General features: G+C 39.4%; 42 protein-coding genes, 1 tRNA gene and 2 other RNA genes (1 of these 45 running past the window's edge). 30 read left to right on the forward strand and 15 right to left on the reverse strand.

Annotation, left to right across the window (positions count from 1 at the left end):
* Positions 1-152, reverse strand: the start of a protein-coding gene (locus tag J7R12_RS03220) for an SIMPL domain-containing protein (protein WP_126603596.1). Its footprint begins 586 nt before the window's first position; 152 of the gene's 738 nt are visible here — the first part of the coding sequence; it begins with the start codon at positions 150-152; its stop codon lies off the left edge, out of view.
* 172 nt (positions 153-324) lie between these two features.
* Here J7R12_RS03220 and J7R12_RS03225 point away from each other — a divergent pair.
* Positions 325-401 (forward strand) — tRNA-Ile (locus J7R12_RS03225).
* Between the two features lie 1,313 nt (positions 402-1,714).
* Here J7R12_RS03225 and J7R12_RS03230 read toward each other — a convergent pair.
* A complete protein-coding gene (locus J7R12_RS03230; RefSeq protein WP_126603594.1) occupies positions 1,715-2,029 on the reverse strand; it encodes a helix-turn-helix domain-containing protein in 315 nt (104 codons plus the stop codon).
* 473 nt (positions 2,030-2,502) lie between these two features.
* On the opposite strand from J7R12_RS03230, the gene J7R12_RS03235 reads away from it, so the two are divergent.
* Both J7R12_RS03235 and J7R12_RS03240 read left to right on the forward strand, forming a co-directional pair.
* Entirely contained in the window at positions 2,503-2,952 is a 450-nt protein-coding gene (locus tag J7R12_RS03235) for a hypothetical protein (RefSeq protein ID WP_126603593.1), read from the forward strand.
* Between the two features lie 428 nt (positions 2,953-3,380).
* Positions 3,381-3,695, forward strand: a complete 315-nt coding sequence (locus J7R12_RS03240; RefSeq protein ID WP_126603592.1) for a hypothetical protein — start codon at positions 3,381-3,383, stop codon at positions 3,693-3,695.
* A 546-nt stretch (positions 3,696-4,241) separates the two neighbouring features.
* Here J7R12_RS03240 and J7R12_RS03245 read toward each other — a convergent pair.
* Together J7R12_RS03245 and J7R12_RS03250 are read right to left on the reverse strand one after the other, a co-directional pair.
* Positions 4,242-4,415: a YegP family protein gene (locus tag J7R12_RS03245; RefSeq protein WP_126603591.1), complete on the reverse strand. Its 174-nt coding sequence runs from the start codon at positions 4,413-4,415 to the stop codon at positions 4,242-4,244.
* Positions 4,416-4,824: 409 nt separating this feature from the next.
* A complete protein-coding gene (locus J7R12_RS03250) occupies positions 4,825-5,364 on the reverse strand; it encodes a helix-turn-helix domain-containing protein (protein WP_126603590.1) in 540 nt (179 codons plus the stop codon).
* Positions 5,365-5,706: 342 nt separating this feature from the next.
* On the opposite strand from J7R12_RS03250, the gene J7R12_RS03255 reads away from it, so the two are divergent.
* Positions 5,707-6,765 carry a DUF475 domain-containing protein gene (locus tag J7R12_RS03255; protein ID WP_126603589.1) on the forward strand — a complete coding sequence of 353 codons (1,059 nt, stop codon included), beginning with the start codon at positions 5,707-5,709 and terminating at the stop codon, positions 6,763-6,765.
* 40 nt (positions 6,766-6,805) lie between these two features.
* Here the strand turns inward: J7R12_RS03255 and pncA are convergent, their stop codons facing one another.
* Positions 6,806-7,414, reverse strand: a complete 609-nt coding sequence (gene pncA, locus J7R12_RS03260; protein WP_126603588.1) for a bifunctional nicotinamidase/pyrazinamidase — start codon at positions 7,412-7,414, stop codon at positions 6,806-6,808.
* A gap of 47 nt (positions 7,415-7,461) precedes the next feature.
* Positions 7,462-7,995 carry a hypothetical protein gene (locus J7R12_RS03265; protein ID WP_126603587.1) on the reverse strand — a complete coding sequence of 178 codons (534 nt, stop codon included), beginning with the start codon at positions 7,993-7,995 and terminating at the stop codon, positions 7,462-7,464.
* Positions 7,996-8,157: 162 nt separating this feature from the next.
* Between J7R12_RS03265 and ettA the strand changes: the two genes are divergently transcribed.
* The 24 genes from ettA (at position 8,158) to ligA (ending at position 39,066) form a co-directional block, all read left to right on the forward strand.
* A complete protein-coding gene (gene ettA / locus J7R12_RS03270) occupies positions 8,158-9,807 on the forward strand; it encodes an energy-dependent translational throttle protein EttA (RefSeq protein ID WP_126603586.1) in 1,650 nt (549 codons plus the stop codon).
* 420 nt (positions 9,808-10,227) lie between these two features.
* The gene (locus tag J7R12_RS03275; RefSeq protein WP_126603585.1) at positions 10,228-11,166 is read left to right on the forward strand and encodes an ArsR/SmtB family transcription factor; all 939 of its coding nucleotides are present in this window, start codon (positions 10,228-10,230) and stop codon (positions 11,164-11,166) included.
* A 922-nt stretch (positions 11,167-12,088) separates the two neighbouring features.
* Entirely contained in the window at positions 12,089-12,463 is a 375-nt protein-coding gene (locus J7R12_RS03280; protein WP_126603584.1) for a hypothetical protein, read from the forward strand.
* 805 nt (positions 12,464-13,268) lie between these two features.
* On the forward strand, positions 13,269-13,778 hold the full coding sequence (locus J7R12_RS03285) for a lytic transglycosylase domain-containing protein (RefSeq protein ID WP_126603583.1): 510 nt from the start codon (positions 13,269-13,271) through the stop codon (positions 13,776-13,778).
* Positions 13,779-13,864: 86 nt separating this feature from the next.
* Positions 13,865-14,256, forward strand: an RNA gene (gene rnpB / locus J7R12_RS03290) — RNase P RNA component class A.
* A gap of 238 nt (positions 14,257-14,494) precedes the next feature.
* Complete coding sequence (rsmH, locus tag J7R12_RS03295; protein ID WP_197721503.1) at positions 14,495-15,493, forward strand: 16S rRNA (cytosine(1402)-N(4))-methyltransferase RsmH; 999 nt, start codon at positions 14,495-14,497, stop codon at positions 15,491-15,493.
* The gene (gene ftsL, locus J7R12_RS03300; RefSeq protein ID WP_126603582.1) at positions 15,490-15,894 is read left to right on the forward strand and encodes a cell division protein FtsL; all 405 of its coding nucleotides are present in this window, start codon (positions 15,490-15,492) and stop codon (positions 15,892-15,894) included. The genes rsmH and ftsL overlap by 4 nt, the downstream gene beginning before the upstream one ends.
* On the forward strand, positions 15,894-17,636 hold the full coding sequence (locus tag J7R12_RS03305) for a peptidoglycan D,D-transpeptidase FtsI family protein (RefSeq protein ID WP_126603581.1): 1,743 nt from the start codon (positions 15,894-15,896) through the stop codon (positions 17,634-17,636). Before ftsL ends, J7R12_RS03305 begins: the two co-directional genes overlap by 1 nt.
* Before the next feature lie 38 nt (positions 17,637-17,674).
* Complete coding sequence (locus J7R12_RS03310; RefSeq protein ID WP_126603580.1) at positions 17,675-19,126, forward strand: UDP-N-acetylmuramoyl-L-alanyl-D-glutamate--2,6-diaminopimelate ligase; 1,452 nt, start codon at positions 17,675-17,677, stop codon at positions 19,124-19,126.
* A complete protein-coding gene (locus J7R12_RS03315; RefSeq protein WP_126603579.1) occupies positions 19,123-20,544 on the forward strand; it encodes a UDP-N-acetylmuramoylalanyl-D-glutamyl-2,6-diaminopimelate--D-alanyl-D-alanine ligase in 1,422 nt (473 codons plus the stop codon). Before J7R12_RS03310 ends, J7R12_RS03315 begins: the two co-directional genes overlap by 4 nt.
* A 20-nt stretch (positions 20,545-20,564) precedes the next feature.
* A complete protein-coding gene (gene mraY, locus J7R12_RS03320) occupies positions 20,565-21,635 on the forward strand; it encodes a phospho-N-acetylmuramoyl-pentapeptide-transferase (protein WP_126603578.1) in 1,071 nt (356 codons plus the stop codon).
* A gap of 4 nt (positions 21,636-21,639) precedes the next feature.
* Positions 21,640-23,040 (forward strand): UDP-N-acetylmuramoyl-L-alanine--D-glutamate ligase, encoded by a 1,401-nt coding sequence (murD, locus tag J7R12_RS03325; protein WP_126603577.1) that lies wholly within the window; start codon positions 21,640-21,642, stop codon positions 23,038-23,040.
* Between the two features lie 131 nt (positions 23,041-23,171).
* Complete coding sequence (locus J7R12_RS03330; protein ID WP_126603576.1) at positions 23,172-24,329, forward strand: FtsW/RodA/SpoVE family cell cycle protein; 1,158 nt, start codon at positions 23,172-23,174, stop codon at positions 24,327-24,329.
* Complete coding sequence (gene murG / locus J7R12_RS03335; protein WP_126603575.1) at positions 24,319-25,455, forward strand: undecaprenyldiphospho-muramoylpentapeptide beta-N-acetylglucosaminyltransferase; 1,137 nt, start codon at positions 24,319-24,321, stop codon at positions 25,453-25,455. Before J7R12_RS03330 ends, murG begins: the two co-directional genes overlap by 11 nt.
* A complete protein-coding gene (murC, locus tag J7R12_RS03340; RefSeq protein WP_126603574.1) occupies positions 25,439-26,866 on the forward strand; it encodes a UDP-N-acetylmuramate--L-alanine ligase in 1,428 nt (475 codons plus the stop codon). The genes murG and murC overlap by 17 nt, the downstream gene beginning before the upstream one ends.
* Positions 26,844-27,821, forward strand: coding sequence for a UDP-N-acetylmuramate dehydrogenase (gene murB, locus J7R12_RS03345; protein WP_126603573.1), 978 nt, complete (start codon positions 26,844-26,846; stop codon positions 27,819-27,821). Before murC ends, murB begins: the two co-directional genes overlap by 23 nt.
* 240 nt (positions 27,822-28,061) lie before the next feature.
* Entirely contained in the window at positions 28,062-28,982 is a 921-nt protein-coding gene (locus J7R12_RS03350; protein ID WP_126603572.1) for a D-alanine--D-alanine ligase, read from the forward strand.
* On the forward strand, positions 28,970-29,878 hold the full coding sequence (locus J7R12_RS03355) for a cell division protein FtsQ/DivIB (RefSeq protein WP_126603571.1): 909 nt from the start codon (positions 28,970-28,972) through the stop codon (positions 29,876-29,878). The genes J7R12_RS03350 and J7R12_RS03355 overlap by 13 nt, the downstream gene beginning before the upstream one ends.
* A complete protein-coding gene (gene ftsA, locus J7R12_RS03360; protein ID WP_126603570.1) occupies positions 29,875-31,176 on the forward strand; it encodes a cell division protein FtsA in 1,302 nt (433 codons plus the stop codon). The genes J7R12_RS03355 and ftsA overlap by 4 nt, the downstream gene beginning before the upstream one ends.
* Positions 31,177-31,241: 65 nt before the next feature.
* Complete coding sequence (ftsZ, locus tag J7R12_RS03365; RefSeq protein ID WP_126603569.1) at positions 31,242-32,996, forward strand: cell division protein FtsZ; 1,755 nt, start codon at positions 31,242-31,244, stop codon at positions 32,994-32,996.
* 213 nt (positions 32,997-33,209) lie between these two features.
* Positions 33,210-34,082 (forward strand): UDP-3-O-acyl-N-acetylglucosamine deacetylase, encoded by an 873-nt coding sequence (gene lpxC / locus J7R12_RS03370; RefSeq protein WP_197721502.1) that lies wholly within the window; start codon positions 33,210-33,212, stop codon positions 34,080-34,082.
* A 170-nt stretch (positions 34,083-34,252) separates the two neighbouring features.
* Complete coding sequence (locus tag J7R12_RS03375; protein ID WP_126603567.1) at positions 34,253-35,146, forward strand: outer membrane protein assembly factor BamD; 894 nt, start codon at positions 34,253-34,255, stop codon at positions 35,144-35,146.
* Positions 35,147-35,152: 6 nt separating this feature from the next.
* Positions 35,153-36,814, forward strand: coding sequence for a DNA repair protein RecN (gene recN / locus J7R12_RS03380; protein WP_126603566.1), 1,662 nt, complete (start codon positions 35,153-35,155; stop codon positions 36,812-36,814).
* Positions 36,815-36,906: 92 nt separating this feature from the next.
* Positions 36,907-39,066, forward strand: coding sequence for an NAD-dependent DNA ligase LigA (ligA, locus tag J7R12_RS03385; RefSeq protein WP_126603565.1), 2,160 nt, complete (start codon positions 36,907-36,909; stop codon positions 39,064-39,066).
* Between the two features lie 398 nt (positions 39,067-39,464).
* Here ligA and J7R12_RS03390 read toward each other — a convergent pair whose 3' ends face one another.
* From J7R12_RS03390 to J7R12_RS03400, 3 genes are read right to left on the reverse strand one after another with little or no spacing between them, the layout of a single operon-like run.
* Positions 39,465-41,291, reverse strand: a complete 1,827-nt coding sequence (locus J7R12_RS03390; protein WP_126603564.1) for an aminopeptidase P family protein — start codon at positions 41,289-41,291, stop codon at positions 39,465-39,467.
* 17 nt (positions 41,292-41,308) lie between these two features.
* Complete coding sequence (locus J7R12_RS03395) at positions 41,309-42,178, reverse strand: 50S ribosomal protein L11 methyltransferase (protein ID WP_126603563.1); 870 nt, start codon at positions 42,176-42,178, stop codon at positions 41,309-41,311.
* Between the two features lie 28 nt (positions 42,179-42,206).
* On the reverse strand, positions 42,207-42,788 hold the full coding sequence (locus J7R12_RS03400) for an SCO family protein (RefSeq protein WP_126603562.1): 582 nt from the start codon (positions 42,786-42,788) through the stop codon (positions 42,207-42,209).
* 139 nt (positions 42,789-42,927) lie between these two features.
* Here J7R12_RS03400 and J7R12_RS03405 point away from each other — a divergent pair, with 139 nt between their 5' ends.
* A complete protein-coding gene (locus J7R12_RS03405) occupies positions 42,928-43,557 on the forward strand; it encodes a DapH/DapD/GlmU-related protein (protein WP_126604046.1) in 630 nt (209 codons plus the stop codon).
* Between the two features lie 59 nt (positions 43,558-43,616).
* Here the strand turns inward: J7R12_RS03405 and J7R12_RS03410 are convergent, their stop codons facing one another.
* The 5 genes from J7R12_RS03410 to ssrA all read right to left on the reverse strand — a co-directional run bounded on the left by J7R12_RS03410 (position 43,617) and on the right by ssrA (position 47,574).
* On the reverse strand, positions 43,617-45,953 hold the full coding sequence (locus J7R12_RS03410) for an ATP-dependent helicase (protein ID WP_126603561.1): 2,337 nt from the start codon (positions 45,951-45,953) through the stop codon (positions 43,617-43,619).
* 111 nt (positions 45,954-46,064) lie between these two features.
* Positions 46,065-46,316, reverse strand: a complete 252-nt coding sequence (locus tag J7R12_RS03415; RefSeq protein WP_126603560.1) for a ribbon-helix-helix domain-containing protein — start codon at positions 46,314-46,316, stop codon at positions 46,065-46,067.
* Positions 46,317-46,321: 5 nt separating this feature from the next.
* On the reverse strand, positions 46,322-46,510 hold the full coding sequence (locus tag J7R12_RS03420) for a DUF4169 family protein (RefSeq protein ID WP_126603559.1): 189 nt from the start codon (positions 46,508-46,510) through the stop codon (positions 46,322-46,324).
* A gap of 12 nt (positions 46,511-46,522) precedes the next feature.
* The gene (locus J7R12_RS03425) at positions 46,523-47,047 is read right to left on the reverse strand and encodes an SspB family protein (protein WP_126603558.1); all 525 of its coding nucleotides are present in this window, start codon (positions 47,045-47,047) and stop codon (positions 46,523-46,525) included.
* 172 nt (positions 47,048-47,219) lie between these two features.
* Positions 47,220-47,574, reverse strand: a transfer-messenger RNA (tmRNA) gene (gene ssrA / locus J7R12_RS03430).
* A gap of 97 nt (positions 47,575-47,671) precedes the next feature.
* Between ssrA and J7R12_RS03435 the strand changes: the two genes are divergently transcribed.
* Positions 47,672-47,977 carry a DUF2853 family protein gene (locus J7R12_RS03435; protein ID WP_126603557.1) on the forward strand — a complete coding sequence of 102 codons (306 nt, stop codon included), beginning with the start codon at positions 47,672-47,674 and terminating at the stop codon, positions 47,975-47,977.
* 74 nt (positions 47,978-48,051) lie between these two features.
* Here the strand turns inward: J7R12_RS03435 and J7R12_RS03440 are convergent, their stop codons facing one another.
* Positions 48,052-49,359, reverse strand: coding sequence for an MFS family transporter (locus tag J7R12_RS03440; protein WP_126603556.1), 1,308 nt, complete (start codon positions 49,357-49,359; stop codon positions 48,052-48,054).
* Between the last annotated feature and the right edge of the window lie 137 nt (positions 49,360-49,496).

The following is a 49,496-nucleotide window of genomic DNA, read 5'->3' on the forward strand; positions in this document are numbered from 1 at the left end:
TGGCTTTCACCAGTTGCAGTAACTGTAATCGTTGCGTTTTTCATTTTGCTTTCTTCAGCATGTATGGGAAATGAACTGGCTAGCATTGCAAGTGCTACCACCGCTATTTTAATGCTATAATGATTCAGTGGTTGAAAAATTTCTTGTTTCATATCTGCTCCTTTTATTTATCAGTTTACTACTTTCTCATTTTTGGAAGTTTTTGTAAAGAAATTAGGGCGCTAGAGAAAAAAACCGATAAATAAAAAGAAAAAGATGGGTTATAATTTTAAATAGGCCCTTGTGTCATAGTGCATTTTAGTTTAGAGAAAAGCGGTCTTTGTGGGGCCTGTAGCTCAATTGGTTAGAGCCAGCGGCTCATAACCGCTTGGTTGGGGGTTCGAGTCCCTCCGGGCCCACCATCAAATGAACAGAGTATAAAGAAGTTTAGAGATTTTTCCTTCTTTGTTCTTTGATTTATTTTCCTATTTATCGTGAAGCTTTTGCTGGTTTTTAGGGGTATTCTGTGGTGGTGGGGGGCTTATTCACTATTTTAGTATGGAAAATATACCTTACATTCTTCAGTTTAGTGAATAAAGGCTTTCATTTTCGATATTACACGTTCTTTAAGCTTTATTGTTGTTCACTTTTAAAATCCTTATTTTTTAATTTCTGCGGCATTATATTCTTTATGAAATGGAGGGCTCAAAAACTTTCTTTATTGGGCTTATTTTTGTTTTTCCGTAGGTAAATGCTTTGTCATAATAAGAGAAATTCTAAAGTTTTTTGCTAGTTTAGGTAAAGTCGGAAGAAAACATTTTTAAAAGTAGCTTTTCTCTGTTTTAAAGTGAATGGGTATTATCCGTTACGCCTTTACAGCTGATCTGAACTGTATCATCATGATTTAAAGTTTGATAAAAACATAATTTAGAGATGTTCATGTGTTCTATGTGGTCAACGATGATAACATCTATCGATGTTTTCTTTTCCAATCAAAGAACCCTTCTTTTTTCTTTTTGTAAATGCTTGTGTAATTTATGTGTGGATGTCATTGGGGCTTGACCCATTGTACTTTTTAAAGTATTTCCGTTTTTGTTCATAATAAGTCTCTATGCTTGTTTCAAAGGATGCTTTCGAGAGGAGGCTATCTTTTTGAAAGAATGTCATAGAGTTGTAGGCAGCGCTGCTGTTCATAAGAACTATACGTATCGCATTGTTGTATTTTTGCTTTGCGATATCGTTAAAAAAATATAGGTAGTGCTGTATAGAATAAAATTGTGATATATTTCTCTTTCAAAATAAGCTTTTTCCTATTCTCTCACATAGAGGTTAGCAGTGTTTTCAGAGATATCTTCACATCGATTAGCACTTGGTTCGAATCACGAGATCTGAGTAATATTATTAGCGTTATTGATAAAAATGATGATGCCAGTTTTTTCATAAAAAGGTCTGGACTGTGTGATGTTTTCTGTTTCACCATGGTACATAATCAACAGAATTCCATCTGATTTTATAAAACCAGTTTATAAGCAACTGCTTCCGTACTGTCATTGCAGATATTGGTTTCTAAGGTATGGGATGTATTTAAACGCTTTAGCGTTATATAGTTTGACTACGTGGAGTGTAACTATGAAAAATGATGAAAAATTTGAGGCAGATTTATCTAAAATTATCGTGAAATGGGGAACTTTGTCTAAGGCTCAAAAGCAAGAAATATTGGAAATAGTAGAAAATTCTACAAATGCTGCTCAGTTAACAGAACATTTAGAGCTTCGATCTTCTTTTTATCTCCAGACGAAATCAAAGCGATAAGTTTTAAATCTTCATCCGAGATGTTAAAACCAGTTATTACATATATGGCGCTAGCATTTCCAAGTATGTTGAGAATAGCCATCAGTTTATCTACGGAGGGTCTTTTCCCTCCGTTTATCATTTGCTGTACGTAGTTTTGTCCACAGCCTGCTGCTTTGCTTATTTCAATCATTGTGCGTCCATCGCTTTTTATTAGTTCAATTAAGCGTTGGAACCAATCTTTTTCAGTCTTTGTCATTTTTAGACCTTTACATATTTACGCTATAGCGTTAATACTACACTGCGAATCTAGAGTACATGATACAAGGAGCGTAAAAATACCCATGCGTAGCTTTTCGCTTATGAAGGATATAGAGTTGTTTTTAACTAATAACAAAATGTTCCCATACACTTTCAGATTTGAATCAATAAAAAATAGTTGCTCTTCACGATCGTGACGAAGTGAATGCGTATAGCCAGAGATGGAAGTACACCTAGTGTGTTCATGAAATGTCACTGATAGTATACGCAGCACCATTGTGAATCAAGATATACCCCAACATTGGCATTTGTAAGAAATTTCTGCATTAAGGTGGTGTGTGGATGTAATAAAGCTCCACAGCCTTAAGGAACAAGGTCATGGCTGTAGAAAAATATAACAAATTCATTGGCATAGGATGCTGTTTTTTCTGTTGTTTTAATAGATTAAGTTACTGTTAGATGGTATGTCGCATGTGTGCATTAAGAGGTTTTAAAAATATCAAAAAAAATGATCTTAGTGATTTTATAGAACATGAAAGTCTTTTCAAGCATGAAGGTGATTGTGAGGTAGAGTATAATGTAAGTGCTAGACGCTTTATTGAAGATGGATGCGTTTTTGCTAATGCCATGTTTTATAATGGTGCCTGTGTTTGTAATGACAACACTCTTTATGATAGTGCACAGATGAATTGTATGTTGCCTGTTGCCAGCTTTGTTTGTGTGTATGGTAATGCACAACTGTATGGAAGTTTAGAGGTTCGCAGTAGGCTGTATGTTTATAACAAGATGAAAATTTACTGTTATTCCAAGGTTAATAGTAATGCACATGTTAACGGAGGGAATCATTTTTACAGTAATGTTCAAGTTTATAACGATGAGATTCTCAAAAATGTTAGAATTCATGTCGATGCTTTAGTTTAAGGTTATACAGAGCTTCATAGGAAAGCAAAAGTTTACGGTAATGCTGATGTTTGTGACGATAAAGATTCTTGCAATGGCAAAGAATTTTGTATGGGGGCATCAGCATGCTCCGTAGCACAAAGAAAGATGGCAAGAATAATAAGGAGAAGGTGCTTATGGAGCTCATTGTGCCATTCGAATTGTTTGAGATTAGTTATACTCTTAGCGTTTTGTATAAATAAATACGGTGCCAATTGTATGAGGGGGGATTGGCAGCTTCATAGGGCTTGTTTTGCGTTGTTTGTTAGAGTGTTTAGTGGAGAAAATAAGGGTACTGAGCGTGATTTGTTCATCTAGTACGTGTAATTGTTGGCGTTCTTTTTTTGATGGAGAGCGAAACAAAAAATTGGTTGGTATGATCAATTTAATGGTACTTAAAGGAGATCAAAATGAGTGTAAATGAAATTTTATTAGGAGTGGTGATTGTCGCTTTGGTTTGCAGTGGATTCATGTTTCGCTTTGCTTTTTATTATCGTGATCAGGTTAAAGTTCTTAAGGAAGAAGCCAAAAAGATAAAGCATGAATTCTTTAGAGATTCTATGAAGATGACTGAAGAACGAGATAGGGCGATTAGAGAGCAAAGTATGGTGATTAAAAGACGCGATCAAGCAATTGAAAAACTGAAAAAACAAATTAAGCAATATGAAGAGGCCATGAAACAATATCAGGATGAGGTAAAATCTGAAGAGGATATAAAAAAGTAATTATGTCTACATTTTATATTGGATTTTGCATTAAAAGATTTTAGAGGCGTTAAAATAAGGAAAATAAAAAGATGCAGGAGAGAGGGAAAGAGGTAATCCTGAGGCGTAAAAGGCTGTAGGATGGTGGTGAGGGGTATATTCTTTGATAATGCTTCATTTTATTCTAAGCTATACTTTATGAAAGCATCCAAGTTTGTAGGAACGTGATCATTATTGGCAATCAAAAATTTATGGTGATGCACCAATTTATAGATATGTTAGGGTTACTAAGAATACACATATATGTTTCGAGTCGTTTACGAAAAAACACAAGATTTGAGAGCGTTGCTTGTTGATGGATTCAATAAGAAGTTTGGCTGTTTGTTTGAAGACAAATACAGCATCTACGAAAAACTTTTTATTTCACAGTTGTTGGTGTACGTTAGAAATCACATAAAAACTCCTCATCGAGAAAAAGGAGCTCTTCTTTATTCATCACTCAAGTGTGATGCAAGATTTCAAATATAAAAAGTGTAAACTTTTATCCTAATGGTAGGAACGTTAGGATTATAACTCTCTAATAAGGGCTTTATGCGTAATTTCTTTTATCTGCTCAATATTTACTAAGATATCTTGTTTTGTTGGATAACCCTTACTTGAAAAAGCAATCTTTTGTTCGTCTCCTGAGATTAAACGCCAGTACCATTGATTGTGAACACCCTGAAATACCTCAAAAAACATGCTTTCCACCTCATAAAACAGCCGTAATTTGTAGGACAAATACTCAACCAATACGACTATGAGCACTAACGTATGTCTCTATAGCGAGTAGTCAATATATTCCCCTTGATTTTTTTGTCTTAAAAAAAATTTCTATGAGGGCTGTATATATAGTAACAAGAAAATATTTATTGTCAATAAGCTGCAAATAGGTATTCTATACTATAAAACTGATTTTTTAAACTTTAATTACCGTGTATTTTGGATTTATATTAGAATTTTTTTACTTTGGTAAGCAAGTATATTGGGTTATTTTGCAAAATAAATTCCACATGCCACACAAAATCTCACCAGCATGGAAAAAACAAGAGTTCTTCTTTCCGTGCTGATAAAGCTTATATCTGTTTTTTATCCCTTATGATCAGGATGTTTATTGATTAGCTATCATCTCTTTTTGCGATACACTGCGAATGAGTAAATCAATGAATAAGCTAAGGGTATAAGAATTTGCCATTTTAGCCTTCATATCCATTAGAGAAGTTGCAGCTTTGGGATTAAGGCTATGAGATAGGCCTTGTTTTGACAAATATTGCTGCAACCTTTCATAAGAACTATCAACTTTTTCTTGATTTAGTTTTTCACTACGATGACTGTTGGCAAGAATTTCTTCAAGCCCCTCCATTTTTTTTATAAAATAGTTCCAATCGAAGTCACTTTTAGTATACTCGCTATCAAACATTTTTCCTTGTCCAGTTAAAAGCCAATTAATATTGACACCGTACAATGTGCGATATGTTTGTAAGACACTCAGATTGGGTTCTCTTTCTCCACGCTCATAAAAGGCGATGGAGTTTTTTGTCATGCTAAAACTTTTAGCCAGTGCTTCACGTGATGGATCCCCTAAAGCGAGGCGTACATAACGTAAACGTTTTCCAAATATAGTTTTTGATTCAGTTTCAGGACGTGCCACGAATTATCTCCCTCAGTAAATCATCATGGTATAGATTTTAACCATTAAAGGCACACTATGTATTAATAACTCATGATGTAATGTCAATATTTATAGTTTTATTTTTCTTTATTTTTTTAATTTTAATGAATAGAATGCGATTTTCAACTTATCGTATTACATATTATTGAAAATTGGTATTCATTTTAGAGAGAATATAAAATTTTCTGTGCTTTTCTTGTTTTTTTTCCAGAGATTCCATATAGAATCATCATGTGGATTCTTTCTCTTTCCACATTAATGAATGCAATCTTCCGATTTGTGCTACAAATCAATTAAAGAAGTAAATTGTGAGGAATGATCATGGCCTTATTAGGCTATTTTAGATGGGCTTTTTTTTTCACAATTGTTGGTGTCTTTATGGGAGGGGCGATTGGTTGGTTTGAAACGGAAAGTGTTATTGGTTTTCTGAAATATTTTTTTATTTGCTGTGTGTTAGGAATTTTGGAAATTTCTCTCTCTTTTGATAATTCTATTATCAATGCTCGTGTTCTTGAAAAAATGGATCTGGTATGGCGCCGCCGTTTTCTGATATGGGGTATTTTAGTTGCGGTGTTTGGGATGCGGATTGTTTTTCCGTTATTGGTGGTTGCTATTGCTGTTGGAGTTAATCCCATTGCAGCAGTGAAATTAGCGGTATGGGAACCACATCAATATGCTGCAATCTTAACAGATGCTCATGTGGGAATTGCAGCTTTTGGAGGAACTTTCCTGATAATGGTTGGTTTGAGATATTTTTTTGATTCCCAAAAAGAGGTGCATTGGCTCACTTTTATAGAAAAACCGGCTCAAAAGTTTGGAGCGCTTGCTGGCATTGATATTGCAATCGTTTTAACTTTGATATTGTTTTTTTCAGAACAGATTGCGAGAGAAGATAAAATGACTTTTTTGCTTGCTAGCCTTTATGGACTTTTGACGTTTATAGGTGTGGAAGCCATCAGTTCACTTTTAGATGCTCCAAAAACAACTTTAACAACAGTTGCCAAAGGAGGGGCAGGTGCTTTTCTTTATTTAGAGATTCTAGATGCTAGTTTTTCTTTCGATGGTGTTATTGGTGCTTTTGCTTTTTCACACAATCTTTTTATTATCGCAATTGGTCTTGGTATAGGGGCATTTTATGTTCGCTCTATGACAATTATGTTGGTCGAATCAGGGGTATTGTTGCATTATCGTTATCTGGAGCATGGAGCTTTTTATGCTATCTTGGTTCTCGCAGTGATTATGTATCTGCAAACGATTATATCAGTTCCTGAAGTCTTAACAGGATTGGTGGGAAGCTGTATTATTGGAATGGCTTTTTATTCTTCTCTTCGTTTTAAGCATCAACAGCTGAATAAACATGGTGTCTCTGAGGAAAATTAAATTTTTTATATGTTGCCATAACAAGGCAGAAGAAGATATTTTAGGAAGCCATTAGAAGTTCTATACCAGATTCGTTCATAGTTTTAAGCATAGTGTTCAGTGATCCGTTGAGATCAATACCAGCACAGGCGTTGAGTGAAACGCTTACTTTAAAGCCGCATTGTATGGCATGAAGTGCGGAGAATCCTACACAAAAATCTGTTGCTAAGCCACACATAGCCAGCTTTGTAAAACCATGTTCTTTAAGGTAAGCCTGTAAGCCTGTTGGTGTTGTTTGATCATTTTCAAAAAAGGCAGAATAGCTATCAATTTTTTTATTATAACCTTTTTTAAGGATAAGTTGTGTTTTCTCAATTCTGAGAGATGTATGAAATTCTGCTCCTTGTGTTCCTTGTATACAATGATCAGGCCAAAGTACTTGAGGGCCATAGTCAAGCTCAACGGTGTCATAGGGTGCTTTTTCAGAATAGGAAGAAGCAAAGCTGCAATGGTTTTTGGGGTGCCAGTCTTGGGTTAATATAACATGATCAAATTGGTCTATGAGATTATTAATAGTAGGTATAATCGTATCGCTTTGAGGTACCGCAAGTGCTCCACCTGGTAAGAAGTCATTTTGAACATCAATAACGATTAAGGCTTTTTTTTCCATGAACATATTCCTATAGAAGGCTTACCTTTTGTGAGACTTTTAAGAAGCTATATTTCATCTTGAAGTTTCAAGATAATCTCACGGATATTGGTATGATTACTGTAATTATCAAGCCACAAAAGGGGGAGGGATAGGTTTTGACAATTTTTTTTATAATTTTTCACGAATTGTAACCATGTACCAATGGGGAGGGCACTATAGTCACTTATTGCTACATGTTTGTGTAAAGCTTTCATGATTCTCAAGCTTGGAACGTCAGATCCCATAAGGCGGCGGTCGTTTTGTAAACACAATTTGAGCCAGAGTAGTGCAAGAGGTGAGGCCCATTGTTTTCCGTGACACAAAACTGATGAAAAAAGAGAGGGGTTTTTTACCGCATAATGAACAGCCCATAAGGCAAAAAAAGAAGGTGCATAGAGAATTGGTTTTCTTGGTGATATACTCCATTGATAAGTTGGTTTAATACGATAAAAATACAATGTTGTATCTGGTATGGAAAAGAGAGGTGATGTTTGATAGCATGTTTCAGGTACAGCTAAAAAGATTTGCTTTTTGCTCGTCGAATGGGCGCTTTTTTGCATTTAGAACCGTGGTGGGGCTTGTGAGAACGGAAAAAATATATCAATATAAAGCGAAAAGCTTTCATTACAATGCAAGCGTTTTTTACCGCACAGTGTAAGAAAAGCAAAAGGTTTCTTTCAAAGTCCTCATCCTTTAATACCGCACAATATAAAGAGAAATTTATGGCACGTCAATTTATCTATCACATGGCTGGGCTTAACAAGTCTTACGGCAATAAAAAAATTTTAGAAAATATTCATTTGTCTTTTTATCCAGATGCAAAAATCGGCATTTTAGGACCGAATGGTGCAGGTAAATCAACTATTTTACGGATTATGGCTGGGCTAGATAAGGAATATACTGGAGAAGCATGGCTTTCTGAAGGGGCGCGTTGTGGTTATCTGCCGCAAGAGCCTCTTCTTGATACAAGCAAAGATGTGCGTGGCAATGTGATGGAAGGTGTTGCAGATAAACAGGCAATCGTCGAGCGTTATAATGAATTGATGATGAATTATAGTGAGGAAACGGCTGATGAAAGTGCACGTCTTCAGGATATTATCGACAGCCAGAATCTTTGGGATTTAGAAAGTCAAGTAGAAATGGCTATGGCGGCTCTTGGTTGTCCACCAGCCAATGAGAGTGTGATAAAGCTTTCAGGAGGTGAGAAGCGGCGTGTTGCTCTTTGTAAATTGCTTTTGTCAAAACCTGATTTGTTGCTTTTGGATGAACCAACAAACCATTTAGATGCTGAAACGACGGCTTGGCTTGAAAGGCATTTGCGTGAATATCCCGGTGCGGTACTTTTGATTACACATGATCGTTATTTTCTCGACAATGTGACAGGTTGGATTTTAGAATTAGATCGCGGGAAAGGTATTCCTTATGAGGGGAACTATTCGGCTTATTTGAGGGCGAAAGCTAAGCGTTTGGCTCAGGAAGGTCGGGAAGAGGCTGCGCGTCAGCGTGCCTTGTCGCGTGAGCAAGAATGGATAGCTTCTAGTCCAAAAGGGCGACAAGCAAAGTCAAAAGCTCGGATTAAGGCCTATGATGAGCTAGTGCAGGCTGCAGGCGAACGTCGTCCTGGAGAGGCACAAATCATTATTCCTATTGGCGAAAGATTGGGGCATGTTGTTATTGAAGTTGATAACCTTTCTAAAGCATATGGTGCGCGTGTGTTGATTGATTCTCTCTCTTTCAAGCTTCCAGCGGGTGGTATTGTCGGAGTCATTGGTGCCAATGGTATGGGAAAGTCTACATTGTTTAAAATGTTGACGGGACAGGAACAGCCAGATTCAGGCCAAATACGCATCGGTGAAACAGTTCATATGAGTTACGTTGATCAGAGTCGCGATTCGCTAGCGGGCGATAAAACCGTTTGGGAAGAAATTTCTGGCGGAAATGACATTATTAAGTTGGGTAAATATGAGATGAATAGCCGCGCTTATTGTGGTGCTTTTAATTTCAAGGGAACAGATCAACAGCAGAAGGTTGCAAATTTATCAGGTGGGCAGCGTAATCGTGTCCATTTGGCTAAGCTTTTAAAGGAGGGAGGCAATGTTCTTCTCCTTGATGAACCAACAAATGACCTTGATACTGAAACATTAGGTGCCTTAGAAGATGCATTGGAAAATTTTGCTGGCTGTGCAGTTATCATATCGCACGATCGTATGTTTCTTGATCGCTTGGCAACACATATTTTGGCCTTCGAAGGGGATGGGCATGTCGAATGGTTTGAAGGTAATTTTGCCGAATATGAAGCTGATAAGGTTCGCCGGCTTGGTGCGGACGCTTTTAATCCTAAGCGTGTGAATTATAAGCCACTTACACGCTAGAATTTCTTATCTTTTTTTGAAATTCATTGAGAAAATGGTGATGCTATTTGGTATTAGCTTTATTGTCATAAAAGAGAGAGAATCTACCATATTATAAGGTTTTTATTCGTTATTTCAAGATAAGAATCATAGTGTGGAATCCTAATGATATTTTTCACGCAATACGTGGTTATGTTTTATATGTTGGTGATGTATATGAGAACTTGTTACACATCAGGTTATATGGAGGGGCGTAAGTCTTCATAGGCAGTTTGCAGGTTACAATGCAAGTAACTTCGGTCTTGTTGTAGGGAATAGTGGGAAGGAGTGTTGTTTGTTTTTTATATAACAGAAAACAATATCAACAGAAGTGATGCAACTCTATGCCTTCTTCTTCATTTTCTATTCGTAGGAAATAAATGTTTCTCTGAGAGAATAGTGATGAAAAAACCAGTAAGTTTGGATGCACTGATTATACTGTTGAAAACGATAGCGGAGATAAGTCGTTTACGTATTCTTGCGCTCTTGTGTCAGGATGATTTAACAATTTCTGATTTTATTTTTATCCTTGGCCAGTCGCAATCGCATGTATCGCGGCATTTGCATTTATTATATGAGGCAGGGGTGATTGCGTGTTATCAAAAGAGGGAACAGACTTATTTTAAGTTTTGTTCCAGCTGTTTTGGTAGAGACATTGTGATGGCTGCTCTTTCAGCTTTGCCAAAGCACGATGTGATGTTCGCGTGTGATTTAGAACGTTTGGTGGATGTTAAAAAACAGCGCCAAACAATCGGGAGACAGTATTTTTTAAAAAAGACAGCACAGTGGGAAGCATTACAGTTATCCTATATTGCAAACCCGATTGTGGAAAATGCCTTACTTGAAATTATTGGCGATAAACCATTTGAGGCCATGATGGCTATCGGTACAGATACAGGCTCTCTCTTAAAATTGTTTTCAGGTCTTTATAGGCGTGCAGTTGAAGTGGCATTGGATGACGATATTTTGCATTTATCTGTTGGAGACACAACTTTTGATTTGGTCATTCTTCATTGGGTTTTACATTATCTTGAGAATCCTAAAATGGCTCTTAATGAGGTTGCACGTGTTTTGCGTCCTCAGGGACGTTTGTTGATTGTAGATTTTGTTTGCGGTAAAGTTGAGGCTTCATATTCTTACCATGCTCATAGATATCTTAGACTTTCAGATTCACAAATAGAACAATGGCTTGAAAATGCCGGGCTTATTCTGGAACAAACAGTGTGTCTTGCTCCTATGGAAAATGAAAAGAAGGAGGGACTCGTGGTTAAGCTTTGGCTTGCACGTGATCCACGTTTACTGGTAGATGATCTTAAAGATAAAAAAGTACAGTTTGCATAATCATATTGTTTAACGTGTTGTATTTTTTGATTTTTCTCAATTAAAGGCGCGAGAGTTTTTGTTAAGTCTTTGAAAAGTCATCGCTTTTTTACGCATTGTATTTTTTGCATGGGATTACTGATGCTTCAATCTGTGTTTGTAAGGGATATCTCTAAAGGCACTTTTATAAAACTAAGGCCGTAAGGGCAGTCATTTATAATGTATTTGAATTTGTTGCTGGTTATAAAATAACCTGTTCTCATTTTAATCCTCGATGATAAATGATTCGGAATAAATGACGTTCGAAAAGGCTTAATTATATAAACTTAAAAGAGCTAAAAGGCTCATGATCTAGATTATGGATTATTTCTGTTTTTATGCTTTTTATAAGGGAAGTTTATACAAACTGGAGCTTCTGGAAAAATATGAAAATGATGATGGTCATAGATTCGTATTGATGATTCCTAGAATAAAATTGCTTCAAATTGGATCATTTTGAATATTTTTTGCCTAATTTTTTCCATTTTTAAACGATTTGTAATTTTTTTTGTCTTTTTTTGCCTAGAAGGTGATAAGAATTTCTTGTTGTTTAAAATATTTTATTCCATAGCAAAGATATTGCATCAGCTATCTTAATAGTTGATGTAAGAAGACGATCAGGGAACCTCCTCCCCCCCCCCCGCGTGGATCCCTTAGATTGTCTGGCCTGACTGAGGATTTCCTCAGTCAGGCTTTATGTGTAAGGTTTGTTAAAGTCTTATAAGGGGGAGGGTATAGGCACATAGCATTGTGTGGCGTAGAGTGAAGATAATAGTTAAGAGCTGTTTGGCAGGGGGTGCTGTTACGTTATGCACTCATAAATACATTGTTCTTAATTAAAGATTTGTTAGGTATTGCTAGGGATTTTTTTTCTTTGCAGAATTTGGTACATAGGTAAGAGATAATGGGGTTTTGCTGGCATCGTGTCGTTTTCAGCTTGTTTATATTTTTCATTTTTGTTGCCAGTCTTTTCGCTTCTCGAAATATTGCAGTTCATAAGTTTTTATTCGGTCGTTCTTTTTTTTCTCAGCAGGTTGATGTTACAGAGGAAATGCTTCTAGAGAGATTGGCGGTATTGTTTCCAGATATTATAATGCAACTCTCTAAACTGAATCCTGAGCAACAGAAGCAGTTGATTGAAGAATTCCGTCGAGATGTAGTTTCTGCTGCATCTGCAAATGGTCAAAGTAGTGAACAGGCTCGTAAGTTGGGTGAAACTGTTGTTGTGGTTCTATCAAAAGCGATTCTACATCCTTCCATTGCTGATGCTTATTTTTAGTTTTTTAAAAATGTACTTTTGTGTGATCTTAAGGGTGTTTTTGGGCTTTTCGTGAATTTTAAGATCTTTACTCATTGTATAAGTCCTAAAGATGGGGGGGAATGTGCAAGCTTGGTGGTAGGAAAATATTTGCATGAAAATGAGTGATGTGAATTTTTATTCAGGCAGTTTTGGGATTTTTATCTTGCTTCTTTATAGAATTTTCTAAAAAACAGATAGACATAATTATTAAGTTTTGTTATAGAGTCTAAAATTAATATGTTTATGTATATTGGTGTGCTTCCTATGCGCGATGTTAATTTTGGTAGATAGCTTGTTTAGCAGAGCTTTTTTGGTAGCCAGTATTTATCAGCCAATGGAAAGCGTTAATAGCGGTTTTTATTCCAAGTCAGACTTTTGTGTTATCAAGGGACCTTGGTGAAGGCGTTCTTGTTTATCTTGCTTTTTGCAATTATGGAATTGACCTTATAAAGGATTTTAATAATCATATGTAAAAAATAGTAGAGGCATTTTTAATACTGTTTTCGGTTGCTAAAATTTGAGTGTGTTGTCATTATATCAACAATTTGTAGAGTATATTATCTTTTTTAGCACGTTAAAACTTTCATTATAGTTTCTTTGTTTTTCGATGTTTTATGAGATATAGAAAGATATATTGAGTAACTTTCTTCGGTTACAAAAAAATATCTTGAAATTGTCTTAATATTTTCATTTTCAAGCCGCTCTTTAGCTTTCTTTTTCTGTAGAATGCGTCCGCAATACCATTGCGGTTAGGATTTGAGAATGTCTGAGTGAAGAGAAAAAAATGCAAATTTTGAAACTCCTTTTAAATACAGCATTTGCTGTATTTTTTGTGTTTGATATAAGTTGGACTCATACGAGCTTAAATGTTGCAGGTTCAAATAAAAGCTCAGTGACTCCTTCTTCTAAGATTCCTGCTCGTCCTTATGAATTTCTTATTCAGAAATTTGCAAATAAGTATAATGTTCCTGTTAACTTAGCGCATGCTGTTGTAAGAATTGAGAGTAATTATAAGGCACGTATAAAAGGAGCTGCTGGCGAAATAGGTTTGATGCAAATTAAACCATCTACTGCGCGAGGATTGGGTTTTAATGGTTCTGTCCAAGATCTTTATGATCCTGCAACCAATCTTGAATATGGTATGCGTTATTTGGCGCGGGCATATACACTCAGTGGTGGAAATACGTGTGGTACAATCCTTAAATATAATGCAGGTCATGGGGCAAGAAAAATGAATTCCATTTCAGCAAAATATTGTTCAAAGGTAAAAACTTATCTGGCTTCATTAAAATAAAAAGTGCCTTGAAGGTGCTATGTTTGCTTGAAAATATCTTGAAGGTGCTATTTGCACGTGACGAAAAATGTTTTATAAAGGATGTGTCAGTCGGCTGGGCAGCCGCGCTTGTTTCATGCTTAAAGGCGTGCAGGTGAGGAAAGTCCGGGCTCCACGGAAAAACGGTGCCGGGTAACACCCGGCGGGGGCGACCCTAGGGAAAGTGCCACAGAAAGCAAACCGCCTATTTTTATAGGTAAGGGTGAAAGGGTGGGGTAAGAGCCCACCGCGCATTCAGTAATGAATGTGGCAAGGTAAACCCCACCGGGAGCAAGACCAAATAGAAATGACGCGCAAGGCTTAACTTGCAGCCGGTTTCCGGGCGAGTCATTCGGGTAGGTTGCACGAGGCGGATGGTAACATCCGTCCCAGATGAATGGTTGCCATGGAAAGTGTGAGCTTTACCATACAGAACCCGGCTTATAGGCCGACTGATATTTCATGATTGAATTCTCTTTGATTGATAGTGTCATGAATTTTTCTATGAAGTGTATACTCAAATGAAGAGTATTTTTTTACAACTATAACATTTCTTTAAGTATACTGCATTAGAATGTGCATCAGGTTCACTTTCGCTTTCATTGTGATAGATATGAGAGTTAAAGTTTTAGGTATTCTGACGTCAATTGCCTTTGGTGGCTGTTGATTTGAAGAAGCATAAATCAAGACGGATTATTTTGACAAAACAAGTTCATAAAGCTGAACGCCATATTCCAGTGTTGTTACAGCCAGTTTTAGCTGGGCTTATGCCATTGGTTGGAGCAAGAGTGATTGATGGCACCTTTGGTGCTGGTGGTTATACACGTGCTCTGTTAAAAGAGGGAGCAGAGGTTATTGCTCTTGATCGTGATCCTCATGCTATTAGCGAAGGACAATCGCTTGTTGATGAATTTTTTCCAAGACTTCGTTTGGTGCAAATGGAATTTTCACAGTTGGATCGCATCGTTGAAGAAAAGGTAGATGCTGTTATTTTAGATATTGGTGTCTCTTCAAGGCAGCTTGATGAAGCTGAGAGGGGCTTTTCTTTTCAAAAAGATGGTCCATTAGATATGCGAATGGCTCAGACTGGTTTTACTGCCGCAGATGTTGTGAATCGTTTAAAAGGGAATGAGTTAGCTCGAATCTTTAAAATATTAGGAGAGGAACGCTATGCGGGTCGAATTGCACGGATGATTGAAAAGCGTCGCTGCATTCAGCCCTTTTTACGTACAGGTGATCTTGCTCACGCTATCGAAACATTGGTGGGCCGTAAAAGCGGAGACCGCATTCATCCTGCAACGCGTGTTTTTCAGGCTCTTCGCATTTATGTTAATGATGAAATTAGTGAACTTGCGCGTGGCTTATTTGCTGCTGAACGTGTTTTAAAAGCAGGAGGCCGTTTAGGTGTTGTGAGTTTTCATTCTCTTGAAGATCGTATGGTTAAAAGATTTTTTTCTGCTCGTTCAGGAGAGCGTGTGAGATCGCGCTATCTTCCTGAAGTAGAGACGGCTCCAGCAACATTTTTTCCTTTGTTTAAAGGTGGCATAACTGCAAATGAAGAGGAGTTGCAGCAAAATCCTCGTTCACGTTCTGCGCGATTGCGTATTGGTGTACGCACAAAGGCAGAGAGCCTTAGCACAGATATGAAATTATTTGGTATGGCAGAGATTGCTCGTTTTGAAGGCAGCAAGAAATGACAGTTTTTCGTACATTTGATATGATTTTAGTGATGATTATGATTTGTATGGCAGGTCTTACTTATAAGGTAAAATATGATGTTCAAAAACGGATAAGCGAAATTCGTCGTCTTGAACATGAAATTGCTGCAGAAAAAAATACGGTGAATTTGCTTCATGCTGAATGGGCCGTGATGATAGAGCCTTCACGCATGCAAAAACTTGCAAGGCGTTATCAAAAAGAGCTTGGTTTAGAGATTATACAGCCTCGCCAAATTGTGGAATTTGAGGATATTCCGGCACGTGATCATGATCAAATTGAAGAAGTCATTAAACAAAATATCTTGGAGGAAAGTAAGGATATTTTGGCGAATAATCATGCTTCTCAGGTAAATGGCGGTGTTCAAAAAGGCGTGCAGTGATGAAATCATACTTTTTATTCTCGCAGAAAAAAAAGCACTTAAAGACCCCGTTGGATGTACATAACTTTCCCGTTCGTCGTTCGTATTCTAGTCGTGCACGCTTGCTTTTTTCTTTGCTCTGTTTCCTTATTTTATATGGTGTTATGGGGGCTTGCCTTATTTCTTATGGTCTTGAAGGTGGGCAGATTGAAGAAGCAAAAGGGCCAACTGTCCTTCAGTTAACTGCACGCCCTGATATTATTGATCGTAATAACCGTTTATTGGCAACGGATATTAAGACTTATTCGCTTTTTGCGGAACCACGACGCATTCTTGATGTAGATGAAACAATCGAATTGCTTTCAACAGTTTTGCCCGATCTTAATTGGCAGGAAACTTATAAACGTCTCAAAAAAAAATCCAGTTTTTCTTGGATTCAACGTGGCTTAACACCAACGCAAAAGACGCAAATTATGGCTCTTGGTATTCCAGGAATTGGTTTTCGTACTGAAATTCGTCGTTTTTATCCAAGTGGATCAGTGTTTTCGCATATTCTCGGCATGGTTAATGTTGATAATCAGGGCATAGCGGGGATGGAAAAATATATTGATGATGCAGGTTTGAGTGCTTTGCGTGCTGCTGGTCTTGCAACTGAAGAAGCGTTAAAGCCTGTTCAGCTTTCGATTGATGTACGTATTCAGACCATTGTGCATGATGAACTTAGGGAGGCAATGAAGCGTTATAAAGCGCTTGCTGCGGGAGCTGTTCTTTTAAATATCCACACTGGTGAAGTTTTGGCTTTGGCATCACTACCAGATTTTGATCCAGGAAACCCCGTTGAAGCTCTCAAAAGTGATCGCTTCAATCGAATGACCGCTGGAACTTTTGAAATGGGCTCTATCATTAAAAGTTTTACAACCGCAATGGCGCTTGATTCAGGGCTTTTTCATTTAAAGAGCGTCATTGATGCTTCACAGCCTCTTCAAGCAGGACAGAATTATTTTATCCGTGATTTTCATGGAAAAAATCGTCCTTTAGCACTTTGGGAGGTTTTTATTTATTCCTCTAACATTGGTTCTGCTAAGGAGGCATTGGCGGTAGGGATCGATGGACATCGTGATTTTTTGAGACGACTTGGTTTACTTGATCGATTGACAACAGAATTGCCTGAAGTTGCCCATCCTGTTGTGCCACGTCATTGGAAGGATATCCATTCTATGACGATTGCTTTTGGACATGGGATGGCAACAACACCTTTGCAAACAGCAGTAGGAGCTGCTGCTTTAATGAATGATGGATGGTTGATTGACCCCACCTTTTTGAAACGCACACAAGCAGAAGCTGTAAAATATGCAAAACAAGTTTTAAAACCTAAAACGAGTGAAAATATGCGTTATCTTTATAAGTTAAATAGCGATATTGGCTCTGGGCGTAATGCAAAAGTAGAAGGTTATCGGGTTGGTGGTAAGACCGGAACAGCTGAAAAAGTTGAAAATGGGAAATATTCTAAAACAAAAAACTTCAATAGTTTTCTTGCTGCTTTTCCTATTGAGAATCCTGCTTATGTTGTTTTAACAATTATCGATGAACCTCAACCTGAAGATGGACAGCGCTCAGCAACAGCAGCAATGAATGCAGGGCCAATGCTTGCTAATATTATTCGCCGTTCAGCGAGTTTTTTGGGAATAAAACCAGATTTTGAAAAAGAATACGAACCTCTTTTGAACACAAACAACAGTTCGAGTTTCGTTAAACAACAGTAAAATTAATATAAATATTAATATAAATAAGGTGTGTTATCATGTTGTTTGGAACAGTTTTTCCAGAATGTATTGAGGATGAAAATCTTTCTTCAATAGAAATAACAGGAATAAGTGCAGATTCTCGGCAAGTTTTGCCGGGATATGTTTTTGTGGCTGTGCAAGGAAAGCAAGGTGATGGCAAAGATTATATAAATGATGCACTAAAGCGTGGTGCACGAGCAATCGTTACGGATTGCTCTGTTGTTTTTGAGAATTTATCTGTTCCAATTTTACGCGTTTGTGATGTTCGTCATAGTTTAGCGATGGCAGCTGCACGTTTTTATGGTTCTCAACCTGAAACGGTTGTGGCTGTGACAGGGACAAGCGGAAAAACATCTGTTGTCTCTTTTACTCGGCAAATTTGGACTCATGTTGGATTTTGTGCCGCCAGCATAGGGACAGTAGGCGTTGTTTCTCCTCACAGGAATGATTCTGGTTCTCTCACAACACCTGATCCTGTAGTCTTACAGCGCCTCCTTTATGAAATCTCCAATGAAGGTGTTACACATGCAGCCCTTGAAGCATCTTCGCATGGGCTTGATCAATGTCGACTTGACGGAGTCCGTTTAACTGCTGGTGCCTTTACCAATTTAGGGCGTGATCATATGGATTATCACACGAGCGTAGAGGATTATTTGCGTGCTAAAATGAGGCTCTTTGATACACTTTTGCCTCAAGATTTTCCTGCTTTGATTTTTGCGGATGATGTTTATTCGCAAAAGGTTATTGATACGATTACAAAAGCACGCCGCCGTGTCTTGACAATTGGTCGTAAGGGGCAATTTATCACGATTAATCGTATTGAACATCAACGCTCAAAACAGTGTGTTGAATGTCGTGTGGAAAATAATATTTATACATTTGATTTGCCTTTGGCTGGAGATTTTCAGGTAGCTAATGCACTTATGGCAGCGGGGTTAGCAATTGCAACAGGTGTCTCTCCTGAGAAGGTTTTTCGTGCGCTTGAAACTTTGCAGGGAGCTCCTGGGCGATTAGAATTGGTTGGAAAGACAGAAGATAATGCGCCTGTTTATATAGATTATGCGCATAAACCAGAAGCTTTAGAGCAGGTATTGCTTTCTGTTCGCCCTTTTACACAGGAGCGTTTAATTCTTGTTTTTGGTTGTGGTGGTGATCGTGATCGGGGAAAAAGACCATTGATGGGAAAAATTGCGGAACAGAAGGCTGATATTGTTATTGTAACAGACGATAATCCGCGCACAGAAATACCAGAAAAAATCCGCAGGGATATTTTACAAGCAGTCCCAAGAGCAATAGAAATTGCAGATCGTGGTGAAGCTATTCGTTATGCGGTTGGGCTACTGAAAGCAGGGGATACTTTAATTATTGCTGGAAAAGGACATGAGAATGGTCAGATTATAGGGCAAAAAACAACTCCTTTTTCAGATCGCCTAAGAGCGATTGATGCTTTGCAGGAGCGCAATAAATGACAGTTTTATGGGATAAACAAGCGCTTGTTTCTGCAATTGATGGCTTTGTAGTGGGGAGCATGCCAGAAACTTTTTCTGGGGTTTCTATTGATAGTCGTACTCTTACAGAAGGTGATATTTTTTTCTGTATTAAAGGGCATCATCTTGATGGTCATGATTTTGCTGCGCAAGCTTATGCACGAGGTGCAGGCGTTCTTGTTGTTGCGGAAAATCGTTTGTCTGATATGGAAAAAATATCCGTTCCACTGCTTGTTGTCCCTGATGTTTTACAAGCTTTAGAACAACTTGCACAAGCCGCACGCAAGCGTTCAAGAGCTAAGATTATAGCGATAACAGGTTCTGTTGGAAAAACAACGACAAAAGAGGCTCTCAAACAAGTGCTTGCAACTGTTGGAAATGTTCATGCGAATCTTGCTTCTTTGAATAATCACTGGGGAGTGCCGCTTACTTTGGCACGGATGCCTGTGGAGAGTGATTATGGTATCTTTGAAATTGGTATGAATCATAAAGATGAAATTCGCCCTCTTGTTAAGCTGGTTCATCCTCATGTGGCTCTTATTACGCATATTTCTGCTGGGCATATGGGTTTCTTCAAAAATCTTGAAGAAATTGCAGATGCAAAAGCTGAAATCTTTGAAGGGTTAGATGAGGAAGGTATTACCATTTTAAACGCGGATCATGATTTTTTTTCTTATTTAGTTCAAAAGGCAAAGCAATGTGGTGTGAAAAAGATCTTAAGCTTTGGTGAGACTGAAAATTGTGATTATCAAGCGCGGGATATACGTCTTTTAACAGATTATTCTTCTATGCGTGTCCATATTTCTGGACAAGATAGGGTGATTAAGATTGGTGCTCCCGGACGCCATATTCTCCAAAATAGTTTAGGTATTCTTGCCATTTGTGATGCCATTGGCGTTGATTTGGAACGTGTTTTGCGTTCTTTGAGCTGTTTTTCTCTTCAAAAGGGGCGTGGTATTCGTTATCAATTGTCTTTGCCAAGTGGGGGCGAATTTCATTTAATTGATGAAAGCTATAATGCTAATCCCGCTTCTATGTGTGCTGCTCTTGATTTGCTTTCTACAGGGCCAGTAGGGGAAGGGGGGAGGCGAATTGCTATTTTAGGGGATATGTTGGAGTTAGGCATTTATAGTGAAAAACTCCATCGTGATCTCGTAAAGCCGGTGTCTCTTTCTGGTGCTGATCTGGTTTTTTTATTTGGTGAGGCAATGAAATTTTTAGCCACTGATCTGTCCACATATGTGAAGGTTCAGTATGCTGAAAATATTGAACAAATTTTACCGCTTATTTTTGCAGAAATTTCCAATGGAGATCTGCTTATGGTTAAATCATCCCATAGTCTTTATTCATCAAATATTGTGACTGCACTGCTTGATCGCTATCCAAGAGTTTCTCTCTAATTTAAAAGGTTTTTTGTACTATGATGCTGTTTCTTTCTTCGTTTAGTGATTGGCTTCCAGGCGTCAATGTTTTTCGTTATATTACTTTTCGCACGATAGCCGCGATGCTTACATCAGGGCTTATTGTGTTTTTATTTGGTCCTAGCATTATTGCTTCTCTTAAATTACGGCAGGGAAAAGGGCAGCCAATTCGCGCTGATGGTCCTCAAACACATTTTAAGAAGGCAGGAACGCCTACCATGGGCGGATTGATGATTTTAACGGGCACTGTGGTATCGGCACTTTTATGGTGTAATTTATCAAATCTTTATTTTTGGGTATCTCTCTTTGTTATGCTGTCTTTTGGGGCAATTGGTTTTTATGATGATTATCTTAAGGTGACAAAACAAACACACAAAGGATTTTCCGGTAAAGCACGGTTGAGTTTAGAGTTTTTGGTTGCAGCGATTGCTGCTTTTGTTCTCTTACAGGTTGGTTCTCCTGGATTGGCTCTGCCTTTTGTGAAAGAGTATTTCATCAATTTGAGCTGGTTTTTCATTCCTTTTTCTGCTTTTGTCGTTGTCGCAACTGGTAATGCGGTAAATTTGACGGATGGTCTTGATGGGCTTGCTATCGTTCCTGTGATGGTTGCGGCCCTGTCTTTTGCTCTGATTTCTTATCTTTCTGGTAATATCAATTTTGCGGATTATCTCCAAATTCGGTATGTATCAGGAACAGGTGAATTGGCTGTTTTATTGGGAGCTGTTGTTGGTGCGGGGCTTGGCTTTTTATGGTTCAATGCGCCACCTGCGGCTATTTTTATGGGGGATACTGGTTCGTTGGCTCTTGGCGGGCTTTTGGGTATTGTCGCTGTTGCAACTAAACATGAAATTGTTTTGGCTCTTATTGGTGGACTTTTTGTCCTGGAGGGGTTTTCGGTGGTTATTCAAGTTGGTTATTTCAAATTAACAAAAAAACGTGTATTTCTTATGGCGCCGATACACCATCATTTTGAGAAAAAAGGGTGGACTGAAAGTCAAATTGTAATACGCTTTTGGATTATTTCAATTGTTCTTGCTCTCATCGGTCTCTCAACACTTAAATTGCGGTAAAACTTTGATTTCTGTTGCGTGTTATAAAGGTCAAAAAGTTGCTTTGTTTGGTTTAGGGCAATCAGGATTGGCTGCTGCGCAAGCTCTGATCAGGGGCGGTGCAGAAGTGGTTGCGTGGGATGATAATTCTTCAGGTGTACAAGCTGCTGTTCGGAAAAATATTCCAACGAGAGATCTTCGTTATGCGGATTGGTCAGAGTTTGTTGCATTGATTTTAGCTCCTGGCGTTCCTTTAACTTATCCTAAGCCTCATTGGGTTGTTGAGAAAGCACGTCAAAAAGATATAGAAATTATCGGTGATATTGAATTATTTGTTCGTGCACGCAATCATTTTTTACAGTGCTCTGGCTTTTGCGATCAGGACGTTCCGCTCATTGCTATTACGGGCACAAATGGGAAATCAACAACGACAGCTTTGCTCACTCATTTGTTAGAACAAATGGGCTATGATGTGCAAATGGGAGGAAATATTGGCACTCCAATATTAACGCTTAAACCATTTATTAAAAAACGTATTTATGTGATTGAATGTTCATCCTTTCAAATTGATCTCACACCCTCTTTGCAGCCAACTGTTGGACTTTTATTAAATGTGACGCCGGATCATATTGATCGCCATGGTAGTTTTGATCTTTATGTGCAAGCCAAACGACATTTAGTTGCTAGGGCTTCTCATGCTTTGATTTCAGTTGATGATGCCGCTTGCAAAGCTTTATATCATCAATTGCTTCATGAAGATCATCAAGTTGAAGCAATTTCCAAAGAACACTTTGTTGAAAATGGTTTTTATGCAGATGGGACGAAGCTCTTTTCTGTTCGTCATGGGCGATGTCAGTTGCTTGCAGATCTTGCACATATGACTGCATTGCGTGGTTGTCACAACGCACAAAATGCTCTTATGGCGTTAGCAGCATTGCAGGCTTTAGGAATAACGGATCCACAGATAGAAAAGTATTTAGCGAATTATAAAGGGTTGGCTCATCGTATGCAGCAAGTGCGAAAAATGGGAGCGGTTTTGTTTATTAATGATAGTAAGGCTACAAATGCAGATGCGTCAGCTCCCGCACTTTCTGCTTTTCATAATATTTTTTGGATTGTTGGTGGGCAGGCCAAGGAAGGTGGGATTCATTCTTTGAAAGGCTTTTTTCCTAAAATTCGAAAAGCTTATTTAATTGGGACAGCAGCGGAAGAATTTGCCAGCGTTATTGGATCTTCTTTTCCTTTTTCAATGAGCTTAACTTTGGAAAGTGCGGTGCGCGAAGCTGCTGCTGATGCTATGTGTTGCAAGGAGAAAGAGGTTGCGGTTCTCTTTTCACCCGCTTGTGCAAGTTATGATCAATTTAAAAATTATGAAATGCGTGGAGAAGCGTTTGTTTCTTTTGTTATGCAGTTAAAAGAAGCATAAATTTAAGAAAATATTTTTACGTTAAGACTCCGGAATCTTTTTTTGTGTAATGCAGTTTTTAAAGTGTTTGCTAAAAAAGGTGGAAACCCTATCACTTTGAGTAGAATGATGAAAAGAATAAGGTAGATATAATGGTCACGCGTGCAGATAGAGATCCAATTGCTAATTGGTGGTGGACGATTGATCGCTCTATCTTTGCTGCTTGTTTGATTTTAATGGGGATTGGCATTATGTTGTCTTTTGCAGCAAGCCCCACTATTGCAAAAAAAATTGGAATTGCTGATAGTTTTTATTTTGTTAAGTGGCATATCATTTTTAGTATTCCAGCGTTTTTTACGATGGTTACACTTTCTTTTTTTTCGCTTCGTAATATTCGTCGTTTATGTGCTCTTTTGCTCATTGTAACGCTTGTTCTCATGGTTGCAACCTTGTTTGTTGGTCCAGAATTAAAGGGAGCGCGGCGGTGGATCCCTCTCTTTGGTTTTTCTGTACAAGCTTCAGAATTTATGAAACCAGCTTTTGTGGTGATGTCTGCTTGGCTTTTTTCGGAACGTATACGGGGGAGGAGTATTCTCGGCTACACATTAGCTACTGCACTTTATGCTGTTTGTTGTGTGCTTCTTGTCCTACAACCTGATATTGGTCAAACACTTTTAATAAGTGCCACATGGGGCGGTTTGTTTTTTATTGCTGGTGTGCCACTTACCATTATTTTCTTGTTTCTTGTTTTAGGCATTGTAGGAATTGTTTTCGCATATTTTTTTCTTCACCATGTTCGCGAACGTATCAATAGTTTTTTGACGGGGGAAGGAGATACCTTTCAAGTGGATGTAGGACGCGATGCTATTTTGAATGGTGGTTGGTTTGGGAAAGGACCGGGAGAAGGAACAGTGAAACGTATTATTCCTGATAGCCATACAGATTTTGTGTTTTCCGTTGCTGCTGAAGAATATGGTATTATCCTCTGTCTTTTCATTATGATGCTTTTTGGCTTTATTGTTATACGTTCGTTGTATATAGCATTAAATACACGTGATTCATTTATACGTCTTGGTATTACTGGCATAGCGATGATGATTGGCTTTCAATCGGCTATTAATATGGCAGTTAATCTTCATTTAATCCCTCCCAAAGGTATGACATTGCCGTTTATTTCTTATGGTGGTTCGTCTATGGTGGCGATTGCATTTTCAATGGGTATTTTGCTGAGTTTAACACGCCGTTGGCCAGAAGCACGCCTTTCAGCTTTTCCTTCTTCTTCTGTTTTGGATACCACTTATGACCCATAAAAAAGTTATTGTTTTGGTGGCTGGTGGTACAGGTGGGCATCTTTTCCCTGCTGAAGCACTTGCTGTGGAATTAAGACAGCGTGGATATGATGTCCATTTGGCGACAGATGAAAGAGCTCGCTGTTTTGTTCGCTGTTTTGATGAGGAGCATACGCATATATTATCATCAGCAACATTTACACGGCGTCATCCTTTCGCGCTCATAAAAACATGTTGGGCTTTGTTAAAAGGAATGGGGCAATCATTGGCGTTGTTTTATAAATTGCGTCCTGTTCTTGTTGGGGGGTTTGGAGGATATCCTACTTTTCCTCCTCTTGTTGTGGCTGCCTTTATGAGGCGTGTAACATTTATTCATGAACAAAATGCCGTTATGGGGCGTGCCAATCGGGTATTGGCAACTTTTGTGCATGCAATAGCAGGTGGTTTGTTGTCGTCAAATCATACTTATGCGCATAAAATACTTCTTACGGGCAATCCTGTGCGTGAGGCTGTTCTTAAAGCAGCAGAAATTCCTTATCATCCATCAACTGGTGAAAAGCCATTTCATTTCTTAATTTTTGGTGGTAGCCAAGGGGCTTCTTCTTTTTCGAAAATCGTTCCTGCAGCAATTGCTTTGTTGGATGATAAAAACCGTAAGCGCTTACGGATTGTCCAACAAGTTCGGGGTGAGGCTGGAGAATTGATAAAAATCTATCAGGCGATGGGTGTGCAAGCAGAGATTGCCTCTTTTTTTGATGATATGGCTGAACGTATGGCACAGTCTCATTTTATTTTATCACGTGCTGGTGCGTCATCTGTTTGTGAAATAGCTGTGATTGGTCGTCCCGCTTTGCTTATCCCATATCCTTATGCTTTAGATCATGATCAGGCAGAAAATGCAGCACTTCTTGCACGTGTGGAAGCTGCTCAGATTGTATTGGAAAAAGATTTAACTGAGCAAAAACTCGCCTCTCTCTTAACAGAAGCTTGTTGTGCACCGCACTTATTAGAAAAACAAGCGCTTGCTGCAAAAAAAGTTGGACAACCTTATGCAACCATTCGCCTTGCTGATATGGCTGAAGCGTTGATTGCGGGACAATCATTGTCAGATATAAAAGAGGAGTTTTTTAATGAAAATGCCGCTTAATATAGGCGTTATCCATTTTATCGGAATTGGTGGTATTGGCATGAGTGGAATTGCTGAGGTTTTTCATAATTTTGGCTATAAAGTTCAAGGGTCAGATCAAGTTGAGAGTGCAAATGTTGAACGTTTACGAGGAAAAGGAATTCACGTTCATATAGGTCATCATGCTGAAAATTTAGGAGACGCAGAGGTTGTTGTTTTTTCTACTGCTGTAAAAAAAACAAACCTTGAATATATTGCTGCGAAAGAAAGACATTTGCCGCTTGTAAGGCGTGCGGAAATGCTAGCGGAGCTCATGCGGTTTCGTCGGGCGATTGCTGTTGGTGGTACGCATGGTAAAACAACAACCACATCAATGGTCGCTGCACTTCTTGTTGCTGGTCATTTGGATCCGGTGGTCATTAATGGCGGTATTATCAATGCTTATGGTACGAATACGCGTATGGGAGAAGGGGATTGGATGGTCGTTGAGGCCGATGAAAGCGATGGTACATTTTTAAAGTTACCTGCTGATATTGCTGTTGTTACGAATATCGATGCTGAACATTTGGATCATTATGGGAATTTTGATGCTGTACGTCAGGCTTTTTGGCAATTTGTAGAGAATGTTCCTTTTTACGGTTTTGCTGTTTTATGTCTTGACCATCCAGAGGTTCAGTCATTGGCTAGTCGTATTGATGATCGTTGGGTGATCACATATGGTGCAAATCCACAAGCAGATGTTCGTTTTCTTAATCTTTCGATGGATGGTCAAAAAACGCATTTTGATGTTCTTATTCGTTCGCGCAAAACAGGTAGAAAGACTGAGTTGAACAATTTAATTTTGCCAATGTCTGGGCAACACAATGTTTCTAACGCGACGGCAGCGATTGCTATTGCGCATGAACTTGGTATTTCAAATGAAACTATAAAAAAGGGCTTAGCAGAATTTGGTGGAGTAAAACGGCGTTTTACGCAAACAGGAAGTTGGCGTGGCATTGAAATATTTGATGATTATGGGCATCATCCTGTTGAAATAAAGGCTGTTTTATGTGCAGCACGTGAGAGTACAAAAGGGCGTGTGATTGCGATTGCACAACCACATCGTTATTCGCGTTTGTATCATTTATTTGATGATTTTGCTGCTTGTTTTAATGATGCAGATACAGTGTTGATTGCACCCGTTTATGCAGCCGGTGAGGAACCTATCACTGGTTTTGGTGCGAGAGAATTGGTGGAACATATTCAAATGGCTGGTCATCGCGATGTGCGTTTGATTCATGGTCTAGAGGATGTTGTTTCGATTGTCTCTACATTTGCTCGCTCGGGGGATTATGTGGTTTTTCTTGGTGCTGGCAATATCACACAGTGGGCTTGTGCATTGCCTCATCAATTGGCGGTACTTGATAATAATGATAAATTTTCAGCACATTGATGGAGAAGCGCTGTTGGCGCGATTACAACCGATGTTGGGCGAAATAAAAGGTAAGCTTACACCTAATGTTGAGATGCGTAAGGTGACGTGGTTTCGCACGGGTGGACGAGCAGAACTTTTTTATCAACCGGCAGATGAAGCAGATTTAGCTCTTTTTCTTCAAAATCTTCCTGTGTCTGTTCCTGTAACGATTGTGGGGATTGGTTCTAATCTTCTGGTGCGTGATGGGGGAATTCCCGGTGTTGTTATTCGTCTTTCGGCTAAAGGTTTTGGCCAAGTACGACAAGTTTCTCCAACGCGTTTTTTTGTTGGTGCTGCTACGGCAGATAAACATTTGGCAGCAGCGGCTTTAGAAGCTGAGATTGCAGGTTTTCATTTTTATCATGGTATTCCTGGAGGTGTTGGGGGAGCACTTAAAATGAATGCAGGGGCGAATGGTATTGAGACAGCAGCACGTGTTGTTGAGGTTTATGCCTTTGATCGTAAAGGACGGCGTCATATCTTGAGTTTGAAGGATATGCAATATTCTTATCGCCATTGTAATGTTCCTGAAGACTTTATTTTTACTGCTGCTTTGTTGGAAGGACAACGAGGAAATCAAGACAAGATTCGGGCAGCTATGGATGAAGTTGCACTCCATCGAGAAACTGTCCAACCTATTCGCGAAAAAACAGGTGGTTCAACTTTTCGAAATCCTGAAGGTACTTCTGCGTGGCGCGTTATTGATGAAGCAGGATGTCGTGGTTTGCGGGTTGGTGGTGCTCAAATGAGCGAAATGCACTGTAATTTTATGATTAATACGGGGCAAGCAACAGGCTATGATCTTGAAGCATTGGGGGAAAAAGTGCGTGCTCGTGTTTTTGCTCACTCATCTCATCTGTTACAGTGGGAGATATGGCGTATTGGTCAATTTGAACAAGGTCGTTATGTTCCTTCTTTTGATCAGTCCCATTGATTTATTGAGTGCATTAAAAAACTACAATAAAAAATTGAGTCATTTCAAAGAGATAATAAAAAAAATCCATTAAGAATCAATAAATTAACAGAGAAGCTCTTGCGTCTTGCGCCTGAGTCTGATTCATTATGAAAAATGCTAGGTATTTGATTCGCAAGGATAAATCTTAGTATTTTCTGTATATGGTATGAGTGGTTTTTAGGTGGTCTATATATGGTAGACAGAGGAGGGTGAGTTGTTATGAAGGATGAACATATAGCTGTATTAATGGGGGGATTTTCTTCCGAACGGTCTGTAAGTTTGTCTTCAGGTGCTGCTTGTGCTGATATTCTTGAAGCTCAGGGGTATCGTGTAAGTCGCGTGGATGTTGATGGTCATATTGCTTCTGTTCTTGAACAGTTGCAGCCTGATATCGCTTTCAATGCATTGCATGGGCCCTTCGGTGAAGATGGTCGTATTCAGGGTATTCTTGAATATTTAAAAATTCCTTATACCCATTCTGGGGTGATGGCATCAGCATTGGCGATGGATAAGGGGCGTGCAAAAATTATTGTTGCGAGCGTTGGAGTTTCTGTTGCACCTTCTTGTGTTATGAACCGCTTTGCTGTTGGGAGAGTACATCCCATGGAGCCTCCTTATGTCATTAAGCCTGTGTGTGAAGGGTCCAGTTTTGGTGTTGTGATTGTCAAAGAAAATGAATCTGCGCCGCCCCATCATATTATGGGGACTGAATGGGGGTATGCGGATGAGGTGATTGTTGAAAAATACATTCCTGGTCGTGAACTTACTTGTGCTGTTTTGGGAAATGAGGTGCTGGATGTTTGTGAAATTCTCCCCGACCAGCACTTTCAATTCTATAATTATGATTCAAAATATAAAATGGGTGGCTCTCTTCACATTTGTCCCGCACCACTTTCATCAAATATTTACCAAAAGGTGCAAAGAATGTCATTAGCTGCGCATCAGGCGATAGGTTGTCGAGGTGTTAGCCGTTCTGATTTTCGTTTTAATGAGGAAACGGAAGAATTGGTTTGGCTTGAAATCAATACCCAACCCGGTATGACATCAACGTCTCTTTTTCCTGATATTGCAAAAGCGAGTGGTCGTACTTATGGCGATATTGTTCAATGGATGGTGGAGGACGCGTCGTGTATGCGTTGAATGTTGATAAAACAAATGTTTCGATGGAGGTGTTGTTCGTGTCAGTTTTGCCACGTCTTTATCGTCGTGTGCTCCGGTTTATGTTTGAGTTTATAGCCGGTATTCATGTTCCTCGCCACTTGGGATCTTTTGCAGTTTTATTGTTTTTCTTTTTTACAGTGCTTTATGGACTTTTATCAAGTGGTCATATGGGAATGATTGTAAAGACTGTAATAGCAGATACTGGTTTTGTGATTACTGATGTCGACATAAATGGTAATAAGCGCTTAGTAAAACAGGAAGTTTTGAAAATTTTAGGACTTGATACTGCTGCATCTATATTCACTTTTGATGTTGACAGGGCACGTTTTCTTTTAGAACAGCAAGCTTGGGTTCAATCAGCTAATATTCAAAAAATTTATCCCAATAGAGTGCGTATTTCTGTTGTGGAGCGTGAACCTTATGCAATTTGGCAACATGATGGTGTGATGGATATTATTGATGATACAGGTCGTGTCATTTTGCCCTTTAAAGGAGGAGTTGTTTGGGAGTTGCCTCTTGTCGTTGGGAAGGGTGCGCAAAATGCTGCTAAAATGTTTCTTCAAGAGCTTTTGGTATATCCGCAGTTGTACAGTCGTGTTCGCGCTTTTGTGCGTGTAGGTGAACGGCGTTGGGATTTGGTCTTGGATAATGGCGTGCGCGTTATGTTACCTGAAAAGAGCGCACTTGAAAGGCTTTCTTTTCTTCTTAAGACAGAGACAGCACAAGATCTTTTTTCTCGCGATATTCTCAGTCTTGATTTGCGTCTTTCTGATCGTATTACAGTTTCTTTGTCGGATGAGGCGTTAGAGCGTCGTGCTGCTGTTGTGGCAGAAGAAGAACGCATTTTAAAAGCACGAAAGGCAGGAAGCCTATGATGTTGCTCGGATCACATCATATGGGGGGACGTAAACCACGTTTTTTGACGGTTCTTGATGTCGGCTCAAGTAAGATTGTCTGTTTTATTGCTTGTTTACGTTCTTTGAAACATACGCATTATTTACATGGTCGTACACATTCTATCGAGATCCTAGGATTTGGAGTGCAGCGTTCACGCGGTATCAAATCTGGTGTTGTGATGGATATGTTTGAAGCAGAGCAATCAATACGCTTGGCTGTTGATGCGGCAGAAAAAATGGCTGGTTTGGTAGTAGATTCGGTGATTGTAAACTTTTCTTCAAGCCGATTACAAAGCGCTCTTATTAATGGCATGGTGCGTTTGGATGGCCGTGAAATAACACGCCGTGATGTGCGTATGGCATTTTCAGATGTTTCTCGCAAAGCTTTTGATGCAGAGCGTCATGTCATGCATTCCGTCCCCGTCTCTTATGTATTGGATGGAGATAAAGGAATTTCTGATCCTGTTGGAATGGCAGGGGAGTTGTTTGGTGTGGATGTGCATGTGGTGACAGCAGAAACAGCGTCTTTGCGTAATTTAGAAACTTGCATTAATCGTGCACATTTGAGTGTTGAAGCAATGGTTGCAACCCCTTTTGCAAGTGGTCTTGCTGTTTTGATGAATGATGAGGCGCATTTAGGGGCGGCATGTATCGATTTCGGTGGTGGGACAACAACATTTTCAGTGTTTTTTGAGGGGAAATTTGTTCATGCGGATGCTCTTGCAGTTGGTGGACATCACGTGACGCTTGATATTGCGCGTGGATTTTCTATGTCACTTACAGAGGCAGAACGTTTAAAGGTTGTCTATGGTTCAGCACTTCAGACAAGTGCTGATGAACAGCATATGATTAATGTAGCAGAGATTGGGAATGGACATCATGAAACGCAATATCCTCGTGCTGTTCTTGGTCGTATCATTCGGGCACGTGTTGAAGAAATCTTAGAGATGGTGCGTGATTGTTTAAATCGTTCTGGTTTTTGTCACATTATTGGTAAACGTGTTATTTTGACTGGGGGGGCAAGCCAGTTAACAGGATTGCCAGAGATGGCACGGCGTATTTTAGGAAGAAATGTTCGTATAGGGCGGCCTTTGGGTATCTCGAGGCTTCCTTCCCTTGCAAAAGGGGCGGCGTTTACATCTGCTGTTGGATTGTTGATTTATCCGCAATTGATGGGGTTTGAAGAAAAAACAATGCAGGGTGCAGTGAATCATTTATCGATGGGCACGCGTGGGTATTTTCAGCGTGTCGGTCAATGGTTGCGTGAGAGTTTTTAAGTAAGTCTATAGAGGTATAAATTTCATCGCTTTAGCTTGCGGTGTCTTATGAGAAGGAAAAGGAAATGACGATTAATCTGCATCGGCCAGATATCGCGGAATTGAAGCCACGCATTACCGTTTTTGGTGTTGGCGGTGGTGGTGGGAATGCCGTGAATAATATGATTAATGCTGGTCTTCAGGGAGTTGATTTTGTTGTGGCAAATACAGATGCACAGGCTTTGGCTATGTCAAAGGCTGAACGTGTTATCCAGCTTGGTGCAGCAGTTACAGAAGGTTTAGGTGCTGGTGCTTTGCCAGAAGTGGGACAAGCGGCTGCAGATGAATGTATTGATGAGATTATTGATCATCTAGCAGATTCCCATATGGTTTTCATTACTGCTGGTATGGGGGGAGGTACCGGAACTGGGGCGGCGCCTGTTGTGGCTCGTGCGGCACGTGAAAAAGGTATTTTAACTGTTGGTGTTGTGACAAAGCCATTTCAGTTTGAAGGTGCACGCCGTATGAAAACGGCAGAGGCTGGTATTGAAGAATTACAAAAGTCTGTCGATACATTGATTGTTATTCCTAATCAGAATCTTTTTCGTATTGCAGATGAAAAAACAACATTTGCTGATGCTTTTGCTATGGCTGACCAAGTGCTTTATTCTGGTGTTGCTTCCATTACGGATTTGATGATTAAAGAAGGGCTCATTAATCTTGATTTTGCTGATGTTCGTTCTGTTATGCATGAAATGGGGCGTGCGATGATGGGAACTGGTGAGGCATCTGGTGATGGCCGTGCTTTGGCTGCTGCTGAAGCTGCTATTGCAAATCCATTGTTGGATGATACTTCTATGCGTGGTGCGCGTGGCTTACTCATTTCTATTACTGGTGGTCGTGATATGACTCTCTTTGAAGTAGATGAAGCTGCTAATCGTATTCGTGAAGAAGTAGATGCGGATGCGAATGTTATCTTTGGCGCTATTGATGATGAGTCACTAGAGGGTGTTATTCGTGTCTCTGTGGTGGCGACGGGTATTGATCGTGAGGTTAGTGAGATTGTTCAACCCTCTCATACTCAATTTCAAAAACCTGCACCTTCCATGCGCAAGAGCGATTCTGCTATGCCGCAGACTTCTTTGCATGTTCAGTCCCCTCCCTTACGTTCTGAGTCAATGGTAGAAGTGATAGAAGCACTTGAAATAGAAAACGGCAAATCAGCTGGAGAACAGTTCCGTCCTAAAAGTCAAATTTTTGCACAACCTGCAGATGCTGTTGTTGCACGAAATGCGAATGCTACTCCTTATGGAGCAAGTGCTGTGCATGGGCAGACGTCAAATGCGCCACGTATGCAAGTTGGCCGTGGTTCTCCGCAATCTATGATTGCACCAGTAAGCATGGAGGCAACTGCACATGTTCTTGATGAGATGACAGAAGTTGTGAAACAGAAAGACAAGCAGGTACAACAGATGCAAGTACGTTCACCTATGCGTATGCCTGAGTTAAAGGATTTTCCCCCTGTTGTTCATGACCAACATGTGAGGTCATCTGCAGCTGGCCAAGGTCCTCGTAATCTTTGGCAACGTTTGAAACAGAGTTTAACACATCGTGAGGAAGTAGAGCCAGAAGCTCGGCTAGAGCCTGCTGTGAGATCTTCTCAACAACCAAAAGCGCGTGTTTATAATAAAAGTTCTCAGGCATTGTCTCAGGATGCGTCTATTTATGTTCCACGTCGCTCTGGTGCCTTACACCCTCCTGTGCCGCAAGATCAGCGTAATTTTATAAGTGAAGAAGACCAATTAGAAATACCAGCGTTTTTGCGTCGTCAGGCCAATTAATTGGCAAAAAGTGAGGAAAGGGAGGAATTTTTACTCCTTTTTCTATGGCGAAAAAAAACTTTGTGTAGTTAGATATACTGCGTTTTTGAGGGAATATTTTGTTTTTTGTAAACCCGCTTCTCATAAGCGGGTTTATTATTTACTTTGCATATCATTTTTATGGTTTTATAACTGTTTTTAAAAAGCGTAAAAGCAATTCAATGTAGTGATGTGATGAATCTGGTGCAAAAATATCAATCCACTCTTAAAAAAACTGTGACATTTAAGGGTTATGGTGTTCACAGTGGGGGAAAATCTGTGGTGAAGATTTATCCAGCCGATGTTGGCTGTGGGATTGTTTTTAAGCGTTGTGGATTAGACGGAACAGATCAAATATTTCAAGCGCATGCATCGCAAACGGGAATGACTCAATTATCAACGGTGCTTGGCCATGGAGAGTACAGAATTGAAACAATTGAACATTTAATGGCTGCAATTGCTGCGTATAATTTGGATAATCTTGTTATCGAAGTGTCAAGTCATGAGATACCTATTTTGGATGGTTCTGCATGGCAGTATTGTCAAGCTTTTGAAGAAGTTGGCATTGTACAGCAGAATGCGTTGCGTTCCTATTTTATCATAAAAAAGCCACTGCGCGTTGAAGTTGGTAGTGGTGTTGCAGAGTTTCTGCCGTTTAATGGGCGTCGTTTTGATATAACGATTTCTTTTTCTTCTTCTGCTATTGGTAAGCAACACTTCATTTTTGATCTTACGACAAAGGGATTTCGAGATGATTTATCCCGTGCGCGCACTTTTGGTTTTGTCAAAGACGTGGAAAAATTATGGGCTTCTGGAAAAGGGAGAGGCGCTTCTTTGGAAAACTCTCTTGTTATCGGTCTTGATGATAAAATCATGAATTCAGATGGTCCTTATTGGGAGAATGAATGTGTGCGACACAAAATGCTTGATGCGATTGGTGATACTGCTTTACTTGGAGCACCTTTTATTGGATTATTTCGCTCCTATTGTAGTGGGCATAGGATTAATTCGCAATTGGTGAAAGCTGTTTTGGCAGACGAATCGTGTTACGAAGAAAGTTACTTATAGGTGACATGAGAGAGAGATTGAAAAGATTTTCTTATGGTTGATTTGATTTTTAAGGGGATGATTGACCTAAGCCACTAAATTGGTTAGTGGATTTTAAAGTGATATGGTATAAAAATTTTTAATAAATAACTTTTGCTACAAGGTGATATTCTCTGGAGGCCGAGAAAACTATGATAAATTCTTATAGATGTATTGAAAATTTGGCATATAGGAAATCTAATATTGTGTGCAAGGTATTGGGGGTTATGCTTTTGGGGAGCACTTGCATGTTAGCAGGTTGTTTATTTAAAGAGAAAAATACCCTTGATCCTTCTGCATATGTTTTAAAAATGGATCCACCGGATGTTTTATACAATCAGGCACTTGCTAGCCTTAATAGTGGACGACTTGGAGATGCATCGAAAAAGTTCCTTACGATTGAAAAACAGTATGCTTATACTGACTGGGGACGTAAATCCTTAGTGATGGGTGCTTTTACAAATTATCGGCTTGGCAAGTATGATGATTCAATTAGCATGGCTCAGCGCTATATTACTCTTTATCCAGGATCAGATGATTCTGCTTATGCTTATTATATTATTGGGCTTTCTTCTTTCCGTCGGATTGCAGATGTTACACGAGATCAACGCGATACGAAGCGTGCTATTGCTGCTATGCAGCTTCTCATAGAGCGCTATCCGCATTCTGAATATGTTGAAGATGCTAAAGCGAAAATACGTTTTGGTCGAGAGCAGTTGGCTGGTAAAGAAATGCAGGTTGGCCGTTATTATGAAGAAGGTCGACGCTACCTTGCAGCAAGTAGAAGATTTCGTACGGTGGTTGAAGAGTATTCCGATACAAATCAGATTGAAGAAGCACTTTTCCGCTTGACGGAAGTTAATCTTGCTCTTGGCTTAACTTCGGAAGCGCAGACAGCAGCAGCTATTTTAGGACGGAATTATCCTAAAAGTGAGTGGTATAAGTTTTCTTATAATTTATTGCAAAAGAATAGCATATCTCCACAGGAGCATAAATCTTCTTGGATCTCACATGCTTTAAGTGGTGGTAAGAATAAGGCACGTTGATTTTATATGCTGGTGCAGCTTTCGATTCATAATATTGTTTTGATCGAAACGCTTGATATTCATTTCACAGCGGGTTTATCGGTTTTAACTGGAGAAACAGGCGCTGGGAAGTCTATCCTTCTTGATGCTTTGTCGTTGGCTCTTGGGGGGCGGGGGGATGCTTCGCTTGTGCGTCATGGTGCTGACCGCGGGCAGGTGACAGCTGTCTTTGATGTGCCTGTTTCGCATCCTGCACGCCAGCTTATCCGTGAAAATGGTTTTGATGATGAAGGCGATATCATTTTACGACGTGTGCAATCAAGTGATGGTCGTAGCCGTGTTTTTATTAATGATCAGGTCGCTAGTGTTGCGTTGATGCGTAATGTTGGTCGTCTGTTGGTTGAAATCCATGGGCAACATGATGATCGCGCCCTTGTTGATGTTGCAACACATCGCCAGTTATTAGATGCTTTTGGGGGGCTTGAGGATGAAACAGAAAATTTGCGGCAGTGCTATCGGATATGGCGTGAATTTGAAGAAAGCCTGCAAAAACAGCGTATAAAGGTAGAGGATGCTGTGCGTGAGGCCGATTATCTTCGTGCATGTGTGGAAGAGCTTGAAAAGCTTGATTTTCAAGTTGGAGAAGAAGAGATACTTTCTCTTCGTCGGGCAGATATGCTGAAATTAGAAAAAATAGCAACGGATATTAAAGAGGCTGATGATCTCTTAAGTGGGCCTAAATCACCAATTCCTGTCCTTTCCAATTTGGTGAGACGTTTGGAGCGGAAAATCTCTGAAGCGCAAGAGCTCATTACACCTGTGGTGAAATCTATTGATGAGGCATTACATGCACTTGCAACAGCACAAGAGGGAATCGAAGAGGCCGTGCGGGCATTGGATTTTGATACTGGTGAATTGGAACGGATAGAGGAGCGTCTTTTTGCTCTTCGTGGTTTTGCTCGTAAATATCATGTTTCTGCAGATGAATTGGCTCTATTGCGTGATAAAATGGATGCCGAACTTGCTCATTTTGAGGAGGCACAAGCTGCATTAACGCATTTTGAACATGAGGCACGGGAAGCACAAAAAAAATATGATATCTTAGCGCAAGCGTTATCAATAAAGCGTCGAGAAGTAGCAAAGCACTTGTCTGAAAATGTTATGGCTGAATTACCGGCATTGAAATTGGAAAAAGCAGAGTTTATTGTTGAAATACAAAGTGATGCTGAAAAACGAAGTGCAGAAGGGATAGATCGTATTGAATATTGGGTTCGGACAAATCCTGGAACACGGGCGGGACCAATGCTTAGTGTGGCTTCGGGTGGTGAACTGTCTCGTTTTTTATTAGCGTTAAAAGTTGTTTTGTCTGATCGTGGATCAGCTCCTACATTGATCTTTGATGAAATTGATACGGGGGTTGGGGGAGCTGTTGCAGCTGCCATTGGACAACGATTACAGCGTTTATCAAAAACTGTTCAGGTTTTTGCTATTACACATGCGCCACAGGTAGCCTCCAAAGCGCATAGTCACTTTCTTATTTCAAAGGTTGAAAGTAATGATAAAGGGCGTTTTATGACGGGGGTGCATAAGATGGAGGAGCATGAGCGTGCAGAAGAAATTGCCCGCATGTTAGCAGGAGAGCAAATTACTCAAGAGGCGCGTGCAGCTGCTCAAAAGCTTCTCACATAGATAGAATTGACGCGCATGCGTTCATCGAGGTTCTATTTGTACAGAAGAGTTGAGAACCTTATGGCCATGGCCCATAACTTGGAATAGATTTTATGAACAAGGACGCAATTAAAAACTTAACTGCTCTTGAAGCAGCAAGTGAATTAGAGTGGTTGGCAAAAGAGATTGCACGTCATGATGTGCTTTATAATAGTGAGGACCAGCCTGAAATTTCTGATGCAGAATATGATGCTCTTCGTCGCCGTAATGCAGAAATTGAATCCCTTTTTCCGGAGCTTATTCGTTCGGATTCTCCTTCATATAAAATTGGAGCGCCCGTTTCTGAGAAGTTTGAAAAATCCGTTCATACACAGGCAATGCTTTCACTTGATAATGCATTTAGCTTTGAAGATGTAAGTGAATTTGTTGAGCGTGTTCGTCGTTTTTTACGGCTTCCAGCAACACAAGCGTTAGAAATAACTGCTGAGCCGAAGATTGATGGTTTATCTCTCTCTTTACGCTATGAAAAAGGAAGACTTGTGCGTGCTGCAACGCGTGGTGATGGATATGTGGGTGAAAATGTTACAGTAAATGCACGGACCATTTCTGATATTCCTCAAGTTTTGCAGGGTAAATTTCCTGATATTATTGAGGTTCGCGGTGAAGTTTATATGGGGCAGGAAGATTTTCAAGAACTTAATAGGAGTCAACAGGAGAAAGGCAAGTTAATTTTTGCTAATCCTAGGAATGCGGCTGCAGGTTCGCTACGTCAGCTTAATTCACGGATAACTGCTAGTAGAAAGCTACAATTTTTCGCTTATGCTTGTGGTGAAGTGAGTGAAATGTTTGCAGAAAGCCAAATGGAGATGATGAAAAAGTTAAAAGAATATGGTTTTGTCATCAACCCATTAACAAAAGTTTTTAAGACAGTAGAAGAGATGCTTTCATATTATCATGATATCGAGGAATGCCGTCATTCCTTAAGTTATGATATAGATGGGATTGTTTATAAGGTTAATGATTTAATGCTCCAGATGCGTTTGGGGTTTGTTTCTCGTTCACCACGTTGGGCAATTGCGCATAAATTTCCAGCAGAAAAGGCTATGACGCTTTTAGAAGGCATTGATATTCAGGTTGGTCGAACGGGAGCATTAACGCCTGTTGCGCGTCTTGCACCTATTACTGTTGGTGGGGTGGTGGTGACCAATGCAAGTTTGCATAATGAGGATTATATTAAGGGAATTGGCCATAAAGGAGAGCCTATTCGTGAAGGCCGTGATATTCGTGTCGGCGATACAGTGGTTGTGCAGCGCGCTGGTGATGTGATCCCTCAGATTGTTGATATTATTGCTGAAAAGCGTCCAAAAGACGCCTCTGCTTTTGTTTTTCCTCACTTATGTCCAGCTTGTGGGAGCCATGCTGTTCGTGAAGAGGGTGAGGCTGTGCGTCGATGCACAGGTGGGCTTATTTGCCCAGCACAAGCAATTGAGCGTATTCGTCATTTTGTTTCACGTAATGCCTTTGATATTGAGGGGCTTGGGAAAAAGCAGGTGGAGTTCTTTTTCCATGTTCAAGATGAGACGTTTTCTATTCATACACCTGCTGATATTTTCACTTTACAGCGACGGCAAGAAAAATCTTTGACGCGTTTAGAAAATATGGAAGGTTTTGGCGCTGTTTCAGTTCGTAAACTTTATGATGCCATTAATGCGCGCCGTGAAATTCCTCTAAGTCGTTTTTTGTTTGCGCTAGGAATTCGCCATGTGGGAGAGGTTAATGCACGGCGTCTTGCACGTGCTTATCAAAATTATACAGCTTTTGAAGCTGCGGTGATGGCAGCACTTATGCCATGTGGTGAGAAAAATGAACAAGGCAATGAAGCTTGGATAGAGCTTACCAATATTGAAGGAATTGGACCACAGGTAGGGAGTGCAATTATTGATTTTTATCAAGAAGCGCATAACCGTGAGGTTTTGTCTGTCTTGCTTGAGGAAGTAACACCTCTAGATGAGGAACCTGTTATGACAGATTCTTCTCCAATAGCAGGAAAGGTTATTGTTTTTACAGGAACTTTGGCACGCATGTCACGCGATGAAGCAAAAGCATTAGCAGAACGATTAGGTGCAAAGACCTCTGGTTCACTTTCTAAAAAAACCAATCTTCTTGTTGTTGGAGCTGGCGCAGGATCGAAGTTAGCCAAAGCGCAAGAGTTAGGGGTTGAAGCTATAGATGAAGAGACTTGGTTGCAGTTGATTGAAGGACATTATGTTTAGGGAAGTGATGCTTCAAGTATGATGAGAATTCACTTGTTTTTATCATTCTTCAAAAGGCGCGATTTATGGATGTTAAAAATCAACATGTACTTTTAAGAAATCTTATCATTCTCTTTAGTGCTGTAAAAAAATTATCCTTTAGGATGATGATATAATAAAAGTTTCTATAAAGAAAAGGGGGATATAACTGTCTGGAGTTGATAGGATAGGAGTTAAAGCACTCTCACTTGCAAGTTTATTCTCCTTGTTCCACACGAGTTTAGCTTTACCAGCAAAAAAACTTGAAGTATTTTAGAAAAATATTTTTTGAATTTCCTGACAGTATATACGTTTTTCTTTTACAAAAAGAAGGTACAGTGTTTTGTAAGAAGAGGAAGAAGATGTTTGTGCTTCTTCATTTAAAGAGGCATTGTTGCTTCTTTTGCCCATTTTTTATCTTCTTCATTTAAATAAGGTGCATTAACCTGATAGACATGCGCATGATAATCATTGAGCCATTGCTGTTCTTCTCGTGTCAAAAGTTCTGGAAGAATTAAGCGTCGGTCAATGGGACAATTTGTGAGTGTTTCAAACGAGAGCATTTCTATCTCTCCACCGTTCATTTTTTGTGCTGGTTTTACAATGAGTAAATTTTCAATACGAATACCAAAAGCGCCTTCACGGTAATATCCAGGTTCATTAGAAATAATCATTCCAGGGATTAATTCTTGGCTCCCATTGCGCGAAAGATTTTGTGGTCCTTCATGGACAGAAAGATAAGATCCAACTCCATGACCAGTACCATGGGCATAATCAAAACCTGCTTTCCATAAGGCGATACGTGCGAGACTATCAAGATCTTGTCCGCGTGTTCCTTTTGGAAAGCATGCAGTTGAAAGAGCAATCATGCCTTTGAGGACAAGAGTGAAACAGCGTTTCTCTTCTTGGCCAATATTGCCAATTGCTACAGTGCGTGTAACATCTGTTGTGCCATCGCGGTATTGTCCACCTGAATCAATAAGATAAAGTTCACCAGCATTGAGCTTTTTATTTGTTTGGGTTGTTACACGATAATGGACAATAGCACCATTTGCCCCTACTGCTGAGATTGTATCAAAAGAGAGATCTTCAAGTTTTTCTCCCATTTCCTTTGCTGTCGTTATGCGAAATTCTTCTAATTTTTGAGCAGCAGAAATTTCACTTATTGTGCCTAGTGTTTGTTTATCTAACCAAGAAAAAAAACGAGTAAGAGCTACACCATCGCGCAAGTGCGCTTTACGTGCACCATTTAGTTCTGTGCTATTTTTAATGGCACGTGGTAGAGCAGCAGGATCAGTAAGCGTAAGGAAAGACCCGCTTTGTTGTTCGATAACGGTGCGTAATTTTTCGCATGTTAGCCGTGGATCTAAAGCAAAAACTGTTCCTTTTTGAACATAATCTTTGATCTTTGCAATAAGTTGTTCTGGTTCATATAATTTTGCATAATGTTCTAGATATTGTTTCTGTTCTATCTCCAATTTTTTGCTGTTAAGAAATAAAATAGGTGTTTCTTCGATAGGAATGAGGGCAAAGCAAAGGACAAAAGGTGTATTGGATACATCATTGCCACGTATATTGAATGTCCATGCAATAGAGGAGGGGTCTGTGAAAATAAAAGCATCTGCATTGGCTTGCTTGATATTCTGCTGAATTAAGGTCAGCTTTTCATTTGTATCGCGTCCAGCATATTTGAGAGGATGAATTGATAGAGCAGATTGTGGAAATTGTGGTTGATCATGCCAGATAAGGTCAATAAGATTTTGTTGAACTGCTACAAGTTTTCCACCTGCTTTAGTTTCTAATGCGTTTTTTAATGTATCAGTGGCAGTGATGGTGTGGAGCCATGGATCAAAGCCAATAGAAAGCTTTTGCCCATTTTTTTCAAGCCATTGTGAGGGAGGACAAGTTACGAGGTCTTCATAGTCAAAAATGTGTGGATCAGTTTGCTGGCGGACTTGGAGTGTATAGCGTCCATCTGTGAATATAATGGCTTTGTTTTTTAAAATGAGTGCAGTACCCGATGAACCCGTAAAGCCAGTAAGCCAGCTAAGGCGTTGAGCATGTGGGGGAACATATTCTCCTTGATGTTCATCGCTACGCGGAACAAGAAAGCCATCTAGTCCGAGGCGATCAAGTTCTTTACGAAGAGAGGAAATGCGCTCTGCAGCGTGGGCTGGATTTGTTGTTGCCTCAAAAGATTGATACATAACAACGTCCTTTTCATTTATTTTAGATGTATAGTCACCCATCCTTGACGGTGGTATGTTTCAATATGTTTTAAACCCTGCTTTATATAAGCTTCCAACACATGAGCGTGTTGTTCTTCAAGAATTCCAGACAGTATCAGTGATCCACCTTTTTGGAGTGCTTGTACCATTTCTTGTGCAAGTTCAATAAGTGGATTAGCAAGGATATTGGCAACGATAAGATCAAAGGGTGCCCGTGATGCAATTTTATCATGGGAAAAACCCGTTGCTGTAACAGCTGTAATATATTTCTTTACGCCATTGAGTTCGATATTGTGTTGTGCAACTTGAATAGCAATGGGATCAATATCGGATGCAAGTACGCAAACAGGTTTGAGCATTGCGATGCCGATGGCAAGGACACCGCTACCGGTACCAAGATCAAGAACATTTTTTGGATTTTCGTGTTTTATCACTTTGGCAATCATTTCCAAACAACCCGCTGTTGTTCCATGATGTCCGGTACCAAAAGCTTGATTAGCTTCAATTTCAATAGGCAAAACATTGGGTGGAATATCGTTTCGGTTATGGCTTCCGTGTACAAAAAAAGGTCCAGCACGCACAGGTGTTAGTCCTTCAAGGCTTTGTTTAACCCAGTCAATATTGGGTAAAATTTCACGGTTAATTTTTTCAGAATCTATAGAAAGAATGTTTGCAAATTGTTTGGAAGCATTCTCTAAGTTTTCTTTATCCACATAAAGAGAGAGTTCATATACAGCATGTTTTTCATCTATCTCGGTAAGAGCGAGAGGATATCCTTCGTCTTCAAAGGCTTTTTCCATAAGTGTGTAGGACCGCTCTGCTTCATTTTTAGAAGCAGTATAATACAGACGAATTTGCTGTGACATTTTGTTCTTTCTTTTAATCGGCTTTTATTTAGCTTGAGACGAGTTTTTTCAGCTGTTCAATAGCGATATTGTCTTTTATTTCAGTATCGCTCTCTTTGGTGTCATAAGGAATAACACCAGCGAGCTTTCCGCCTTTTTTTAGTAAAAAAATTGCTGCTGTGTGGTTATAAGTGTAATTTCCGTCTGTTCCTAGTACTTTTTCAGCAACGATATTAAAAGAATCTACCATTTTATGAACTTTTTCAGGATCTCCACTAATACCAATAATTTTATTGTTAAAATTACTGAGGTAATTATGGAGCACTTCTGGTGTGTCACGTTCAGGATCAACTGTAACAAACCATATTCCTAATTTATCAGCCTTTGGTCCAAGAGCTGTCAACCATCGGTCGAGATTGATCAGTGTAGTAGGGCAGCTTTCAGGGCACATGGTGAAGCCAAAGAAAATAATTGAAGGCTGGCTTCGAATATCAACTTCGGTGATCGTTTTTCCATTGGAATCAGTGAGTATAAAATCATCCCCCAAGGGTTTATTTCTCAACGCATCATAAATGAAAATGCCTGAAAGAAATATGATTGTTAGCCCGAAGATGCGTATTACATTTTTCATAGTCTGACTCTCTTAGGTGGATCAGAAAATTGTAACATTGGCTGGTTAACTTTGCAATCTCTGTTTCATGGTTGATTTTGTTTTGCTTGTCGGTATGTTTTTTCATGTTATTTACGGAAAAACAATTGGTGAAAGAGAAATGGATATTGAGAAAGATCTTCGGTTCCATAAGAGCGATCCCCGTATTCATACCACAGCACGGTTGCATGGTTGTAAATTGGGACGCTATGTGGAAATCAATGAGAGGGTTGTTTTGCGAGATGTAAGCGTTGGAGATTTTTCTTATTTTGAGCGTAACAGTGAAGCTATTTATGGTGATATTGGGCGTTTTTGTTCTATTGCATCTCATGTCTGTGTCAATGCACTAGAGCATCCCATAGAACGCCTTTCGACGCATAAAATAACCTATCGTCCTAACGAATATTTCCGCTATATGCCGTTAGAGAGTTCCTTTCGTGAAGGACGTTGTGCAAAACGTGTGATCATTGGGCATGATGTATGGATTGGACATGGCGCGGTTATTATGCCCGGGATTACAATTGGACATGGTGCTATCATTGGTGCTAACGCTGTTGTCACAAAAGATATTTTACCTTATACGATTGTTACTGGCGTTCCTGCAAAGCGGTTGCGTATGCGTTTTCCTGACAATGTCATTCAGACACTTTTGGAAATGGCTTGGTGGAATTGGCCGCTTGATAAAATTTACAACGCATTGCCCGATATGCAAAAGCTTCCCATCGAAATTTTTATCGAAAAGTGGAAGTAAGGCTCAAAATAAAATCAAAAAGGGTTCTTCCTTTGGAAAGATGATTTTATTATGTTTCATTAAACCTTGCTTACAAAATTGTCGAGTACACGCTTTTCTCCAGCTTTTTCAAACATAATAGTTAATTTATGATCATCTATTGCTGTGATACGACCATAACCGAACTTTATATGAAAAATCCGATCATTGATTGCAAAATTTGAAGGTGTTTCAGCAACTGATTGAACGAAGGCTTTTCCTTCAATGTTCTTTTGTACACGCTTCTGTTTTAAGGGAGCATAATTATTGTAAAAGGAATTATGATCTTTAAAAGAGGATTTGCCATAACCGCCATAAGATGTTCCCATTTCTATAAATTCTATGTGTTCTGCTGGCAATTCATCTAGGAAACGGGAGGGAAGCGCAGGTTGCCAAAGTCCATGAACTTTTCTATTAGAGACAAACCATATATGCAAATGTTTTTTTGCTCTTGTGAGTCCTACATAGGCTAGTCGCCGTTCTTCTTCTAATCCTAAACGGCCACCTTCATCCAATGAGCGTTGGTGGGGAAAAAGACCTTCTTCCCAACCAGGCAGAAAAACGGTTTCAAATTCAAGCCCTTTTGCTGAATGAAGTGTCATGATGTTGACCGCATCGGTGTTTTCATTATTTTCAGCATCCATCACAAGGGCAACATGTTCTAAAAAGCTGTGAAGGCTTTCAAATTGTTCCATAGAGCGGATCATTTCTTTGAGATTTTCTAACCGTGTTGGTGCTTCTGGGGAGCGATCTTCTTGCCACATAGCTGTGTAGCCTGAATCCTCAAGAATTGTTTCAGCAAGTTCTCTGTGGGGGGTGTATGGCAGCATATTTTGCCAGCGACGAAAGTCTTCAATAATGCTTCGCAAAGCACTGCGTGCTTTGGGCTTCAGCTCATCTGTTTCAATGATTGCTGCTGCAGCAGAAAAAAGAGGAATAGTGCGTGCACGAGCACTCTCATAAAGGGTGCGTAGGGTTGCATCTCCTAAGCCGCGTTTAGGTGTGTTGATAATGCGTTCAAAAGCTAAATCATCTGCTGGTTGGACAACAACGCGTAAATAAGCCATGGCATCACGTATTTCCATTCGTTCATAAAAGCGTGGGCCACCAATGACGCGGTAGTTAAGACCAAGCGTTACAAAACGATCTTCAAATTCACGCATCTGGAATGATGCACGCACTAATATAGCCATATGATTTAATGAATGACCGTTTTGTTGGGCGCGTTCAATTTCTTCTCCAATTGCACGTGCTTCCTCTCCTGAATCCCATGCAGCATGAATTTTTACTTTTTCTTCTTCAGTATTTACTTGATGAGAAAAAAGCGTTTTTCCGAGCCTTTCTTGGTTATGTGAAATGAGATGAGAAGCCGTTTTGAGAATGTGTGATGTTGAGCGATAATTGCGTTCTAAACGAATAATTTTTGCAGGAGGAAAATCTTTTTCAAAACGCAATATATTATCGACTTGAGCACCGCGCCACCCGTAAATAGATTGGTCATCATCACCAACACAACAAAGGTTTACATGTTGTCCTTTGGATTGTTGCGCTAAAAGGCGAAGCCAAAGATATTGTGCTGTATTTGTATCTTGATATTCATCTACAAGAATATAACGAAATTTAGAGTGATATTCGCGAAGAATATCTGGATTATGTTGAAAGATAGAAATTGAATGAAGCAGAAGATCACCGAAATCACAAGCATTAAGAGTTTTTAATCTCTCCTGATAGCTGCGGTAAAGTTTACGTCCCATGCCGTTTCCAAAGGAATGGGCATCACCTTCTGAAATGCGTTCTGGTGAAAGTCCTTGATTTTTCCAAGAATCGATCATCATTGCAAAGCTTCGTGCGGGCCAACGCTTGTCGTCCAATCCTTCAGCTTGAATAAGCTGTTTTAAAAGTCTTACGACATCATCGCTATCAAGAATTGTAAAGTTACTTTTTAAATCAACAAGTTCTGCATGGCGGCGCAAAATTTTTGCACCGGTGGAATGGAAAGTTCCAAGCCAAGGCATGCCTTCAACAATTTCACCAATAAATGCACCAATCCGCATTTTCATTTCGCGTGCTGCTTTGTTGGTGAAAGTTACAGCAAGTATCTGCTTAGGAGAGGCAAGACCGGAGTGCAAAATATGAGAAATGCGGGTCGTTAAAACGCGTGTTTTTCCAGTACCAGCACCCGCAAGAACCAAAAGAGGTCCTTCTGTATTCATGACGGCTTGTTGCTGTTCTGGATTGAGTTGTTCTAAATAATCGGAATCACATTGCGTTTTTTCTTTTGCTCTTCCAGCGTGAATAGGGGGGCCAGAGCTCTTTTCATTGGGAGGTAGAGAGCCATCTTCTTCAAAGAATGGTATGTGATCAAGAAAATTATTCATTATACCTTTTGTGTAGTCTTTTTTTCATCTGAGTGCTAGGTCTAAAAAAGTTTTCTTAAAAAAGCTGCAATATCTTTGGTTGAATTAAGGAAATGGAGATCATCGAAAATGTTACAAACGCTGAGCAAGAACACTTTGAAGTACATAAAGGCGCAATGAAGCGGAAAGATTCACTTGTTGAGGTCTTTTTCTATCAATATCAGTGATAATAAAGGCTAAAGATTGGCCCTTTTTGCGTGCTATGGATTTAAGAATGTCTAGAAATGGTTGTTCTAAAGAGACACTTGTTGCATGTCCATTAATTCGAACAGATATTTTCCGCAAGACCATTTTTGACCAATCAATAGGATTATCTTCGTGCATCGTTTTTACTCTTGTTCGTTGCACCATAAACGATTTTGTTCAAAAAACTTCTGCGTTTTTGAAGATTCTTTTTGCTCGATTTTTTTTTCAGCTTTTGTTCGTCCAAAACGATAGCGATTCTCTTCTGCAAGAACAGCTTGTTTTGCCCGCTTTTTTTGCTTTCGGAATTGACGAAGGTTAATGAGTTCAGTCATAGGCAAGTTTATTTATTTTTTTCGAAAGGAATCTAAAGAAACAACATCAGCACTTTGTTTGGTATCATTGTTTGAGGAGTCTTTATTCGTGCTAAGATTTTCTTTTTTGGGTTTATCCGATAGCATGATAGGCGAAGTTGGAGTATTTTCTAAATTTTTATCTTCTCCAGAGGTAAGGTTTGAGGGTAGATCAAACGCTGCTTCAAATGATGCTATAGGGTCATAAAATATTTGGATAGACGTAAAAGGAATTACTAATTTTTCAGTGATTTCTTTAAAAGAGAGCGTTACTTCAAAAGCCGTTTCCGAGACACTTAAATCTCTGAACTGATGTTGTAATACAATTGTCATTTGTTCAGGGTAACGATTTTTAAGCCGAGAAGAAATTTTAATACCTGGAGCAGTTGTTAGAAAAGTAATAAAAAAATGGTGATTTCCCGGAAGACCTGCTTTGGCAACTTCCAATAAAACTTTACGGATAACCCCGCGAAGTGCATCCTGAACGAGAATATCGTAACGGATTTGATCTTGAACCATCGAAGTTTCTTCCTTTTATTTCACATGGCAGATAAGCGTGCGTAATATTGTGCAATAGAATATCTTTTTAGGCTAGTAATATTTTGCCTACTATGCATTTAAATCAACCGAAAAATAATAAGAAATTTTATGATAAAGAATGTCTGAAAGATCAATCAATAACATTTATAAAAGTGAAGGCTTCTGTTGCCAGGTGCCTCCGAACCCCGCTTAAACCTGCGACGGTTTAAGACTTAAATTGAAACATTCGCACTGCATTAAGCAGCGAGACGTGCTTCCGCATAGTTGTCATTTGCAACTACTCATTTAGTCCGATAACGGTGGTACTATGCCGAGTAAAAGAGCAATCTTTACGCTCTTGTCGATCCTATTTCGCCCCCACCAAAATATAATTTTTTCATTATATTTTGGTGGAGGCGCCGGGTACCGCCCCCGGGTCCAACGAGTTTATTCCATTGTCCATTTATTACCATAGCTGGCAAGCCAGCCCTTTAAATATAGATGAAGAACGTTCTTTAGAAAAGGGGGGGGTTGTTAATATTTTAAATCCTCTAATTATTTATGAAGCTATATGGCGCGGTTGTAAAATACAGCCGCCAATTCTTGGAGAGGAGATGGAGCAAAATGAGCAATGATCTAGCAGATATTAAATTATATGACAAAAATCCCGATGAGGCTGCAATAGAAAGGCTTCGTCATCGCTTAGCGTTAGTGATGAAAAAACAGGATGCATCACTTGTTGCTACATCGGATCCAAAAGAGTTAGAACGCGTTGAAAAATGGGTTCAAGATGTGTTAGGCGCTGATGAGCAGAGGGCTAAAATGGCTGTATCAAAAGTTGCAGAAATGATGTCTGGAGATCGCAGAAAAAGTCGTATGACTTTCTATTATTTGGTAGCCAAACAATTAAACGCACTTGATAAAATTTAAACAATTTTAAAATTCAATTTTGCTCAATAAAAAAAGCCCAAAGAATTTTGGGCTTTTTGTTTAACATCGAAGGTTTAATCGGTTTCGTTTTCTTGAAGATATCCTCCTTTGCTCATATCCGGTATAAAAAGGGTGGCAATGAATGCAATGATCATTACGCCGATTACGTAAAAATAAAACAGTGATTCATGTCCTATATTTTTTAATCCAAGTGCTACGTATTCGGCAGAACCACCAAAGAGTGCATTGCCAATAGCATGAGAGAGACCAACTCCCAGTGCTCGGACTGAAGAGGGAAACATTGCTGATTTTACGACACCAGAGATGGATGTATACATGCTCATAATACAGAGTATTCCAATAATGGTTGATAACGCAATCCATGGATTATGCGCGTAACCGATTATGAGAAGTCCAGGAATCGTAAAGAGAGTAGAGAGTGCACTCCAAAGGATAAGTAAATTTCTTGTCCCAATTTTATCAGCTAGGATACCAAATATGGGTTGGAGTAATATGAAAATAAAGAGTGCCGCGGTCATTACAGTTGTAGCAGTATGTTTATCAAAACCGGTAGTTGTGATCAGATATTTCTGCATATAAGTCGTACAAGTGTAAAATGTGAGAGATCCTCCAGAGGCAAAAAGAACAATTACAAAAAATGCTTTTGTGTGTTTGCTTAGAAGCTCTTTAAGACTCCCAGTGTGTTTTTGAGAGCGGCTTTCTTTGGTAGTTGTTTCATGAAGTGAACGACGTAGATAAAGTACAACGAATGCTCCCAATCCACCAATGGCAAATGGAATACGCCAGCCCCATGTTCTTAATTGATCTTCCGTTAGATAAAGTGCCAGAATGAATATAATAAAACTGGCTAAAAGTTGACCAGTAATAAGCGTACCAGATTGGAAAGAAGCGAAGAGACCGCGGTGTTTTTTAAGGGAAACTTCGCTTATATAAGTTGCAGCTGTACCATATTCACCACCTGCTGAAAGTCCCTGCATCATACGGATTAGGAGAAGAAGAATTGCTGCAGTTCTCCCTAAAGTTTCATAAGTGGGAAGTATGGCAATGAGAAAAGAGCCCCCACACATCATAAGAATAGATATGAGCATCGAGTTTTTGCGTCCATAACGATCAGCAATAAAGCCAAAAAGCCAACTTCCAATTGGGCGCATAAGAAAACCAATAAAGAAGATCCCTGCAGTTTTAAAAAATTGGGTAACAACATCGCCATCTGAAGGGAAAAATTGTGGTGCAAAGTAAATAGATGCAAATGAGTAAACGTAAAAATCATACCACTCTACTAGATTCCCTGATGCGCTAGATATGATAGCGAAGATACGTTTTCTTGTATCATGTTGTACTAAAGTTGTTTCATTTTTCATGAGATGTTCCCTTTTTAAATTTATAGTTGATATTTTCTAACCATAATTGTTTATGATTTCCAGAAAAATTCAATTGTATAATGATTGTTTTTATGAAAACTATTTAAAATAAAATACTTTTTAAGTTTAAATTATTT

The organism is Bartonella vinsonii subsp. vinsonii (assembly GCF_902825235.1).
Lineage (GTDB): Bacteria > Pseudomonadota > Alphaproteobacteria > Rhizobiales > Rhizobiaceae > Bartonella > Bartonella vinsonii.

Bases quoted from the DNA above. Each gene is read 5' to 3' on its own strand.
- J7R12_RS03415 (WP_126603560.1), bottom strand. From the start codon at position 46,316: ATGCACGAAGATAATCCTATTGATTGGTCAAAAATGGTCTTGCGGAAA.
- murB (WP_126603573.1), top strand. From the start codon at position 26,844: ATGATAAATTTTCAGCACATTGATGGAGAAGCGCTGTTGGCGCGATTA.
- ftsL (WP_126603582.1), top strand. From the start codon at position 15,490: ATGACAGTTTTTCGTACATTTGATATGATTTTAGTGATGATTATGATT.
- J7R12_RS03390 (WP_126603564.1), bottom strand. From the start codon at position 41,291: ATGTATCAATCTTTTGAGGCAACAACAAATCCAGCCCACGCTGCAGAG.
- J7R12_RS03230 (WP_126603594.1), bottom strand. From the start codon at position 2,029: ATGACAAAGACTGAAAAAGATTGGTTCCAACGCTTAATTGAACTAATA.
- J7R12_RS03245 (WP_126603591.1), bottom strand. From the start codon at position 4,415: ATGTTTTTTGAGGTATTTCAGGGTGTTCACAATCAATGGTACTGGCGT.
- J7R12_RS03315 (WP_126603579.1), top strand. From the start codon at position 19,123: ATGACAGTTTTATGGGATAAACAAGCGCTTGTTTCTGCAATTGATGGC.
- J7R12_RS03410 (WP_126603561.1), bottom strand. From the start codon at position 45,953: ATGAATAATTTTCTTGATCACATACCATTCTTTGAAGAAGATGGCTCT.
- J7R12_RS03395 (WP_126603563.1), bottom strand. From the start codon at position 42,178: ATGTCACAGCAAATTCGTCTGTATTATACTGCTTCTAAAAATGAAGCA.
- J7R12_RS03425 (WP_126603558.1), bottom strand. From the start codon at position 47,047: ATGGTTCAAGATCAAATCCGTTACGATATTCTCGTTCAGGATGCACTT.
- J7R12_RS03350 (WP_126603572.1), top strand. From the start codon at position 28,062: ATGAAGGATGAACATATAGCTGTATTAATGGGGGGATTTTCTTCCGAA.
- J7R12_RS03305 (WP_126603581.1), top strand. From the start codon at position 15,894: ATGAAATCATACTTTTTATTCTCGCAGAAAAAAAAGCACTTAAAGACC.
- ftsZ (WP_126603569.1), top strand. From the start codon at position 31,242: ATGACGATTAATCTGCATCGGCCAGATATCGCGGAATTGAAGCCACGC.
- J7R12_RS03240 (WP_126603592.1), top strand. From the start codon at position 3,381: ATGAGTGTAAATGAAATTTTATTAGGAGTGGTGATTGTCGCTTTGGTT.
- J7R12_RS03330 (WP_126603576.1), top strand. From the start codon at position 23,172: ATGGTCACGCGTGCAGATAGAGATCCAATTGCTAATTGGTGGTGGACG.
- J7R12_RS03435 (WP_126603557.1), top strand. From the start codon at position 47,672: ATGAGCAATGATCTAGCAGATATTAAATTATATGACAAAAATCCCGAT.
- pncA (WP_126603588.1), bottom strand. From the start codon at position 7,414: ATGGAAAAAAAAGCCTTAATCGTTATTGATGTTCAAAATGACTTCTTA.
- lpxC (WP_197721502.1), top strand. From the start codon at position 33,210: ATGAATCTGGTGCAAAAATATCAATCCACTCTTAAAAAAACTGTGACA.
- murC (WP_126603574.1), top strand. From the start codon at position 25,439: ATGAAAATGCCGCTTAATATAGGCGTTATCCATTTTATCGGAATTGGT.
- J7R12_RS03255 (WP_126603589.1), top strand. From the start codon at position 5,707: ATGGCCTTATTAGGCTATTTTAGATGGGCTTTTTTTTTCACAATTGTT.
- J7R12_RS03235 (WP_126603593.1), top strand. From the start codon at position 2,503: ATGTGTGCATTAAGAGGTTTTAAAAATATCAAAAAAAATGATCTTAGT.
- J7R12_RS03285 (WP_126603583.1), top strand. From the start codon at position 13,269: ATGCAAATTTTGAAACTCCTTTTAAATACAGCATTTGCTGTATTTTTT.
- J7R12_RS03400 (WP_126603562.1), bottom strand. From the start codon at position 42,788: ATGAAAAATGTAATACGCATCTTCGGGCTAACAATCATATTTCTTTCA.
- murG (WP_126603575.1), top strand. From the start codon at position 24,319: ATGACCCATAAAAAAGTTATTGTTTTGGTGGCTGGTGGTACAGGTGGG.
- J7R12_RS03420 (WP_126603559.1), bottom strand. From the start codon at position 46,510: ATGACTGAACTCATTAACCTTCGTCAATTCCGAAAGCAAAAAAAGCGG.
- recN (WP_126603566.1), top strand. From the start codon at position 35,153: ATGCTGGTGCAGCTTTCGATTCATAATATTGTTTTGATCGAAACGCTT.
- J7R12_RS03375 (WP_126603567.1), top strand. From the start codon at position 34,253: ATGATAAATTCTTATAGATGTATTGAAAATTTGGCATATAGGAAATCT.
- ftsA (WP_126603570.1), top strand. From the start codon at position 29,875: ATGATGTTGCTCGGATCACATCATATGGGGGGACGTAAACCACGTTTT.
- J7R12_RS03405 (WP_126604046.1), top strand. From the start codon at position 42,928: ATGGATATTGAGAAAGATCTTCGGTTCCATAAGAGCGATCCCCGTATT.
- J7R12_RS03265 (WP_126603587.1), bottom strand. From the start codon at position 7,995: ATGCAAAAAAGCGCCCATTCGACGAGCAAAAAGCAAATCTTTTTAGCT.
- mraY (WP_126603578.1), top strand. From the start codon at position 20,565: ATGATGCTGTTTCTTTCTTCGTTTAGTGATTGGCTTCCAGGCGTCAAT.
- J7R12_RS03440 (WP_126603556.1), bottom strand. From the start codon at position 49,359: ATGAAAAATGAAACAACTTTAGTACAACATGATACAAGAAAACGTATC.
- J7R12_RS03280 (WP_126603584.1), top strand. From the start codon at position 12,089: ATGGGGTTTTGCTGGCATCGTGTCGTTTTCAGCTTGTTTATATTTTTC.
- J7R12_RS03310 (WP_126603580.1), top strand. From the start codon at position 17,675: ATGTTGTTTGGAACAGTTTTTCCAGAATGTATTGAGGATGAAAATCTT.
- ligA (WP_126603565.1), top strand. From the start codon at position 36,907: ATGAACAAGGACGCAATTAAAAACTTAACTGCTCTTGAAGCAGCAAGT.
- ettA (WP_126603586.1), top strand. From the start codon at position 8,158: ATGGCACGTCAATTTATCTATCACATGGCTGGGCTTAACAAGTCTTAC.
- J7R12_RS03275 (WP_126603585.1), top strand. From the start codon at position 10,228: ATGAAAAAACCAGTAAGTTTGGATGCACTGATTATACTGTTGAAAACG.